This is a genomic window from Rhizobium sp. WYJ-E13 (assembly GCF_018987265.1).
GTDB lineage: Bacteria > Pseudomonadota > Alphaproteobacteria > Rhizobiales > Rhizobiaceae > Rhizobium.
Window position 1 is genome coordinate 2,239,729 of the sequence record NZ_CP076853.1, and the last position, 54,260, is coordinate 2,293,988.

The 54,260-nt window shown below is 61.6% G+C and carries 60 protein-coding genes, 3 pseudogenes and 1 riboswitch (2 of these 64 only partly in view); of the genes and pseudogenes, 38 read left to right on the forward strand and 25 right to left on the reverse strand.

The window, feature by feature from the left end; genetic code table 11:
* Positions 1 to 155: the 5' portion of a hypothetical protein gene (locus KQ933_RS11340; protein ID WP_216754978.1), read on the reverse strand. Its footprint begins 25 nt before the window's first position; only the first 155 of its 180 coding nucleotides appear in the window; the start codon lies at positions 153 to 155; the stop codon falls past the left edge of the window.
* Positions 156 to 339: 184 nt separating this feature from the next.
* Here KQ933_RS11340 and KQ933_RS11345 point away from each other — a divergent pair, with 184 nt between their 5' ends.
* From KQ933_RS11345 to KQ933_RS11375, 7 genes are all read left to right on the forward strand, one after another.
* Entirely contained in the window at positions 340 to 654 is a 315-nt protein-coding gene (locus KQ933_RS11345; RefSeq protein ID WP_216754979.1) for a helix-turn-helix transcriptional regulator, read from the forward strand.
* On the forward strand, positions 651 to 1,022 hold the full coding sequence (locus KQ933_RS11350) for an SRPBCC domain-containing protein (RefSeq protein ID WP_216754980.1): 372 nt from the start codon (positions 651 to 653) through the stop codon (positions 1,020 to 1,022). The genes KQ933_RS11345 and KQ933_RS11350 overlap by 4 nt, the downstream gene beginning before the upstream one ends.
* Before the next feature lie 47 nt (positions 1,023 to 1,069).
* Positions 1,070 to 1,690 (forward strand): ATP-dependent Clp protease proteolytic subunit, encoded by a 621-nt coding sequence (locus KQ933_RS11355; RefSeq protein ID WP_216754981.1) that lies wholly within the window; start codon positions 1,070 to 1,072, stop codon positions 1,688 to 1,690.
* Positions 1,691 to 2,035: 345 nt separating this feature from the next.
* Positions 2,036 to 2,286, forward strand: a riboswitch (cobalamin riboswitch).
* Positions 2,287 to 2,462: 176 nt separating this feature from the next.
* Positions 2,463 to 3,479, forward strand: coding sequence for an ABC transporter substrate-binding protein (locus tag KQ933_RS11360; protein ID WP_216754982.1), 1,017 nt, complete (start codon positions 2,463 to 2,465; stop codon positions 3,477 to 3,479).
* Positions 3,476 to 4,516 (forward strand): iron ABC transporter permease, encoded by a 1,041-nt coding sequence (locus KQ933_RS11365; protein WP_216754983.1) that lies wholly within the window; start codon positions 3,476 to 3,478, stop codon positions 4,514 to 4,516. The genes KQ933_RS11360 and KQ933_RS11365 overlap by 4 nt, the downstream gene beginning before the upstream one ends.
* Complete coding sequence (locus tag KQ933_RS11370; protein ID WP_216754984.1) at positions 4,513 to 5,277, forward strand: ABC transporter ATP-binding protein; 765 nt, start codon at positions 4,513 to 4,515, stop codon at positions 5,275 to 5,277. The genes KQ933_RS11365 and KQ933_RS11370 overlap by 4 nt, the downstream gene beginning before the upstream one ends.
* A 3-nt stretch (positions 5,278 to 5,280) precedes the next feature.
* Entirely contained in the window at positions 5,281 to 6,084 is an 804-nt protein-coding gene (locus KQ933_RS11375; protein ID WP_216754985.1) for a class I SAM-dependent methyltransferase, read from the forward strand.
* A 35-nt stretch (positions 6,085 to 6,119) separates the two neighbouring features.
* Here the strand turns inward: KQ933_RS11375 and KQ933_RS11380 are convergent, their stop codons facing one another.
* The gene (locus tag KQ933_RS11380; protein ID WP_216754986.1) at positions 6,120 to 6,335 is read right to left on the reverse strand and encodes a hypothetical protein; all 216 of its coding nucleotides are present in this window, start codon (positions 6,333 to 6,335) and stop codon (positions 6,120 to 6,122) included.
* A gap of 131 nt (positions 6,336 to 6,466) precedes the next feature.
* Positions 6,467 to 7,171 carry an SDR family oxidoreductase gene (locus KQ933_RS11385; protein WP_216754987.1) on the reverse strand — a complete coding sequence of 235 codons (705 nt, stop codon included), beginning with the start codon at positions 7,169 to 7,171 and terminating at the stop codon, positions 6,467 to 6,469.
* A gap of 135 nt (positions 7,172 to 7,306) precedes the next feature.
* Between KQ933_RS11385 and gcvA the strand changes: the two genes are divergently transcribed.
* Positions 7,307 to 8,227, forward strand: a complete 921-nt coding sequence (gene gcvA, locus KQ933_RS11390) for a transcriptional regulator GcvA (protein ID WP_216754988.1) — start codon at positions 7,307 to 7,309, stop codon at positions 8,225 to 8,227.
* 83 nt (positions 8,228 to 8,310) lie between these two features.
* The gene (locus tag KQ933_RS11395; protein WP_216754989.1) at positions 8,311 to 9,429 is read left to right on the forward strand and encodes a metallophosphoesterase; all 1,119 of its coding nucleotides are present in this window, start codon (positions 8,311 to 8,313) and stop codon (positions 9,427 to 9,429) included.
* A gap of 17 nt (positions 9,430 to 9,446) precedes the next feature.
* On the opposite strand, the gene KQ933_RS11400 is transcribed toward KQ933_RS11395, so the two are convergent.
* Positions 9,447 to 10,277: a helix-turn-helix transcriptional regulator gene (locus tag KQ933_RS11400; RefSeq protein WP_216754990.1), complete on the reverse strand. Its 831-nt coding sequence runs from the start codon at positions 10,275 to 10,277 to the stop codon at positions 9,447 to 9,449.
* 182 nt (positions 10,278 to 10,459) lie between these two features.
* On the opposite strand from KQ933_RS11400, the gene KQ933_RS11405 reads away from it, so the two are divergent.
* A complete protein-coding gene (locus KQ933_RS11405; RefSeq protein ID WP_216754991.1) occupies positions 10,460 to 11,359 on the forward strand; it encodes an SDR family oxidoreductase in 900 nt (299 codons plus the stop codon).
* 71 nt (positions 11,360 to 11,430) lie between these two features.
* Here the strand turns inward: KQ933_RS11405 and KQ933_RS11410 are convergent, their stop codons facing one another.
* Complete coding sequence (locus tag KQ933_RS11410; protein WP_216754992.1) at positions 11,431 to 12,186, reverse strand: SDR family NAD(P)-dependent oxidoreductase; 756 nt, start codon at positions 12,184 to 12,186, stop codon at positions 11,431 to 11,433.
* Positions 12,187 to 12,345: 159 nt separating this feature from the next.
* Between KQ933_RS11410 and KQ933_RS11415 the strand changes: the two genes are divergently transcribed.
* Entirely contained in the window at positions 12,346 to 12,936 is a 591-nt protein-coding gene (locus KQ933_RS11415) for a TetR/AcrR family transcriptional regulator (protein ID WP_216754993.1), read from the forward strand.
* A 13-nt stretch (positions 12,937 to 12,949) separates the two neighbouring features.
* Here the strand turns inward: KQ933_RS11415 and KQ933_RS11420 are convergent, their stop codons facing one another.
* Positions 12,950 to 13,471 (reverse strand): helix-turn-helix domain-containing protein, encoded by a 522-nt coding sequence (locus tag KQ933_RS11420; protein ID WP_216754994.1) that lies wholly within the window; start codon positions 13,469 to 13,471, stop codon positions 12,950 to 12,952.
* Positions 13,472 to 13,561: 90 nt separating this feature from the next.
* Here KQ933_RS11420 and KQ933_RS11425 point away from each other — a divergent pair, with 90 nt between their 5' ends.
* The 3 genes from KQ933_RS11425 to KQ933_RS11435 all read left to right on the forward strand — a co-directional run bounded on the left by KQ933_RS11425 (position 13,562) and on the right by KQ933_RS11435 (position 15,750).
* Complete coding sequence (locus KQ933_RS11425) at positions 13,562 to 14,203, forward strand: dihydrofolate reductase family protein (protein WP_216754995.1); 642 nt, start codon at positions 13,562 to 13,564, stop codon at positions 14,201 to 14,203.
* A 21-nt stretch (positions 14,204 to 14,224) separates the two neighbouring features.
* Positions 14,225 to 14,881, forward strand: a complete 657-nt coding sequence (locus KQ933_RS11430; protein ID WP_216758890.1) for a glutathione S-transferase family protein — start codon at positions 14,225 to 14,227, stop codon at positions 14,879 to 14,881.
* A 77-nt stretch (positions 14,882 to 14,958) separates the two neighbouring features.
* Positions 14,959 to 15,750, forward strand: coding sequence for a class I SAM-dependent methyltransferase (locus KQ933_RS11435; protein ID WP_216754996.1), 792 nt, complete (start codon positions 14,959 to 14,961; stop codon positions 15,748 to 15,750).
* A 20-nt stretch (positions 15,751 to 15,770) separates the two neighbouring features.
* Here KQ933_RS11435 and KQ933_RS11440 read toward each other — a convergent pair whose 3' ends face one another.
* Together KQ933_RS11440 and KQ933_RS11445 are read right to left on the reverse strand one after the other, a co-directional pair.
* Entirely contained in the window at positions 15,771 to 17,525 is a 1,755-nt protein-coding gene (locus KQ933_RS11440; protein ID WP_216758891.1) for an acetolactate synthase 3 large subunit, read from the reverse strand.
* Positions 17,526 to 17,794: 269 nt separating this feature from the next.
* Positions 17,795 to 18,526 carry an SDR family oxidoreductase gene (locus tag KQ933_RS11445; RefSeq protein ID WP_216754997.1) on the reverse strand — a complete coding sequence of 244 codons (732 nt, stop codon included), beginning with the start codon at positions 18,524 to 18,526 and terminating at the stop codon, positions 17,795 to 17,797.
* Positions 18,527 to 18,663: 137 nt separating this feature from the next.
* Between KQ933_RS11445 and KQ933_RS11450 the strand changes: the two genes are divergently transcribed.
* Positions 18,664 to 19,251 carry a TetR/AcrR family transcriptional regulator gene (locus KQ933_RS11450; protein ID WP_253958229.1) on the forward strand — a complete coding sequence of 196 codons (588 nt, stop codon included), beginning with the start codon at positions 18,664 to 18,666 and terminating at the stop codon, positions 19,249 to 19,251.
* A 30-nt stretch (positions 19,252 to 19,281) separates the two neighbouring features.
* On the opposite strand, the gene KQ933_RS11455 is transcribed toward KQ933_RS11450, so the two are convergent.
* Entirely contained in the window at positions 19,282 to 20,445 is a 1,164-nt protein-coding gene (locus tag KQ933_RS11455; protein WP_216754998.1) for a mandelate racemase/muconate lactonizing enzyme family protein, read from the reverse strand.
* Between the two features lie 220 nt (positions 20,446 to 20,665).
* Between KQ933_RS11455 and KQ933_RS11460 the strand changes: the two genes are divergently transcribed.
* Entirely contained in the window at positions 20,666 to 21,583 is a 918-nt protein-coding gene (locus KQ933_RS11460) for a LysR family transcriptional regulator (RefSeq protein ID WP_216754999.1), read from the forward strand.
* A 38-nt stretch (positions 21,584 to 21,621) separates the two neighbouring features.
* Here KQ933_RS11460 and KQ933_RS11465 read toward each other — a convergent pair whose 3' ends face one another.
* The 3 genes from KQ933_RS11465 to KQ933_RS11475 form a co-directional block, all read right to left on the reverse strand.
* On the reverse strand, positions 21,622 to 23,313 hold the full coding sequence (locus KQ933_RS11465; RefSeq protein WP_216755000.1) for an FAD-dependent oxidoreductase: 1,692 nt from the start codon (positions 23,311 to 23,313) through the stop codon (positions 21,622 to 21,624).
* Between the two features lie 9 nt (positions 23,314 to 23,322).
* Entirely contained in the window at positions 23,323 to 23,625 is a 303-nt protein-coding gene (locus KQ933_RS11470) for a UBP-type zinc finger domain-containing protein (protein ID WP_216755001.1), read from the reverse strand.
* A gap of 335 nt (positions 23,626 to 23,960) precedes the next feature.
* Positions 23,961 to 24,137 carry a hypothetical protein gene (locus KQ933_RS11475; RefSeq protein WP_216755002.1) on the reverse strand — a complete coding sequence of 59 codons (177 nt, stop codon included), beginning with the start codon at positions 24,135 to 24,137 and terminating at the stop codon, positions 23,961 to 23,963.
* Positions 24,138 to 24,901: 764 nt separating this feature from the next.
* Here KQ933_RS11475 and KQ933_RS11480 point away from each other — a divergent pair.
* Positions 24,902 to 25,156 (forward strand): hypothetical protein, encoded by a 255-nt coding sequence (locus KQ933_RS11480; protein ID WP_216755003.1) that lies wholly within the window; start codon positions 24,902 to 24,904, stop codon positions 25,154 to 25,156.
* Positions 25,153 to 25,419, forward strand: coding sequence for a hypothetical protein (locus KQ933_RS11485; RefSeq protein WP_216755004.1), 267 nt, complete (start codon positions 25,153 to 25,155; stop codon positions 25,417 to 25,419). Before KQ933_RS11480 ends, KQ933_RS11485 begins: the two co-directional genes overlap by 4 nt.
* 26 nt (positions 25,420 to 25,445) lie before the next feature.
* On the opposite strand, the gene KQ933_RS11490 is transcribed toward KQ933_RS11485, so the two are convergent.
* The 4 genes from KQ933_RS11490 to KQ933_RS11505 form a co-directional block, all read right to left on the reverse strand.
* On the reverse strand, positions 25,446 to 26,210 hold the full coding sequence (locus KQ933_RS11490; protein WP_216755005.1) for a sugar phosphate isomerase/epimerase: 765 nt from the start codon (positions 26,208 to 26,210) through the stop codon (positions 25,446 to 25,448).
* 119 nt (positions 26,211 to 26,329) lie between these two features.
* Positions 26,330 to 27,259, reverse strand: a complete 930-nt coding sequence (locus KQ933_RS11495) for a glycosyl hydrolase family 43 (RefSeq protein WP_216755006.1) — start codon at positions 27,257 to 27,259, stop codon at positions 26,330 to 26,332.
* A 3-nt stretch (positions 27,260 to 27,262) separates the two neighbouring features.
* A complete protein-coding gene (locus KQ933_RS11500) occupies positions 27,263 to 28,357 on the reverse strand; it encodes a glycosyltransferase (RefSeq protein WP_253958230.1) in 1,095 nt (364 codons plus the stop codon).
* Positions 28,358 to 28,692: 335 nt separating this feature from the next.
* Positions 28,693 to 29,427, reverse strand: a complete 735-nt coding sequence (locus tag KQ933_RS11505; RefSeq protein ID WP_216755007.1) for a glycosyltransferase family 25 protein — start codon at positions 29,425 to 29,427, stop codon at positions 28,693 to 28,695.
* 381 nt (positions 29,428 to 29,808) lie between these two features.
* On the opposite strand from KQ933_RS11505, the gene KQ933_RS11510 reads away from it, so the two are divergent.
* Both KQ933_RS11510 and KQ933_RS11515 read left to right on the forward strand, forming a co-directional pair.
* A complete protein-coding gene (locus KQ933_RS11510; RefSeq protein WP_216755008.1) occupies positions 29,809 to 31,152 on the forward strand; it encodes an FAD-binding oxidoreductase in 1,344 nt (447 codons plus the stop codon).
* 64 nt (positions 31,153 to 31,216) lie between these two features.
* The gene (locus KQ933_RS11515; RefSeq protein WP_216755009.1) at positions 31,217 to 32,404 is read left to right on the forward strand and encodes an IS701 family transposase; all 1,188 of its coding nucleotides are present in this window, start codon (positions 31,217 to 31,219) and stop codon (positions 32,402 to 32,404) included.
* 481 nt (positions 32,405 to 32,885) lie between these two features.
* Here the strand turns inward: KQ933_RS11515 and KQ933_RS11520 are convergent, their stop codons facing one another.
* Both KQ933_RS11520 and KQ933_RS11525 read right to left on the reverse strand, forming a co-directional pair.
* A complete protein-coding gene (locus tag KQ933_RS11520; RefSeq protein ID WP_216755010.1) occupies positions 32,886 to 33,695 on the reverse strand; it encodes a pirin family protein in 810 nt (269 codons plus the stop codon).
* Positions 33,696 to 33,894: 199 nt separating this feature from the next.
* Positions 33,895 to 34,461 (reverse strand): helix-turn-helix domain-containing protein, encoded by a 567-nt coding sequence (locus tag KQ933_RS11525; RefSeq protein ID WP_216755011.1) that lies wholly within the window; start codon positions 34,459 to 34,461, stop codon positions 33,895 to 33,897.
* 259 nt (positions 34,462 to 34,720) lie between these two features.
* Between KQ933_RS11525 and KQ933_RS11530 the strand changes: the two genes are divergently transcribed.
* Positions 34,721 to 35,557 carry a hypothetical protein gene (locus tag KQ933_RS11530; RefSeq protein WP_216755012.1) on the forward strand — a complete coding sequence of 279 codons (837 nt, stop codon included), beginning with the start codon at positions 34,721 to 34,723 and terminating at the stop codon, positions 35,555 to 35,557.
* A gap of 9 nt (positions 35,558 to 35,566) precedes the next feature.
* Here KQ933_RS11530 and KQ933_RS11535 read toward each other — a convergent pair whose 3' ends face one another.
* Entirely contained in the window at positions 35,567 to 36,091 is a 525-nt protein-coding gene (locus KQ933_RS11535) for an AAA family ATPase (protein ID WP_216755013.1), read from the reverse strand.
* A gap of 23 nt (positions 36,092 to 36,114) precedes the next feature.
* Positions 36,115 to 36,249: pseudogene (locus KQ933_RS11540) on the reverse strand (AsnC family transcriptional regulator); the annotation flags it as partial.
* Positions 36,250 to 36,675: 426 nt separating this feature from the next.
* Here KQ933_RS11540 and KQ933_RS11545 point away from each other — a divergent pair.
* The 3 genes and pseudogenes from KQ933_RS11545 to KQ933_RS11555 form a co-directional block, all read left to right on the forward strand.
* On the forward strand, positions 36,676 to 37,656 hold the full coding sequence (locus KQ933_RS11545; protein WP_216755014.1) for an SDR family oxidoreductase: 981 nt from the start codon (positions 36,676 to 36,678) through the stop codon (positions 37,654 to 37,656).
* Between the two features lie 163 nt (positions 37,657 to 37,819).
* Positions 37,820 to 38,293 carry a VOC family protein gene (locus KQ933_RS11550; RefSeq protein WP_216755015.1) on the forward strand — a complete coding sequence of 158 codons (474 nt, stop codon included), beginning with the start codon at positions 37,820 to 37,822 and terminating at the stop codon, positions 38,291 to 38,293.
* Positions 38,294 to 38,518: 225 nt separating this feature from the next.
* Positions 38,519 to 39,841 (forward strand): annotated as a pseudogene (locus KQ933_RS11555) (ABC transporter transmembrane domain-containing protein); the annotation flags it as partial.
* Between the two features lie 119 nt (positions 39,842 to 39,960).
* On the opposite strand, the gene KQ933_RS11560 reads toward KQ933_RS11555, so the two are convergent.
* Positions 39,961 to 40,842, reverse strand: coding sequence for a hypothetical protein (locus KQ933_RS11560; protein ID WP_253958231.1), 882 nt, complete (start codon positions 40,840 to 40,842; stop codon positions 39,961 to 39,963).
* Positions 40,843 to 41,115: 273 nt separating this feature from the next.
* The gene (locus tag KQ933_RS11565; protein ID WP_216758894.1) at positions 41,116 to 41,904 is read right to left on the reverse strand and encodes a class I SAM-dependent methyltransferase; all 789 of its coding nucleotides are present in this window, start codon (positions 41,902 to 41,904) and stop codon (positions 41,116 to 41,118) included.
* 114 nt (positions 41,905 to 42,018) lie between these two features.
* On the opposite strand from KQ933_RS11565, the gene KQ933_RS11570 reads away from it, so the two are divergent.
* From KQ933_RS11570 to KQ933_RS11580, 3 genes are read left to right on the forward strand one after another with little or no spacing between them, the layout of a single operon-like run.
* On the forward strand, positions 42,019 to 43,155 hold the full coding sequence (locus KQ933_RS11570) for an ABC transporter substrate-binding protein (protein ID WP_216755016.1): 1,137 nt from the start codon (positions 42,019 to 42,021) through the stop codon (positions 43,153 to 43,155).
* Between the two features lie 6 nt (positions 43,156 to 43,161).
* Positions 43,162 to 44,232 (forward strand): iron ABC transporter permease, encoded by a 1,071-nt coding sequence (locus tag KQ933_RS11575; protein WP_216755017.1) that lies wholly within the window; start codon positions 43,162 to 43,164, stop codon positions 44,230 to 44,232.
* A complete protein-coding gene (locus KQ933_RS11580; protein WP_216755018.1) occupies positions 44,226 to 44,978 on the forward strand; it encodes an ABC transporter ATP-binding protein in 753 nt (250 codons plus the stop codon). Before KQ933_RS11575 ends, KQ933_RS11580 begins: the two co-directional genes overlap by 7 nt.
* 112 nt (positions 44,979 to 45,090) lie before the next feature.
* Here the strand turns inward: KQ933_RS11580 and KQ933_RS11585 are convergent, their stop codons facing one another.
* Positions 45,091 to 45,705 (reverse strand): hypothetical protein, encoded by a 615-nt coding sequence (locus KQ933_RS11585; RefSeq protein ID WP_216755019.1) that lies wholly within the window; start codon positions 45,703 to 45,705, stop codon positions 45,091 to 45,093.
* Between the two features lie 256 nt (positions 45,706 to 45,961).
* Here KQ933_RS11585 and KQ933_RS11590 point away from each other — a divergent pair, with 256 nt between their 5' ends.
* The 7 genes and pseudogenes from KQ933_RS11590 to KQ933_RS11620 all read left to right on the forward strand — a co-directional run bounded on the left by KQ933_RS11590 (position 45,962) and on the right by KQ933_RS11620 (position 49,966).
* Entirely contained in the window at positions 45,962 to 46,702 is a 741-nt protein-coding gene (locus tag KQ933_RS11590) for a carbon-nitrogen hydrolase family protein (RefSeq protein WP_216758895.1), read from the forward strand.
* Positions 46,703 to 46,809: 107 nt separating this feature from the next.
* On the forward strand, positions 46,810 to 47,061 hold the full coding sequence (locus tag KQ933_RS11595; RefSeq protein WP_216755020.1) for a type II toxin-antitoxin system Phd/YefM family antitoxin: 252 nt from the start codon (positions 46,810 to 46,812) through the stop codon (positions 47,059 to 47,061).
* A complete protein-coding gene (locus tag KQ933_RS11600; RefSeq protein ID WP_216755021.1) occupies positions 47,058 to 47,507 on the forward strand; it encodes a type II toxin-antitoxin system VapC family toxin in 450 nt (149 codons plus the stop codon). The genes KQ933_RS11595 and KQ933_RS11600 overlap by 4 nt, the downstream gene beginning before the upstream one ends.
* A 75-nt stretch (positions 47,508 to 47,582) precedes the next feature.
* Entirely contained in the window at positions 47,583 to 48,041 is a 459-nt protein-coding gene (locus tag KQ933_RS11605) for a hypothetical protein (protein ID WP_253958232.1), read from the forward strand.
* A pseudogene (locus tag KQ933_RS11610) lies at positions 48,034 to 48,572 on the forward strand (DoxX family protein). The gene KQ933_RS11605 and the pseudogene KQ933_RS11610 overlap by 8 nt, the downstream one beginning before the upstream one ends.
* 205 nt (positions 48,573 to 48,777) lie before the next feature.
* Positions 48,778 to 49,344, forward strand: a complete 567-nt coding sequence (locus KQ933_RS11615) for a sigma-70 family RNA polymerase sigma factor (RefSeq protein ID WP_216755022.1) — start codon at positions 48,778 to 48,780, stop codon at positions 49,342 to 49,344.
* Positions 49,331 to 49,966, forward strand: coding sequence for an NrsF family protein (locus KQ933_RS11620; protein WP_216755023.1), 636 nt, complete (start codon positions 49,331 to 49,333; stop codon positions 49,964 to 49,966). Before KQ933_RS11615 ends, KQ933_RS11620 begins: the two co-directional genes overlap by 14 nt.
* A gap of 358 nt (positions 49,967 to 50,324) precedes the next feature.
* On the opposite strand, the gene KQ933_RS11625 is transcribed toward KQ933_RS11620, so the two are convergent.
* Together KQ933_RS11625 and KQ933_RS11630 are read right to left on the reverse strand one after the other, a co-directional pair.
* Positions 50,325 to 50,555 (reverse strand): hypothetical protein, encoded by a 231-nt coding sequence (locus tag KQ933_RS11625; protein WP_007817645.1) that lies wholly within the window; start codon positions 50,553 to 50,555, stop codon positions 50,325 to 50,327.
* A gap of 135 nt (positions 50,556 to 50,690) precedes the next feature.
* Positions 50,691 to 50,951 carry a hypothetical protein gene (locus KQ933_RS11630; RefSeq protein ID WP_253958233.1) on the reverse strand — a complete coding sequence of 87 codons (261 nt, stop codon included), beginning with the start codon at positions 50,949 to 50,951 and terminating at the stop codon, positions 50,691 to 50,693.
* A 189-nt stretch (positions 50,952 to 51,140) separates the two neighbouring features.
* On the opposite strand from KQ933_RS11630, the gene KQ933_RS11635 reads away from it, so the two are divergent.
* From KQ933_RS11635 to KQ933_RS11650, 4 genes are all read left to right on the forward strand, one after another.
* The gene (locus KQ933_RS11635; RefSeq protein WP_216755024.1) at positions 51,141 to 51,341 is read left to right on the forward strand and encodes a hypothetical protein; all 201 of its coding nucleotides are present in this window, start codon (positions 51,141 to 51,143) and stop codon (positions 51,339 to 51,341) included.
* A 626-nt stretch (positions 51,342 to 51,967) separates the two neighbouring features.
* Entirely contained in the window at positions 51,968 to 52,231 is a 264-nt protein-coding gene (locus KQ933_RS11640; RefSeq protein ID WP_216755025.1) for a DUF982 domain-containing protein, read from the forward strand.
* Positions 52,232 to 52,342: 111 nt separating this feature from the next.
* Positions 52,343 to 53,479, forward strand: coding sequence for a hypothetical protein (locus tag KQ933_RS11645; RefSeq protein ID WP_216755026.1), 1,137 nt, complete (start codon positions 52,343 to 52,345; stop codon positions 53,477 to 53,479).
* Between the two features lie 152 nt (positions 53,480 to 53,631).
* A protein-coding gene (locus KQ933_RS11650; protein WP_216755027.1) for a DHA2 family efflux MFS transporter permease subunit crosses the window boundary here: on the forward strand, positions 53,632 to 54,260 show its beginning. The gene runs 853 nt beyond the window's last position; 629 of the gene's 1,482 nt are visible here — the first part of the coding sequence; it begins with the start codon at positions 53,632 to 53,634; its stop codon lies beyond the right edge, outside the window.

A 54,260-nucleotide genomic window follows, 5' to 3' on the forward strand; every position in this document is an offset into this window, starting at 1 on the left:
TCATCCTCGCCGGGATCGGGCACCGGCTGATCATCGCCCTGCTTGTCGGGCATCGGCTCCTTAACGGGCGGAGCGGGTTTTCCGGGTGGCGGAACGGGGGCTGACGGATGAGGATCGGGTGCCAGAACCTTGATCGCTGTGGGAGGATTCGCCATGGCCTTATTCTCCGGCTTGCGTGAAGAGCTCGCATGCAAAAGCCCAACGAGGCCGGGCCTGCGATGTTCCAGAGGCGCGGCCTTTTTCCGCCCGACGGAGACCTCGGCGCTCGCATCGGGTTCGCAAGACGCGCAGATGACGCAAGCCCTTGCGAATCACATAAGTCTGTGCTTATGCGTCATCATGATGCAACACGACATTTTCCGCGCCCTCGCGGACCCGACACGCCGCACGATCTTCGAGAAACTGGCGACCGGCAGCATGAATGCCAGCGCGCTTCGCCAAGGCATGGATATCAGCCAGCCGGCGATGTCCCAGCATCTCGCCGTGCTGCGAGCGGCAAGGCTGGTGCGCGAACAGAAGGAGGGTCGTTTCGTGAATTACGAGGTCGACCCCGAGGGGCTCACCCTCATCGCCCAATGGCTGGCGAAATATCGCGCCTACTGGCCGGCCCGCATCGATGATCTCAAGCTCTTGCTGAAGGATATGGATCAATGAACGAGGTGAAAGCCAAGGTGAAAGCCAAGCAACAACAAAGCGGCTTCGAACAGACATATGAGTTGGATGCGCCACTGGAAAAGGTCTGGCGCGCGATCAGCATCGCGGAATTCCGGGAGAAATGGCTGCCGAAGGAGGCGCTTGCCGATCCGCAATCGCTCTCCGAGACACCGAGCAAGGAAATCCGCTACCGATTGCGCGACGATGCCCCGCCCTATCTCGAAAGCACCGTCACCTTCACGATCGCCGCGAACGCATCCGGCGGAACCAGTCTGCGCATCGTCCACGAGCTGACCGGAGCCACTTTCGAGCGGCTTTCGAGATCGGTCGCCAACAACAACGGGCAGACCATGATGCTCGCCGCCTGACGCGGCAGGCCTTTCCCCTCATAACTCTGGAAGATTGGAGTTCGCCGATGCGCGAAACGATGCAACTCGTCCCTATGGTCGTCGAACAATCCTCGAGAGGTGAGCGATCCTTCGACATCTATTCCCGGCTCCTGCGAGAGCGGATCATCTTTCTGAACGGCGAGATCAACGACACCGTTTCGGCCCTCGTCTGCGCCCAACTGCTGTTCCTCGAAGCCGAAAATCCAAAAAAGCCCATCAATCTCTATATCAATTCGCCTGGCGGCGTCGTGACCAGCGGCTTTGCCATGTACGACACGATGCGCTTCATCCGCGCGCCGGTGCACACGCTCTGCATGGGAACGGCCCGCTCCATGGGCTCCTTCCTGCTGATGGCCGGTCAGCCGGGAGAGCGGTATGCCCTTCCGAATGCCAGCATCCTCATCCACCAGCCCCTCGGCGGCTTCCAGGGCCAGGCCTCCGACATGCTCATCCATGCGGAGGAAATCAGGAAGACGAAGCAGCTCATGACGCGCCTCTACGCCGAACATTGCGGCCGATCCTATGAGGAGTTCGAGCAGGCAATGGATCGCGATCGCTTCATGACGGCGCAAGAGGCCGTGGAATGGGGCCTGATCGACCGCATCCTGCAGGATCGCGAAGAGATGACGGACGTCGCGCCACAATAGCCATCGGCTGCTTTGAAGGGGCTCGGCTCACCAATCGCTGTCGATGGCTTGCGTCATACGCCACCATCCTGTCACGATGAAGAGCCGGCCAGACATCAGACGAGGCCCGCGCCCAATTTCTCAAAAATCCGACAGCCGGGACTGGACAACGCAGGTGTAACCTTATAACAGTGGCTATGTAATGTTATTACATTTAGGGAGATTTCATGTACCGGCGCCCTTTCACTGTCTCCGCAGTCGCCACCGCGCTCACATCCGCCGCCGCGCGGCTCGGGCGTCAGCCACCAAGGCGGCGTCGGATCCGACACACTTCGCATTCCGGTGCTTGACGTCGCCCACGGCGGCGTCATAGATCGGGGCGACGGTTCCCCGAAGAGAACTCCGACGGGAATAATAGGGAACACGGTGAGGACGACCCAAGAGGGACCGAGACCGTGGCTGCCCCCGCAACTGTAAGCGGATTGTCGATCTCGGGGTTGATCGCTTTAGCGATCATGCCCTCGGCCTCAGGGCCGTGCCACTGCGATGTCGCGGGAAGGCAGATGACCGGCACATATTCGCGAGCCAGGAGACCTGCCGTCGATCACGATCCAATCAGCCGGGCGGGGATGCCCGACAAGGAGCAGACATGATTGACAAGACCCCTCTCCACCTGCCGCCATCCATCCGTCTCGATTGGACGATCCGCCGCTAGCTTGCCGCTCGCCGGCTTCGTTCGCGCTTTCGCGCACCGGCATCCGCCAGCCCTTTTCCTTCTGATCGAGAGTTTCCCATGCGACAGCGTCTGAAGAGCTTTTCCCTCGCGCTCGGGCTGGCCGGCTTTGCTGCGCCCGCCTTTGCCGCCACCCAATATCCCCTCACCCTCACCAATTGCGGCCAGCAGGTCACCTTCGAAAAAGCGCCGGCCAGGATCGTTTCGATCGGCCAGGGCATGACCGAAGTGCTGTTCTCGCTCGGCCTTGCCGACAAGATCGCCGGCACCGCCGTCTGGGTCGGCCCGGTCCTGCCGCAATATGCCGATGTCAACAGCAGGATCAAACGGCTGGCCGACAATGACCCGAGCTTCGAATCCGTCGTCGGCGCGGAGCCCGATCTTGTGACTGCCGAATTCGAATGGCATGTCGGCACGCAAGGCTCCGTCGGCAAGCGCGAGCAGTTCAAGGATCTCGGCATCAACACCTATGTCGCGCCGGCCGATTGCGTCGCCAAGATCAACACCGATGGCGGTGATGGCGTGCGCAAGGAACTGTTCACGATGGACCTGATCTATCAGGAAATCGCCGAACTCTCCGAGATCTTCGACGTGAAAGACCGCGGCGACGCACTGATTGCCGACCTGAAAAAGCGCGAGGCCGATGCCGCGGCCTCCGTCGCTGGTGCTGCCGCCAAGAACCTGCCTGTCGTATTCTGGTTCTCCAGCAAGGAGGTCGAGGGCGATGCCTTCATCGCCGGCAAGAACAGCGCGCCGGCCTATATCCTGAAAACGCTCGGCGCGAAGAACGTCGTGACGACTGAAGAGGAATGGCCCCTCGTCGGCTGGGAAACGATTACGCAGGCCAATCCTTCCGTCATCGTCATCGCCACCATGGACCGCCGCCGCTATGCCGCCGACGATCCCAGGGTGAAGGTGGATTTCCTGGAGAATGATCCGGTCACCAGGGAACTGGATGCGGTGAAAAACAAGCGCTTTATCATGATGGACGCGCAGTCGATGAACCCGACGATCCGCACGATCGACGGCATCGAAACGCTGGCAAAGGGCATCAAGTCCTTCGGTCTGACACAGTGAGCCAGGCGCTTTCGCCACAGAGGACATGGTGGGCGCTTGCCGCGCTCACCATCGCCGCCGTCATCCTGCTCGCACTGATGATCAGCCTTGCCGTGTCGATCGGCGAGATCGCCATCCCGCTCGCCACCACGGCAAAGGCGGTCTCCAACCGCCTGTTCGGCACGGCGTTCGAGCTCAGCCGCATCCATCAGGGCATCATCTGGGATTACCGCCTCAGCCGCGCGCTGGTGGCGGCAAGCGCCGGTGCGTCGCTGGCGCTTTGCGGCGCGATCCTGCAGGCGCTGCTGCGCAACCCGCTCGCCGAACCCTATGTGCTCGGCATCTCCGCCGGCGCATCGACGGGGGCCGTCTGCGTCATGATAGCAGGCCTCGGTTATGGCGTACTGGGCCTGTCGAGCGGGGCCTTCATCGGCGCGGTCGCCGCCTTCCTGCTGGTCGGCGTGCTGGCGGCCGGTGCCGGCGGCACCAGCGAGCGCATCATTCTCTGCGGCGTGGCGGGCTCGCAGCTTTTCAATGCGCTGACCTCCTATATCGTCACCACCTCGGCCAATGCCGAACAGGCCCGCGGCGTGCTCTTCTGGCTCTTGGGATCGCTGAGCGGCGTGCGCTGGCCGGATGTCTATCTTTCCGTGCCCATCGCCGTGATCGGCTTCATCCTCTGCCTCGCGCATGTGCGTGCGCTCGATGCCTTCGCCTTCGGCACGGATGCCGCAGCCGCGCTCGGCGTCCCGGTGCGCCGGGTGCAGTTCACCCTGCTCGCCGTCACGGCCGCGATGACGGCGAGCGTCGTCAGCATGGTCGGCTCCATCGGCTTCGTCGGCCTCGTCATTCCCCATGCCGCCCGCTTCCTCGTCGGGCCGGCGCATGGCCGCCTGCTGCCGGCGACCGCGCTTGGCGGCGCGCTCTTCATGGTCGGCGCCGATATCATCTCGCGCATCATCATTCCGCAACAGATCCTGCCGATCGGCGTCGTCACCGCGCTCTTCGGCGCCCCGGCCTTCGCCATCATCCTCTATCGCGTGCGGAGAAGCGCATGAGCATATCAGTCGACAAGGTCACTTATGCCGCCGGCAATACCGTCATCGTCAATGGCGTCAGCATATCGGTCCCAAAAGGCAAGGTGCTCGGCCTGCTCGGGCCGAACGGCTCCGGCAAATCCAGCCTGCTTCGCCTGATCTGCCGGCTGCGGCAGGTCAGATCCGGCATCATCCGCCTCGGCGACGATGATGTCTCCGGCCTGTCGCGCGCCGCCCTCGCCCGCCGCATCGCCTTCGTCGAGCAGCAGTCGACGACGGATACGCAGATCACCGTGCGCGATGTCGTGCGCCTCGGCCGCACGCCGCATCGCGGCCTCCTCTCTTCCTGGGGCTCCGATGACGATGCCGCCGTCGAGGAAGCGCTTGCCCGCGTCGACATGGCCGAACGCGCCGGCCAGCTCTGGCAGACGCTGTCGGGCGGCGAGCGCCAGCGCGTGCATATCGCCCGGGCGCTGGCCCAGAGCCCGAGCGAATTGCTGCTCGACGAGCCGACCAACCACCTCGATATCCAGCATCAGCTCGATATCCTGGCGCTGGTTTCCAAACTCGGCCTCACCTCGATCATCGCCCTGCACGATCTCAATCTGGCAGCGATGTTCTGCGATCACCTGGCTGTGCTGCAGAAGGGCGAGGTCGTGGCCGCAGGCACACCCGAGGAAGTGCTGACCGGAGAGCTGATCGCCAGCGTCTTCGGCGTGCGCGCCCATATCGAAAAATCACCCGTGCATGGCCGCACGCATATCCAGTATCTGATGGGTTGAGGGATGGACGGCTCCAATTTCGATCTCCCCAATTTCGATCTCCCCAATTTCGATCTCAAGGAAGAGATCCGCGACTACTGGTCGAAGCGCTCTGAGACCTTCGACCTCGCCTTCGGCCACAGGATCGCCCCCGGCCCGGAGGCAGACGCCTGGCAGAAGCCGATCCGCGATGCCCTCGGCCCGGAGCCGAAACGCGTGCTGGAGCTTGCCTGCGGCACCGGCGAAGTGACCCGCCTGATCCACGATCTCGGCCATGACGTCACCGCGCTCGATTTCTCCGAGGCGATGCTCGCTGTCGCCCGCGCCAAACATGCCGGCAAGGAGCGCCTGCGCTTTATCCTGGCGGATGCCGAAAACACCCTGGAGCCGGACGCGAGCTACGACGCCATCATCTGCCGCCACCTCGTCTGGACGCTGACCCGCCCGGAGGAAACCTTTCGCGAGTGGTTCCGCATCCTCAAACCAGGCGGCCTGCTGCTCTTCTTCGACGGCGACTGGGCGAGCCCGAAGCCAACCGGCCGCATCGCCAGCCGGCTGATCTCCTGGATCGACCGCATCATCGGCGCCGACAGCAATTATGACGGCGCACTCGGCAGCCGCCACGCGCGCATCATGACGGCCCTGCCCTTCGGCGCCGGCCTGCGCCCCGACATGCTGCTGCCGCTCCTGAAATTCGCAGGCTTTGCCGGGATCGAACTGCACTCCCACGCCCCGATCGCCCGCGCGCAGCGGAAGAACGCCAACCTCAGAAACAAGCTCAGAACCCTTGTCTATCGCCGCTTCATCCTGACCTGCAGGCGGCCTTGATCTGTTGCGGATGGGCCTGACGTGTCAGCCCCCGCCTACCAGTTGCCGGGATCGGCCGTATGATCGACAGCAGCGAATTCGTCCGCCTTGTCCCGATTCAGCGTCACAGTCCTCGTCCGCTTCGTCTCGTCCGCGACCAGGTAGCGAAGCGGCGCCGCGTCCTTGGCGAGCTCCTGATACATGAGAAGCGCGGCCTCCTCGGCGGTATCGGCCTCGATCTCGCGCGTGATGGACACAGTGAACTTCTGCATGGCTTCGGGCCTTCTCGATCGTCGCGGGCATGGCGAAATGTCCATCGCCTGACAATAGGCGCAGAGCCGAATAGTTCAAGCTTGTCGAAGAGCGGCGTACGCGGCCCGCCTCAGCAACCCATCTCTGCTGCTCAAACCGACCGCATCAACCCGCCATCGACCTTCAGGCTCTGGCCGGTAATATACCCCGCCCCGTCGGACGCCAGAAACGCGATGGTCGCAGCCACTTCCGCACTCGTGCCGTAGCGGCCCATCGGCACGCTTTCGCGCCGCGCGTCGGTTGCCGGCAGGCTGTCGATCCAGCCGGGCAGCACATTGTTCATGCGGATATTTTCGGCTGCATAGGTGTCGGCAAAGAGCTTCGTATAGGCGGCAAGGCCGGCGCGGAAGACCGCCGAGGTCGGGAACATCACCGACGGCTCGAACACCCAGGCCGTCGAGATATTGACGATCGCGCCCTTCTTCTGGCCCTGCATGATCGGCGTCACCAGCCGCACCGAACGGATGACGTTCATCAGGTAGACGTCCATGCCGGTATGCCACTGCTCGTCAGTGATCTCGTTGAGCGGCGCTCGCGGCCCGTGGCCTGCGCTGTTGACGAGAACGTCGATGCGTCCCCATTCCTTCATGGCGGAATCAACCAGCCGCTTCAGATCGTCATTCGACTGGTTGGAACCGGTCACGCCGACACCGCCGATCTCCTTGGCGAGCGCCTCGCCCTTTCCCGACGAGGACAGGATCGCGACCTTGTAGCCATCGGCCGCAAGACGCCTCGCGCTCTCGGCGCCCATGCCGCTGCCGCCCGCAGTGATAACTGCCACTTTTTCTACTGACATGCCGGTGTCCTCCAGGTTTCATCACATCGATTGATCGGTCTATGACAGCAATGTACCATGCCGTTCACGAGAGCACGAAACAGTTCTCCTTCTCTTTTCCAGCAGAAAAACTATCGTCCATGAAGAGAGTATAGAATGAGCGATGTCATCGGAAGGCTCCCCTCCCTCAACGGCCTGAAGGCCTTCGAGGTCGCCGCGCGCCATCTGAACTTCCGGCTCGCTGCGGAAGAACTCGGCGTTACCCAAGGGGCCGTCGCCCAGCAGGTGCGCGGGCTGGAGGCCGAACTCGGCATGAGCCTGTTCGAGCGCCTGCCGCGCACCCTGGCGCTGACGGCGGAGGGTCGCCGCTACATCGCCGATATCAGGCGCGCCTTCGAGATCATCGCAAGGGCAACCGGCGAATTGAAGCCGCAGGCGATCAAACTGACGATCAGCACGACACCGACCTTCGCTTCCAAATGGCTGATCCCCCGCCTGCCTGAATTCACTGCGCTCCATCCCGATCTCGACCTTCACATCCTGGCGACCGAGCGCATCTCCAATTTCGCCGTCGACGGCGTCGATCTCGCCGTCCGCTATGGCCGCCCGCCCTTCGGGCCGGGGCTGAATGCCGAACTCTTATTCGAGCAGGAGGTCATCGCCGTCTGCAGCCCGCTTTTGCTTGCCGGCCGCAATCCGCCGCGCACGGCCGAGGAGCTCGCTGCCTATCCGCTGCTGCACGACGCCCATAATCTCTGGCCGGAATTCGTCGAGCGCCATCTCGCCAGCAGCAGAAGCCCCTCCTTCAAGGGCATCAGCTTCTCGCAGACCTCGCATGCCATCGAGGCGGCGATTGCCGGACAGGGCATCGTGCTTGCGAATGGCGGCTTCGTCACCGACGATCTGGCCAAGGGCCGGCTGGTGCGGGTCTTCGAAGCCAGGCTGCGCGGCCCCTCGGATATCTACCTCGTCTGGCCCCGCTACCGGAAATCCTCGGCACTGGAAACCGTCATCGACTGGCTGCGGGCCGAGGCGCAAAAGGAGAGCTCGGCAGAGGGCGAGCCTATTGTCCCGTGAGGCACCCGACACCAGATAGCTGGAGTCATCGGAATCAGTTTCTTCACTCCCACCCGTAACATCAGACAATCACAGGCATATTGATGTTTCATGTCATCCTCGGGCTTCCCTGGCTGGTCGTTGTCGTCAGGTTCATCCTGCCCCTGCCGTGGATCTGGCCCGCCAAGGCCCTGCTTGCCGGCGTGCTCCTGGTCGCCTCTCAGCAGGTACTGCTGAACCGTATCTCGTCGGGGTCCATCTTCGCGCCCGAGTATCCGCGCCCGTTGATCATCGTGCTCAACTTCCTCTTCGGTGCAACGCTCCTGCTGGCCGTCTTCCAGATCGCACTGGATGCCGTCTCGCTTGTCCTCGCCCTCGTCGAGGGACAGTTTCCGGCCATTCCCCCTGAGATCCGCTATATCATCGGATTCGCGGCCTTCGGCCTGGCCGCTTTCGGCGTCGCCCAGGCCGTGCGTATTCCGCCGCTGAAGAGCGTCGAGATCGCAATCCAAGACCTCCCCGAAACCTTCGACGGCTACCGCCTTCTGCAATTGACCGACCTCCATCTCAGCCGCCTCTTCCCGGCGTCCTGGGCCGAAGCCGTGGTGCAGAAGGCCAATGACCTCCAGGCCGATCTGATCGTCGTAACAGGCGATTTCATCGATGGCCGCCTCGAAAAGCGCCGCACGGATGTCGCCCCGCTGGCAAAGCTGCAGGCGCCCGACGGCCTCTTCGCCATCCCCGGCAATCACGAATATTATTTCGGCTACGACGACTGGATAGAGCACCACGCCAGCCTTGGCATGCGCATGCTGACGAACGAGCATGCGGTCATCGAGCGCGGTGCTGATCGCATTGTCATTGCCGGCGTCACCGATCTCTCGGCTTTCGGCAGATCGATGCCCAATCCCGATCTTGCCGGAGCCTTGAACGGCGCTCCGGCCGAGGCCCCGATCATTCTTCTCGACCATCAGCCGCGAATGGCAGCCGAGACCGCCAAGGCGGGTATCGCGCTGCAACTGTCAGGGCATACCCATGGCGGCATGGTGCTCGGCCTCGATCGTCTGGTCGCCCGTGCCAACGGCGGTTTCGTCTCCGGCCTGTACGCGGTCGGCGGCATGCAGCTCTATGTCAACAACGGGACCGCGCTCTGGCCGGGCTTTGCGCTGCGGCTGGGCCGCCCCTCGGAACTGACGGTGTTTACGCTGCGCAAGCGTTCCTGACAGCATTGCGTCCTCGATTAGGGACGACCGTTCTTCTCCAGCACCAGCCCACGAATACGCTCGGCCACGTCAGGATCGACGGGGTTATAGACGACCATGTTGAGATCCGGCCTGCCGTCGATGGCAAAGCCCGAATACTCCAATGCGATATCGCCGAGCACAGGATGTCTCAGCCGCTTGGTGCCCTCGCCATGGGAGATCACCTCGTTCTCCTGCCAGATCCTCTTGAATTCCGGACTGGCGAGGCTGAGTTCCTCGACCAATTCGGCAACCTCCGAGATAACACCAGCACGCGCCGCATCCGCCCGGAAGGCGCCGACGACGAAGCGGGCCATGGTTTCCCAGTCATGCTGGACGTTCCGGACATTTGGGTTGCAGAAGAGCAGACGCAGGACGTTCCGGTCCTGAGGCGCAAGGCTGCCGTAATCGGTCATGACGACAGTCGCCGCGCGGTTCCAGGCAACGATGTCCCAGGCTGCCGTACGAACCAGCGCCGGGCTCACCTCGAGCGTGTCGATAAGCCGCTGCAGGCGCGGGCTGATGCCCTCGATGGCGCGATAGCGCACCTCGGGCGGCCGGCCGAGACCGAGAATGAACAGATGCTCGCGCTCCGGTTCGGTCAGCATCAGGCCGTTGGCAATCCGGTTCAGCACGTCGGCTGATGGTGCCCCGCCGCGCCCCTGCTCCAGCCATGTGTACCATGTCGGGCTGATATTGGCGCGCTGCGCCACCTCTTCCCGTCTCAGCCCCGGCGTGCGCCGGCGGCCCGAGAATCCGAACACCGCCGGATCGAGGCGTGAACGGCGGTCGCGAAGGAAGATGCCAAGTGCGTTGCTGTCGGTACTCATGCCGTTCCTGTTAGCCATTATAATAGGATAACGTCACTACTTTAACAGCATAAAACATAGCGCAATATTGGGGGCTGTAAAGCAAGTCGCGCAAAAGTGTGAAGCGGTTTTGCGACAACGACATGCGACAAAACAAAGACTTAAAGCGTGCAGGAGCACGCTTTAAAATAAGGAGATACCCCATGCGCATTTTTCTCACCGGCGCCACCGGCTTCATCGGATCGGCCATCGTGCCTGAACTTCAGAAGGCAGGCCATCATGTCATCGGCATGACCCGCTCCGACGCCGGCGCCAGGGCGCTCGAAGCAGCCGGCGTCGAAGTCCACCGGGGAGTGCTGGAAGCGCCCGAAAGCGTGCAAGCCGGCGTCGAGAAGGCCGAGGCCGTCATCCATACGGCTTTCGACCATGATTTCTCCCGCTTCGTCGAGAATTGCCAGAAGGACAGCCGCGTCATCGCCGCAATGGGCGAGGCTCTGAAAGGCTCGAACCGCCCCCTCCTCATCACATCGGGCACCGGCATCGGCAATGCCCATCTCGGTGAACCGGCGAGCGAGGATGTCTTCAACATCGAGCATCCCAACCCGCGCATCGCCTCCGAACTTGCCGGCAACGCCCTGCTCGATCAGGGCGTCAACGTCTCCGTCATGCGTCTTCCGCAGGTCCACAACACGTTCAAGCAGGGCCTCGTCTCGCCGCTGATCGAAATCGCCCGCGCAAAGGGCGCCGTCGGCTACGTCGGCGAAGGCCGCAACCGCTTCCCGGCCGGCCACCTGCTCGATGTCGCCCTGCTCTATCGCCTTGCGATCGAACGCGGCGAAGCCGGTGCCCGCTATAACGCTGTTGATGAGGAAGGTGTGACTATGCGCGAGATCGCCGAAGCCCTCGGCCGCGGCCTGAAACTGCCGGTCATCTCCATCGCACCGGAAAAGGCAGCCGAGCATTTCGGCTGGATGGCCATCTTCGCCGGCCTCGACTTCCCGGCGTCAAGCGAAAAGACCCGCCGTATCCTCGGCTGGAACCCAACCGGTCCAGGCCTGATCGCCGATCTCGACGCGATGGACTACGGCAGCCTCGCGGCCTGACCGATCGGCTCGTCGCCGAACTTGTCGCCTACTGAGTTTTTCAGCTCCGCAGGCGGCAAATCGTTTTGATCTCAGACTTGCAGCCCGCCGGAAATGTCGATCACGCCGCCGCTGATGTAGCCGCCATTCGGCCCCGCCAGGAAACTGATGGCCGCCGAGACTTCCTCCAGCGTCGCGATGCGCCGGATCGGATGCAGGTCCATCACTGCGTCGGGCAGGTTGTCTCGCACGTCAGCCGCCATGTCGGTCGGCATGATGCCGGGCTGGACGATGTTGACGGTGATATTGCGTCCGCCGAGATCGCGGGCGACGCCCTTCGCATATCCTGAAATCGCCGCCTTGGTCCCCGCATAATCGGCAACGCCGGAAAACGGCACGCGGCTGCCGAGCAGCGAGCCGATGAAGATGATCCGGCCGCCATCCGAAATCGCCTGCGCTGCCGCCCGTGTGGTCGCCACAGCACCCATCACGTTGACCTGCCACTGGCGATCGAGATTGACCGTGTCGAGATCGGGATCGTCGACCGTCCTGCCCTGCACGGCAATCGCCGCATTGTTGACGAGGATGTCGAGCTTGCCGAAATAGGCCACGACCTTCTCGACCAGCGGCTTGGCTGCCGCGGTGTCGGCCTGATCGCTCTGGATCGCCAGAGCCCGCACACCCTTCGCCCGCAGCGTCTCGACCACGGCTTCCGCCTTCTCGGCCGAATTGACATAGCTGATCGCCACATCCGCGCCTTGGTCCGCAAGCGCCTCCGCCGCAGCAGCACCCAGGCCGCGTGAACCACCGGTCACCAGAGCGACCTTTCCCTTCAAAATGTCAGACATATCAGTCCTTTCCATACCCCGTCGAAGCACCGCCCGCCCCATTGGCTGGCGGTTCAGTTTTTTCGTAACGATCGTTACCATAACGATTGGTATGAAATCTGGACAAACGCTGTCAAGTGGTTTAATAATGACCATTATGAAATTCATTGAGTCGGTCTGATGGGACGCCATCGCGAGTTTGATGTCGAAAAAGCGCTCGATGCCGCGCTTTGCGTCTTCTGGCGCAAGGGCTACGAAGGCGCGTCCTACGCCGACCTCACCGAGGCGACCGGCGTCGAACGGCCGGCGCTCTATTCCGCCTTTGGCAACAAGGAAGCGCTCTTCCGCCAGGTTCTGGATCGCTATTACGAGCGATACCTGGATTACATCCCGAAAGCATTGGAGCTGCCGACCTCACGGGAAGTCGCCGCCCATATCCTGTCCAACGCGATAGACCTCAACACGCGCTTCCCCACCCACAGGGGCTGCCTCGGTATCAATGGCGTGCTGGCGGGATCGGATGAAGCCGAACCGGTGCGGCAGGCTTTGATCGATGCCCGCGCGGTTGGCGAAGTCCAGCTTCGCGAACGCTTCGAGCGGGCAAAGGCCGAAGGCGACCTGCCGGAGACCGCCAAGCCCGCAGCACTTGCAGCCTTCCTGCTCGCCGTGCTTCACGGCATGGCGGTACAGGCCAAGGCCGGCTTCAGCCGCGAGGCGCTGGAGGCCGTTGCCGAGCAGGCGCTATCGACCTGGCCTTCAAAATCGTCCTGAACCCTGGCGGCAACTAACCCGCCGCCGCATCCATCTTCGCCCGTACCTCCAGAAACGCCGCCGTCAGCCGCGCTAGCACCGGCGATTTGACGGATCCGTTCGCCCCGCCGATCGGGTCCTCGATATGGATGCGCCTGAGATCATCCATGAACTCGTCCCAGAGCTTCTGCCCGCCCTCTTCCAGAAGTTCGGCGCGGATGCTCAGATCCTCGCTCACAGGCAGAAACCGCCGCCCCCAGGCGCCGATCATCGCAAACATGGGCACGAGCTGGATGGAGGCTTCCGTCAGGCTGTAGATCGCCTTCTGGCTATGGGAGGGATCGTCGAGCTTGGTGATCAGCCCGTAGGACAGCAGCCGCTTCAGCCGCGCCGCCAGAATATTGGAGGCGATGCCCTCTTCCGATTGCGTCAGCAGCTCGCGGAAATGACGGCGATTGCCGAACATGATATCCCTGATGATGACGAGGCTCCATCGGTCGCCCAGCACTTCCATCGTCAGGTTGATCGGGCAGCCCGACCGTATCTCGATATCCATATTCGACTCCGCGACAAAAACCAGTTGCATTATAGGATTGGTTATGCGACAAGACAACCGATTTCAAAATGCAATCAGATGGAGGCTGACATGACTCGTGTACGCGTCGCTGCATTTTCCCTTTCGGTCGATGGTTTCGGCGCCGGCCCGGACCAAAGCCTTGAAAATCCTCTCGGCAAGCGCGGCATGGAAGTACACCAGTGGTTCTTCCCCACCCGCACCTTCCGCACCATGATCGGCAAGGACGACGGCACCACCGGCGTCGATGACAGATACGGCGCCGCAGCCATGACCGGCTTCGGCGCCTTCATCCTCGGCCGCAACATGTTCGGTCCCATCAGGGGCGAATGGCCGGATGAGAACTGGAAAGGCTGGTGGGGTCCGAACCCGCCCTATCATGCGCCCACCTTCATCCTCACCCACTATGCCCGCGAGCCCATCGTCATGGAGGGCGGCACCACCTTCCATTTCATCACCGGCGGCATCGAGGAAGCACTGGAAAAGGCAAAGGCGGCCGCCGGCGACAAGGACGTCAAGATCGGCGGCGGCGTCAGCACCGTGCGCCAATATCTGAAAGCCGGCCTGATCGACGAGATCCATTTCGCCATCTCCCCCGTTGTCCTCGGCAAGGGCGAAGCCATGTTCGAAGGCATCGACCTGCCGGCGCTGGGCTTCTCCGTCAAATCCCACGAGATGACCGAGATGGCTGCGCATATCGTCCTTTCGAAGTAAGGCTTGCCCATGTCCGCCGCCATGCCGCTCGTGATCTACCTGCACCCGCTTTCCTCCTATTCCCAAAAGGCGAAAACGGCCTTCTACGAAAAGGACCTGGCCTTCGAGGTGAAGCTTCTCGACGGCTGCGAGCCGATCGCCTCGGAATTCCAGGCGAAGTGGCCGATCAAGCGCTTTCCAGTCCTTGAGCATGGCGGCGACTTCATCTTCGAGGCCACCAGCATCATCGAATATATCGACCTCCTGCACCCGACCGACCACCCCTTGCTTCCCGCCGACGCCATGGTGGCGAACAGGGTGCGCATGTGGGACCGTTTTTTCGATAACTACCTGCAATATCCGCAGCAGCGCATGGTCAATGCCTCGCTCGGTCGCGAGGTCGAGCCCGATGACAACTATATCCGCTGGCGCCAGGCACTCGAAACCGCCTATGGCATTCTCGACGAGCATATGAAGGGCCGCCAATGGGTGGCGAGCGAAGACTTCAGCCTCGCAGACTGCTCCGCCGCCCCCGCCATGCTCTATGCCGACTGGGCGCACCCAGTCCCCGGCCATTTCGAAAATGTCCGCGCCTACCGCACCCGCCTTCTCCAGCGCCCGAGCTATGCCCGCGCCCTCGACGAGGCCCGCCCCTACCGCCATCTCTATCCGCTGGGAGCGCCGGTCGGGCGGGATTGAGCGGGCAGTCATTGCCCCGATAACAAACCGTCCTATCCTTCCCCGGCGTGAATCAGGCAAGGACATGCGAGGGACCGATGAGTGACGATCTGTTACAGGGCGTGGCGGCGCGATGGGACGACAATGCCGATCAATGGACGCATGACGTCCGTAACGGCTACGACGTCTATCGCGAGCTTTTCACCTTCCCCGCCTTCCTGGATCTCCTGCCGCCGATCGCCGGCCTTGATGTCATCGATTTCGGCTGCGGCGAAGGCACGAATACCCGCCGCTTTGCCGAGCTCGGCGCACGCCTGACCGGCATCGATCTCTCCGCGCGCATGATCGGCCATGCGCAAAAGGCCGAGGATGAAAGCACTCTCGGCATCACCTACAAGATTTCTTCCTACAGCGCCGATACCGGCTTTCCGGATGCCTCCTTCGATGCCGTCGTCTCCACCATGGCGCTGATGGATGGCCCGGATTTCGAGGCTGCCATGCGCGAAGCCTACCGGCTGCTGCGCCCCGGCGGCTTTATCGCCTTCAGCGTGCTGCATCCCTGCTTCATCACGCCGGGCCTCGGCTGGCAGAAGAACGAGGACGGCTTTGCGACCGCCCTCTGCGTCTCGCGCTATTTCGATCGCAGCACCTTCACCGAGGAATGGCGCTTCGGCGCCCGGCCGGCCGGCGAGGAGGTCAGGCTCTTCGCCGTACCGCGCTTTCCGCGCACCATGGCCGATTACCTGAACGGCATCGCCGCCGCCGGCTTCCGCATCGGCAGGATCGGCGAACCGCAGCCGAGCCCCGAGGTCTGCGAAAACTCCCCGCGCTTTGCCCGCTGGCGCGACCTTGCCGCGTTCCTGCTGCTCGTCATGGCCGAGCGCCCCTAAACCGGGGCGCCCTGCTCTGATCAGACAAGCCCCTGGCTGAAGCCGAAGCGGGCATCGGCTTCAGCCGCGCGCACATCGTCTCCGAACAGCATGTCATTATGCGGCCGGCCGCTGCGCACCATCGGATAGACATTCTCGAGCGCCGCTACCCGGCAATCGAAAAGCACCGTCCGGTCGATAGCGATCATCTTGCGGATCTTGTCATCGAGTTCATCGGGCTTCTCGCATCGGATACCAACTGCGCCATAGGCTTCCGCCAGCTTGACGAAATCCGGCAGGGAGGCGGAATAGGATCGATCCCGGCGGTTGCCATGCAGGATCTGCTGCCATTGCCGGATCATGCCGAGCTGCGCATTGTTGAGGATAAAGATCTTCACCGGCGCCCGGTGCTGCATCGCCGCCGAAAGCTCCTTCAGCGTCATCTGTACCGAGCCATCGCCGACAATGCCGAGAACCAGCCGCCCGGGATAGGCGATCTGCGCCCCGATCGCCGCCGGTAACCCGTATCCCATCGTGCCGAGACCGCCCGACGTGATCCAGCGGTTCGGCTCCTCCATGCCGAAAAGCTGCGCCGCCCACATCTGATGCTGGCCGACATCTGTCGTGACGATGGGATCAAGGCCTGACGTCAGCGCATGCAGCCGCTCCAGCGCATATTGCGGCATGATCACGTCATCGCGCATCTCATAGGCGAAGGAGTTTCGCGCCCGCCATCGCTCGATCTTCGCCCACCAGCCGGCGAGCCGCCTTCGCTCCGGCACGGCAGGAAGCGCCCGCCAGGCTTCGATCATCGCCTTCAGCACATCAGCCGCATCGCCCGCGATGCCGATATCGACGGCGACATTCTTGTTGATCGAGGACGGATCGATGTCGATATGGATCTTCCTCGACCCCGGCGAAAACTTGTCGATGCGCGAAGTCACGCGGTCGTCGAAACGCGCGCCGACGGCGATCATCAGATCGCAATCATGCATCGCCATATTCGCCTCATAGGAGCCGTGCATGCCCGGCATCTTCAGCCAGTTAAGCCCAGATGCCGGATAGGCGCCAAGCCCCATCAGCGTCGAGGTGATGGGAAAACCCGTCAGCTCCACCAGTTCCCGAAGCAGGCGCGAAGCCTCCGGCCCGGAATTGATGATGCCGCCGCCGGTATAGAGGACCGGCCGCTCGGCCCGCGCCATCATCGCAACCGCCTCCGCAATCGCTTCGCGGTTATCGTCCGCCTGCGCCCGATAACGCACCGGCACTGAAATCTCATCCGGTCCGACATAGAGCCCGCTCGCAAAGAGCACGTCCTTCGGCATATCGACCAGAACCGGACCCGGCCGGCCTGACACCGCGATCCTGAAAGCGAGATGGATCGTCTTTGCGAGATCGTCGATATGGCTGACGAGGAAATTATGCTTGGTGCAGGGTCGCGTGATACCGACCGTATCGCATTCCTGAAAGGCATCCGTGCCGATCAGGTTCGTCGGCACCTGTCCCGTCAGGCAGACGAGCGGAATGGAATCCATCAGCGCATCGTGCAGCGCCGTGACAGCATTGGTGACACCTGGTCCAGAGGTCACCAGCATGACGCCGACCTTGCCGGTCGCGCGCGCATAGCCTTCGGCCGCATGGCCGGCCCCCTGCTCGTGCCGCACCAGCAGATGTTTGATGTCATCCTGCTGAAAAATCTCGTCATAGATCGGCAGCACGGCAGCGCCCGGATAGCCGAAAATATGCTCGACGCCATTGTCGCGCAGCGCCTGCAGAACGATTTCACCGCCGTTCATAAGGCGGTTGTAGGGGGAAATTCGGGTAGAGTTGGCCTTATCGCCGGTCATAGCAATTTCCGTCGTTGATAGGGTGATCGGGGTGCGACGGGGCACAAAAAAAGGCCCCGTCAGGGACCTTGTGTTCGGCGCATGGGTGGCTGATGCCGGACGGTTACACCGTCCTGCCCATGCGCGATATCACCACGACGAGAACCATTGCGATTTTCATGGGCGGTAGAGCTAGCCGCAAATCGCCACGCCGTCAATCGCTTCGCGGTGAAGGAAAATTACAAGGGCACCGCGCCGCCTTCGCTCTGAAACGCGCCTTCGGGACCATATTGCCCGACCAGGGCCATCCGAACCGGGAAAGCCGCCGCCTCGGCGGGCGAACGATCGCCCCTGTGGCCGCTGAGATCGGTATTGACGAGGCCGGGGCAAACCGAGACGGCGGTAATGCCGCTGTCGCCAAGCTCGGCATTGAGCTGGATCGTCAGCATGTTCAGCGCCGCTTTCGATGCGTTGTAGCCAATGAGCCGCACGCCGTAGAAGGGCCAGTCCGGGTCGCCATTCAGCGTGAGCGAGCCGAGGCTGCTCGTCATGTTGACGATACGGCCGGTCGCCGCCTTGCGCATAAGCGGCAGCATCGCCTGGGTGACCGCCAGCGCGCCGACGAAATTGGTCTCCAACTCGCGGCGCACCGCTTCCAGCGAGGCCTTGCCGGGCGCCCCATCGGTATAATCGGCAATGCCGGCATTGTTGACGAGAATGTCGAGGCGGCCGTGCCTGGTCTCGATCTCGCCGGCAGCCGCCGCGATGCTCTCTGCATCGCAGACATCGATCTGCACGAAAGACACATCGAGCCCCTGGGCGGCCAGTTCATCGGCAGCCATCCGCCCGCGCCCGGCATCACGCGCGCCGAGCAGTACAGTCACGCCTGCCACGGCGAGCTGTCTGGCGATTTCATATCCAATTCCCTTGTTTGCGCCTGTCACGAGCGCGATACGTCCAGTGTTGTTCATCCTGAAGTTCCTTGAAAATCTCGATCGGTGCGCGCAAATTGAAAATAAGAAGGATTCTTCAGGTTTTGAATTCGCATATGGTTTCCGCGCAGATATCAGCCGCAAGTGCCCGCAAATCACCGCGTCAGGCGCGGTCGGTGAGCACCGTCGAGGCGATTTTCGAAGCGACGATTCAGGTTTTGATATCAGACGGCCCAGGTGATCTGACGACGACGCGGGTCGCCGAAAGAGCCGGCGTATCCGTCGGTTCCCTCTACCAGTATTTTCCGAACAAGCAGGCGCTGTTCCACGCCGTCAACGAGCGCTACCTGACGATGCTGGCCGAACGCGTGGAAGCCGCCTGCCTCGCCCATCGCGGCGCGCGTTATTCCGAGATGGCCGATGCCCTCGTCAACACCTATATCGAGGTCAAGATCGAGCGCCGCGACGTGACGATCGCCCTCTACCGCGCCGCCGCCGAAGTGGATGTCGCTGAGATCGTCGAGGCCATGTCGCAGCGCATCGAAGCCGCCAGCCATGCGATGTTCGCCACCGCCTCGGACGCGGAGTTCGAGAAGCTCGCCGCCGTCAACGTCATGATGTTGAACGTCCTCTGCGGCACCGTCCGCAACGTCTTCGAGCGGGATATGTCCGAACTGCTCATCGACGGCGGATTGCGGACGCAACTGACGCTGATGTTCTGCACCTACCTGGACGCCGCGAAAACTCCGCCGTCGGAAGCTTAGGCCAATTAAGCGATAGCAAGCTCTTCGCCCTCACTCCGCCAATTCCCGCATGACCTTGATGAGGTCGGACTTGCCCTCGAAGCCGATGCCGGGCAGTTCCGGCATGGTGATATGCCCCTCGATCACCTTCGCCCCGTCCGGGAACCCGCCATAGGGCTGGAAGAGATCGGGATAGCTCTCGTTGCCGCCGAGACCGAGGCCGGCTGCAATGTTGAGCGACATCTGGTGGCCGCCGTGCGGAATGCAGCGCGACGGCGACCAGCCGAACTGGCGCAGCACATCGAGTATGCGCAGATACTCGACGAGGCCGTAGGACAGCGCGCAGTCGAACTGCAGATAATCGCGGTCGGCGCGCATGCCGCCGTAGCGAAGCAAGTTGCGGGCATCCTGATGCGAGAAAAGGTTCTCGCCGGTCGCCATCGGCGCATCGTAGAATTCGGAGATAGCAGCCTGCAGCGCATAATCGAGCGGATCGCCGATTTCCTCGTACCAGAAGAGCGGATAGTCGCGCAGCATCTTGGCGTAGGCAATGCCGGTCTCCAGATCGAAGCGGCCGTTCGCATCGACGGCAAGCCGCGCCTCAGAACCGATCTCTTCCAGCACGGATTCGATACGGCCGCGATCCTCATCGATCGAGGCGCCACCGATCTTCATCTTGACCACGGTGTAGCCGCGGTCCAGATAGCTGCGCATTTCCCTACGCAAAGCACTGTTGTCCTTGCCGGGATAATAATAGCCGCCGGCCGCATAGACGAAAACCCTGGGGTCGGCCTCCCTGCCCTTCATGTCCGCCAGCAGCCGGAAGAGCGGCTTGCCCTCGATCTTGGCAACGGCATCCCAGACGGCCATGTCGATCGTGCCGACCGCGACCGAGCGCTCGCCGTGGCCACCGGGTTTCTCGTTTTTCATCATCGTCGCCCAGATCCTGTGCGGATCGAGATTGGTGCCGGCATCGTTCACGAGGCTTTCCGCCGCGGCTTCGAGAATACGATCCTTGAAGCGTTCGCGGATAAGACCGCCCTGGCCGTAGCGGCCATTGGAATTGAAGCCGTAACCAACCACGCGGCGGCCGTCTCTCACGACATCGGTGACGACGGCCACCAGGCTCGCCGTCATCCTGCTGAAGTCGATATAGGCGTTGCGGATCGGCGAAGCGATCGGCTTCGTCACTTCGCAGACATCGATGATACGCATTGTTGCCTCCATTCCGAACTTGAAGGCCGTTGCCCTCGTATGGCGATAACTTAAGAGAAATCCGCCCTCCCAGTCCAATGCCGATCCGTGTCCCTTCAATGCCGGATCGGCACTGCCAATGTCCCGCTTCACCGAAAATCCCTATGAATTAACTTGAAATCCTGAGAGCGATGCCGTTTTGTCAATGCTTCAGAAGCAGCACGGAAACGGGTAAACCATCGTGGAAACCGCCTGGCTCGCCGACCTCCAGGCTCTCGCCGAAACGCTGAACTTTTCGAGAGCCGCAGAAAAGCGCCACATCACGCAGCCGGCTTTCGGACGCCGCATCAAGTCGCTCGAAGACTGGTGCGGCTCCGACCTCGTCGACCGTTCGACGCACAGGTTGAAGCTCACCCCGGCAGGCGAGGCCATGCTGGAGGCGGCAAACGATATTGCCGCACGGCTGGAGCGCGCCGGCCGGGATCTCGCGCAGATGCGCGCGGCGACCTCCACCGTGACCTTCGCCGCCACCCACGCCCTCTCCTTCATCTTCTTTCCCGGCTGGATCCAAGGATTGGGTCACGAGGCATCGACGATGCCGATCCGCCTGCTCTCCGACAATATGAATGAATGCGAGCGGATCATGACGGAAGGCCGCGCGCAATTCCTGCTCTGCCACGACCATCAGAACAGCAGGATCCGTCTCGACAGGAACGCCTACAGGCATGTGGAGCTTGCCAGCGACCGGCTGATTCCGGTGAGCGGCAGGGACAAGCATGGCCACCCGCTCCACAGCATTTCCGAGGCGTCGGATCGCGCAGTCCCACATCTTGCCTTCGAGGAGACATCAGGCATGGGCCGCATCCTGTCGTCGGCCCTCTCCTCCGGCACGCGCCCGCTGCCCCTCTCGACGGTCTTCACCTCCCATCTGGCGATGGCGCTGAAGGCGCTCGCCATGGAGGGAAAAGGGATTGCCTGGATACCGGAGAGCCTGGCCGCCGACGAAATGGGGCCAAGCGGAAGACTGACGTCATCGGGATCGGCGGATTGGGCCGTCGACGTCAAGATCGTCCTGATCAGACCACGAGCGCGCATGACGGATATCGCCGAAAACTTCTGGAGCCTGGTTCAAGGCAAGGATTGGCGTTCAGGCCGCTGACGCCGTCGACAGTGGTGGCGCCCGCGCACCGGATCACTTCATGATCGGAGCTGTCTCAGCGCCGCGTGAACATCGCTGACGACGGCAGCGCCTTCGCCGACGGCTGCGGCAACCCGCTTGGTCGAACCGGCCCGGACATCGCCGATCGCAAAGACGTACGGCAGACTGGTTTCCAGTTGCAGGGAGCGCCTTCCAAGCTCCTCTTCGACCTCGGGGCTGAAGGCTGTCCCTGTCCTGATGAAGCCCCTGTCATCCGTCTTGATGCGGCATTTGATCCAGTCGGTATTCGGGTCGGCGCCGATGAACATGAAGACGCGGCGAAGATTGTAGTTCTTCTCAGACTGCCCCTTGAGATCCCTAATGGTTGCCGCCAGGCGGCCATGCGGGTCTTCCGACAGCGCCGTCAGCTCGCATCCCAGATGCATCTCGACGTTTGGCAGCGCCGCTATGCGATCGATGAGATAAGTGGACATGGTTTCGGTCAGGCTTCGGCGGATCACCAGGTGGAGACGCCGGACCCGCGGTGCCAGGAACGCGATCGCCTGGCCGGCTGAATTGCCGCCGCCGACCAGGGCGATATCGTCGTTTTCGCATAGTTTCGCTTCGATTGCAGATGCCCAATAGGAAATACCGGCGCCCTCGAAGCGCGTAATGTCGGGAATATCAGGCCTGCGGTAACTGGCACCTGAGGCGATGACGACGGTTCGTGCCTTGACCGTCCTGTCGCCCTCAACCCTTAACACCATCGGATCGGTTCTGCGTCTGCCGGACGGGGCCGGAATCAGCTCATTGACCTCGAGCGGCAAGGCGATCTCCGCTCCGAATTTGAGCGCCTGATTGAAGGCGCGGCCCGCGAGCGCCTGGCCTGAAATTCCGGTCGGGAAACCGAGATAATTTTCGATACGCGAGGAACTGCCGGCCTGTCCGCCGATCGAACGTGCGTCGATGACGATGACACTAAGGCCCTCCGACGCCGCGTAGACCGCAGCAGCCAGGCCCGATGGACCTGCTCCGACGATCGCCACATCGTAGACGGCCGCCGGATCGAGCTCCGGCATGATGCCGAGGCAGCAGGCAGCTTCAGCGTCGGTCGGATGTTTGAGTACCGTGCCATTGGGGCAGACCATGAGCGGCAATTCACCCGCCAGAATTCCAAGCCTCTCCACCAAGGCCCGACCTTCGTGGTCCAGGGCCGCGTCGAGCACGACATGGGGATAGCCGCTTCGGGTCAGGAAGCCCTGCAGGCGAACCAGGTTGGGCTCTCCGGGATTGCCGATCAGAACCGAACCGGCGCCGCCGAAATTGATCAATTCCACGCGCCTCAGAATATAGGCACGCATGATGATCTCGCCGATATCAGCCGATCCTATGATGAGAGCCTTCAGATGCGCGGCATCGAATGCCAGCGCCACACATCCTTCCGGACCCGCACGTCCGCCTGCAAGCACGGGCCGTCCGGAGAGCTGACTGACCTCTCCCGAAAACTGCCCTTTTCCATGGCTCGTGATCAGGGCTTCCGGCATCGACAGCCCGTCATGCCGGAAGACATCGAGACGGCCGGAGAGGATCAGCCACGCGGGCGAATGCCTGTCACCGACCTCAGACACGACCTCGCCGGGGGCAAAAGAATGCGGGCCGCTGCTGGCAAAGCGTGTCGCCATTTGAACTTGTCCGGCACTCAGCACGGGAAACATCTGGTGGCGGCGGGTTTCGAGGCTGTCGGAGCTCATGACGGCAGCTCAATAATAGCTCGGGATCGGGCCGCGCTGCGGCGTCTGATCGGGCAGTTCCACCATAGTCTCGTCGAGATAGCACCAGCCCCAGCCCTCGGGCGGATCGTACCCTTCGATAATGGGATGTCCCGTGGCGTGGAAATGCGCCGTCGCATGCTTTCCGATGGATTGGTCGCAGCACCCGACATGGCCGCATTCCCGGCAAAGCCGAAGATGGACCCATTCCTGCCCGTCCTCCAGGCATTCCTCGCAGCCAAGCGTCCTGGGCTCCACGGATCGAACGGCTGCAACATGCTTACATCCCGACATCTGAATCTCCGGTGGTTAGTGAAGTACCCGCCTGCCGAAGGGAACATAGGTCAAGAGACGGTTTTCTGTATATATATACGCGAGTACAAAACCACCGACATCCGGGCAGAACGGCGCCGCCACGCAGTCGCGAAGCCGGTTCATTCAGCTTTTGCGAGAAAAAATTGTCGCAATGTGACCGCCGTCACTATCCAGAACATCCACTGCTTGTATTTTGCCTCCGCTGGATGCTGCACCTACCAGCAGGAGAAGGGTTGCTGGGCCCCACTTGGCGGCCCTTCTCAATTTCTCGCTGACGATGAGGGAGCGGCGGCAGCTCTATTTTGCGCCCCGGATTACCGAAACATCTCGCTCTGGCTGCCGATCCTGCCGCCTTTTTGTACGCTGACCGTTACATCCGTCCCCGGACCGGACTGCTCATCACCGAACCATGACACGATGACCAGAAGAGCCGCAACTGCAAACAGTGGCGGGCCAATATAGACGATCAGGAGGGAATGCAGCGATTTCATAGTGGTCTTGCTTTCCGATTTCTACGGTCGTCACGGGGTTGATTTCGGCGGTCACGCCTGGGCGGGAACTATCGTGATCGGGCGTCAGTGCGGGGAGCCACGAACCGCACTTGGAATGAAGGACATATCAAATGATCCGGAAGCATTCAGGGTATGATAGATTTCCCGGGCGCTATAGTAGGCGCCACCCCACATCAGCAGGCTGAGTTGAAACGCAATGACAAAGGAGCAGATCCTCATAGCTTCCCTTCCGGGCTTGTGTTTTAATGCGTCAAATATTCAAATATAAGACACACAACATCTGGAATTTTACCTCTGTATTTCACCTTTATCGTAAAATTGTCTGCTTTACTATTGCGGAAGCCGCAATATAAAGGATGATAAAATAATCACAACGGGTGAAATTCTGAGGCACGAAAGAATTATACTTCCAAAGCCCGACGACAACATCACTTTTCATTGCTGACATACCGGTCGATGTCTGAAGGGTCTGCTTGCCACATCAGCGCGCCGTTCTTCTGTGCTTGTTCAGATGAGCCTATCGCCTTAATCGCGGAATGTCCGCAAACGGCGGCCGATCCAGGGCAAGCTCTTCCCACCCCTCCCCACAAGGCAGAGCTTGGGAAAGGTTTTGACGCTCCCGCAGTGAACCAGCACTCGCCCTTGACTCTCACAAAAATGAGAACATAATAAGAACATCCGTGGCGCTGCGGCCGCCATCCCGACAATCTGGAACTGAAATGCTCTGCAAGGAGAATGAGAACATGCGCCCGCAACTGGCCCCTAAAATCCCGAATGAAGAGACGACAAACGATGACCTGAGCTGGGAGGTCGAGGCCGTGCTTTCCTGGCATGACGAGGACGCCAAGGCCGCCATCGCAACGCTTCTGCAGGACTGCCGCCACCTGCGTCAACAGCTTGCCCTTGCCGAAGGCGCGATGAGTCGCGGCATCACGCGCGGCTGGCGGCCCTCCTTCGACCGGCTCCTCTCGGACAGGCCCCCTCTCGACAAAAAATGAAACACCGCCGCAGCATCGATCTCGTCGCCAGCCATGAGGCTGTCGCAACCGAGAGGGAAACGCTCGCCACCCTGCCGCAATGGTATGTCCTTCACGCACGGTGCGACGCCTGCCATCATGAGACGAGGATCGACCGGCGCGCGCTCGCCTACCGCTGCGGCAAGGACCTGTCGCTGGCGATGATCGGCCTTCGCCTGACATGCAGGAGCTGCGGCAACCGCAGGGGAAACCACCTGCTGCTCGGCAAGCTGCCGCGGGATTGATGATCTCGCCACCCGAGGCCTGGTTCCTACGTCAGGAACCGGCTGAGATAGGCATAGCTGCGGGCTGCAAATTCAAAGGGCAGCCGCGGATTGTCATGCTCGACCACGAAGAGCCGCGCCCCGCTTACAACCGCCGCCCGCCAGAGCGAGGGCCAGAGAAGCACGCCGGAGCCGACATTCGCCCAGCCATCCTCGTCGGGGTCCATGTCGTCGGGCGCCTGATCCTTCACATGAACCGAGGTGAGCACAGCGGCATAGCGCCTTATCCATTCGATGGCGTTGGGCTGGGCGCGCGCCAGCCAGGCGATATCCGCCTGCCAGACGAGCGGACTGCCCCTGGCCGCCTCGAACATCAGCTCGAAACCGTAGCGCCCGCCGATGGTGCGGTCGAAGCCCGCGGTCTTGTTGTGATAACCGAGCATGATGCCATCGGCTCTCATCTGCTCCGAGAGCACGCCGAGTTCATGGCCGATCCGCTGCCATGCCGCCTTCGTTTCCTTCATCGCAGACGGCGCCGGATGGGGAACGAAGAGCTGCCCGATGCCGCATTGCCGGCAGGCATCGACAAAGCGCTGCCGCTCGCTGCGCAGCGCCTCCAGCCCGACATGCGCCGACGGCGCCAACAGCCCGTTCCTGACAAGCCCGGCCTGAAGGATATTCGCGTCACGCAAATGCCCTTCGAGCGGCTCGACGGCGCCAAAGCCGGCGCCTGCGGCCTTGTCGAGTTGCGTGCCGAGATCTCCGAGACCTCGCATCGAATAGAGCTGCAATGACAGCATCGGCTTTGTCATCGCTCATCTCCACACCATTGTCGTCCTCGCCGGCAAGGCATCCCGACCAATCCTCCGCATCGAATCCGAGGACAGTTTCGCCCGTGTCGGCGCAGATTGCGAGGGCCGAACGGCCGATATCACCCCAATCCCGGCAATGCACCCTTCGGCAGCAGCTTCCGTTTCAGGTTGACGATATGACGGCCGAAAGACCTGTCGATGCGCTTCACATCGATGAGCGTCAGGTCCCCGCAGGCGGAAAACGTGTGCAGCCCGTCAGGGTAATCGGCAGCGGCCAGATCGCCGGTCAGCCGCACCGGCAGGTGCTCCGAGGTCACATGCGTTTCCGTAAGCAGGCTGAAACGCAGAAAGCGCAGGCCGCCGCCATAGCTGACGCTGCAATCCTGAACCGGCAGGATGATTTGGCCGTCGGCGCCGACAAAGGGCGTGCCGCCCGGCCGCGCGCCGGAGCGGTCGACCAGGACCGGATTCTGCGGATGGGTCTTCCATGGTCCGGTCAGCCGGTCGGCAAAGGCGACATGCAGCTCGCGCTGGTCGCGCGCGCCGGACCCGACGACGGTGTAGAACATCCACCAGATGTCCTGATGCTGGATCAGACAGGCCTCGGCAGCCGGAATATCGGCCAGAAGCACCGTTTCGCGCACCCAGCCGTCCGGGAAAGCACGGGCGCGATAAAGGGCGACTTCACCGGCCTTATGGCTTTCCGGCACCATCAGCACCTCGCCATCCTGCTCGATCAGGAAGGGATAGGAGAGATGGAAAGGCCGCACGAGCGTCGCCGCCTTGCCGCGCCATTCGAGGGCCGGCCCGAATTCATGGCGCTCGATGAAGCCATGCTTGGTGTGGTAGTCATAGGCCTCGACGAAGACGTGCAGGGCATCGCCCCGCCTCACGGCGAAGGGATCGGCGAGAAAGCGCCAGGGGCCGGGATCGGGCAGCCACGTGATGCGGCTGGAACGATCCGCCAAAGTCTCGGCATCGAGCAACTCCTGGGCCGGCGCCGGCACGATGCCGACCTGCCAGAAATCACTCTTGGGCTTCAGACGCATGGATCAACCGCGGATGATCGGTGTCCGGGCCAGCTGCGCAGCGGCTCCGCCGGCAACCCGGGAATAGAAATCGAGAACATTCACAATGCCTGCCGAACGAGAGAAAGGACGCAAGTCGTAGCTTACGCGCGACAGGCGGACAACAGGCTGTTCTCGCATCGCATCGGCAAGCGCCGCAGAAAGCTGCTCGACGGAGCCCGGCGTGACCAGCGTCACCGGATGCTCGCGCAGATATTCCGACGGCCCTTCGGCGGCCGTGGCGATGATCGGCAGCCCTTCCTGCATGGCCTCGAGAATGGCGAGCCCCGCCGATTCCTCGCGCGACGGCGACACGAAGAGATCCAGATTGCGCAGGAACCCCGGCACATTGTTGCAATGGCCGAGCAGATGGATGCGGCTGTCGCCCCTGGCAAGCTTTTCCAGCGCGGCGCGATGCGGCCCCTCGCCGACGATGACGAGAGCGGCATCCTTGGGGGCCGACTGCCGGAAGGCCGACACCAGCACATCATATCCCTTGCTGAGATGCAGACGCCCGACGCCGCCGACGAGCCGTGTTTCGCGCGGCAGATTCAGCTGCGCACGCAGGTCGAAGCTCTCGGCGGATTTGACATCCGGCAGCCAGTTGGAAATCAGCGTCGACTGGCCGTCATATTTGCCGAGCCGTGTCGCCTGGGCCGCGTTGACACAGATGACGCCATCGAGATGCGCATGTTGCCTGGCCTTGTACCCGACATGCAGGGTTGCGATTCTGGCGACACTGTCGGGCGCTGCGGCAAGCGCTTTGCAGCCATGGCTGAGATGCCCGTGCGCAATTTCGATCCCTGCCCGCGCGGCCAGCCACCGCAGCCTGCGACCGCGCAGAAACGGTGTCGCAAAGCCATGGAAAATGACTTGCTTGGAAAGCAGTTTCGCCATCGGCGAGCCGTATCGTCCGGCAACATGCACCTCGTGCCCAAGAGCAGCCTGCCCGTTGGCGAGATCAATGCAGTATCGTTCCGATCCGGCAATTCTGGAGGAGAACAAGATATGCAGAATTTTCAACTTATGAGACGCTACCGGATCGGCAGCCGCATAGGTACGCGGGTGCAGATCACCCACGAAATTATTTCGAGCGCTCAAGATACACCTCAGACCGATAGCCGACCGAGTTGAGATGTTGGCGCAACACTGCTCGATAGGTTTCGGCGATGGTCTACATTGCCGAACTGTCACGAACAAGACTGGGTAAGCATACGGAATCGTAAGCTTTTACGTCACAGAATAACCATTTTTGGGGTAATTTCTTGAATTGGCTCTTGAAAAATTGCGGCCGCATTATGCCGCGACTGCAACACCACTGAGACGGCCTTCTAAAGTACCAAAAAAGTCTTGAGCCGGATCTTGCCGGCGACAGCAAAGCCGCCCCTTACATCTGAGCCTTCCAGCCCGTTGCCTTACTTTTTCAATGCGTAGTTGATTCTGCGGACCGTCTCGGCGATGCGGATCGCATAGGTCGGCAACCGCCTCCACCAGGGAAATTTGGTGGCCCTGTAGACGGATCGCGTCCCGATATTCGAGCCGCCCTCTTCCACGACAGTCACATTCCGCCGGGTCGTGTAGATCCGCGCTCGCGATGCCCAGCCCCGTTCCAGTTCGATATCCCACGGAAACCGCATGACGGCGATCTGCTCGAGGAGCTTCAGGGCACCCTTCCGCGTCACCGCATAGCAGGCGGCCGACCCCTGCGGACCATGCGTCGCCCGGCCGATCTCATCGCCGGCAGCCGAGGTGGCGACAGGCCTGAAGCCGACAATGCGGTGATTGACGAGCTTGATCACATCGGCGCCGGGCACGGCCGCGAGCGCCGCCTCGGCGCGGGCAACGAGATCGGCAGACAAAATGATATCATCCTCGGCGATGATGCAGGCGGCCTCGCCCGTTTCCAGAAAGGCCGCGAGCACCTTCAGATGGCTCCGGTAGCAGCCATATTCGCCCGGCAGCATGGTTCGGCCGTTGTTGCGCCGAAAGGCGCGGTCATCGCATGCCGTGCGCTGATCTGCGGGAACCTCCCGCCCATCGACACCGGCAATGCGAACGAGGTCGAACTGCAGGGCCTTCACCTGCTCGGAGAGCGCATTCCACCGATCCGTGGACCGGTCGAGATTGATCACATAAATGCTGATGCTCATCGTCCAACCATGGTTTCCGCTGCTCGAGGCCGCGATGGGCGACGCCTTTGCATCGGAGCTGCGTTTCCGTTAAAAAATGCTCGCCTAGCACTTCCCCCGCCGGCTGTGCAACCTGTCCCGGTATTGCAGCATCGCTGGCCGCGAATTTCTCTTTATTCGGCTGCAGCATCGGCCCGAAAATCGGAATCGATTTTCGGAAAGCCTGATGCGTAGATTCAAAGAGTTAGAGTGTCCTTAGTACGTCCGAATGGACGCACGGCGCTCTAGGGGGGGGCAAACAGCATCATGGCTTCGGTGGCCACTTGCTCACATCGCCTTGAATTGCTGGCCTGGAGCCTCTAGCAATCGTTAGCCCACCGGTCAGCCTTCAGGATTCACAGCTTGCCCACCTTCCCCTTCTCCGTCGCCGACCCCATCCGGCATCATGGCCCGCTTCCGAAAACCTCCGATGTCGTGATCATCGGCGGCGGCGTGATCGGTGTGACGACGGCGCTGTTTCTGGCCAAGCGCAGGATCTCCGTGACGCTCATCGAGAAGGGACGCATCGCCGCCGAACAGTCCTCGCGCAACTGGGGCTGGATCCGCAAGCAGGGCCGCGATGGCGACGAACTGCCCATCGTCATCGAGGCCTGCCGCCTTTGGAAAGAGCTGGCGGAAGAATGCGGCGAGGATATCGGCCTTATCAGGACCGGCGTCACCTATCTTGCGAACTCGGACAAGCAGATGGCCGGCTTCGAAACCTTCATGAAGCTCGCGAGTGCCTATGATCTCGACACCCGCCTGCTCGACAGCGGGCAAACGGCAGCCCTCTTCGAAGGCATATCCCGCAAATTTGCCGGCGCGATGACGACACCGTCGGATATGCGCGCCGAGCCCTGGCTCGCAGTCCCCGCCCTTGCCCGACTCGCCGCCCGGCTCGGCGTGACGATCATCGAGAACTGCGCCGCACGTACCCTCGATATATCCGCCGGCAAGGTGAGCGGTGTGCGAACCGAGGCCGGCCGCATCGAGACTTCGACAGTGCTGGTCGCAGGCGGCGCCTGGTCGTCTCTCTTCCTGAAGCGGCACGGTATCTCCATCCCGCAGCTTGCCGTGCGCGCCACCGTCGCCGCGACCGACCCCATGCCCGAAATTCACGCAGGCGCCGCCGCCGGAGCCGAAGTCGCCTTCCGCCGCAGGCAGGATGGCGGCTACACGCTGGCGCCCGGAAGCCATCGCCTCTATCTCGGGCCGGACGTATTCCGCCACGCGACGAAATACCTGCCCGCCCTGATGGCCCACCCCTTCGGCACGCGCTATTCGCCCGCGGCCCCCGAAGGCTACCCGGACAGCTGGTCGACCCCGCGCAACTGGACGGCGGATGCCGAGAGCCCCTTCGAACGGATGCGGGTCCTCAACCCCGCCCCGGAAAAGTCCGACCTCGATGCCATCAGCCGCAATTTCCAGCGCCTTTTCCCGCAATTCAAAACGGTTCGCCTGAAGACGACCTGGGCCGGCATGATCGACGCCATGCCCGACATCGTACCGATCGTCGATCGCGTGGAAACAATTCCCGGTCTCTTCGTCGCGACCGGCATGAGCGGCCACGGCTTCGGCATCGGCCCAGGCATCGGCCGCGTGGTGTCGGACCTGATCCAGGGAAATGCCACCGGCCACAATCTCAACCGCTTCCGGCTGTCGCGCTTCACCGATGGAAGCCGCATCCAGCCAGGTCCGGCGATCTAGTACTACAGTTGCGGTTTACCGGAAGTCATGATTCACTTCCCGCATTTGGCGGGAGGGAAGTTCAATGTCGGTTGCGGGTTGGTCCGGGTCGGTTCTGGCGTGGCATCGTGAGCTCGATGCCTTGAAGGTGCGGTTGGGCTCGGTCTTTGGTCGCCGAGAATTGCGCGCATCGTGCGGTGCCTTTCTGGATGGGTTGTTGTCGGGAGTAGAGCGCAAGACTGGCTGGCTGATGGCGGAACAGGCAGGACTGGAGCGCCCTTATCGGATGCAATCGCTGCTGGGGCGCAGCCATTGGGATGCTGACGCATTGCGCGATACGGTTCGCGCTTATGCAATAGAGTCTCTCGGTGACGCGGACGGCGTTCTTGTGGTCGATGAGACCGGCTTCCTGAAGAAAGGCGCCCATTCAGTCGGTGTCGCACGACAATATTCCGGCACGGCCGGCCGGATCGAGAACTGTCAGATCGGTGTTTTCCTTGCCTATGCAAGCCGCTACGGTCAGACCCTGATCGATCGGCAACTTTATCTACCGAAGGAGTGGGCCGAGGATGAAGCCCGCCGTGCTTCGGCTCACGTCCCCCAGTCCCAAGCCTTCGCGACCAAACCGGCCATTGCAGCCAAGCTCATTGCCGATGCGCTGGATGCCGGCGTGCCTTGTGCCTGGGTATTGGCGGATGCGCTTTATGGTTCGGATTCCAAGCTGCGCCGGATGCTGGAAAGCCGTGGCCAGCCTTATGTTCTGGCAGTGCGCTCCAATCAATGCCTGCGCTTTGTGCGTGAGCAAGGGATCGAGCAGACCGATCCCGAAACGATGGCTGATGAGTTGAAACCGGAGGTTTGGCAGAGCCATGCAGCAGGCGAAGGTGCCAAGGGTCTTCGGCTTTATGATTGGGCCCGTATTCCTCTCAGCTCTCGCCCGGATCCACAATGGGAGCGCTGGCTTCTGATCCGGCGCAGCCGACGCGAACCCGATGCGCGCGCCTATTACTTTGTCTTTGCGCCCGCCGGTACCGAATTGAGCGAATTGGCGGGCGCTGCCGGGCTGCGTTGGACCGTGGAAGAATGCTTCCAGCGTGCGAAGGACGATCTCGGCCTGGATCATTGCGAAGCGCGATCCTGGCATGCTTGGAAGCGGCACATGACGCTCGTCATGGCAGCCGCTGCATTCCTCGCCAAACTCGGCGCCGATCTACGCCGCACCGCTGCTGGCAAACCGAACGAAACGAGTCCAAACCCGCCAATCGCCGCCTGACCAACACCATGGCCTTCGTGCCCAGCGTCGCAGAGATCCGCTATCTGATCAAACGCCTCCTGCTACAGCCCCCGATTAGAGTTCGCCTCATCTTGGCATGGTCACTCTGGCGACGCAGGCATCAAGCATCCGCAATGCTTTCTCACTACAAAGCAAGGCATCAAACGCAACTGTAGTACTAGGGTGGCGCGTCCGGCATGGCGCCGGCGGCGTGGTAAATGCCAGCCCGGCCAGATCGGCAGGCCTGGCACCGGTGGCAGGCGTCCGCCTGCCGTCCTCCCTCTCCTCCCCCACCCAACGACGCTCCAATCTTACTCCCGCCTGCCGATGAAAACCGATGTCGTCATATATTCCTGGTACCGACACCGCCAAAATCGGCCGTTGCCAGATCTTCCAGCGCGTGCTGCCGGCCGCTATCGTCTGCTGATTCGCCATCCTCACCGGCGCCGTCAAACATTGGAATTGAGGCCTACCCCTATCATCAGTTCCGCAGCCACAGCCGCTTCAGCCCTTGCCACCGTTTCACGAGACGGATCACGACAGGCGGCGGAATTTTCCTGTTGTCGGCCACCGTTCCCTTCCTCGTCACAGGCGACCGGGGATCGAGCAAAAAAGCCACCATCAGGCAGGCGCTCGTCGCCTCTGCGGTCAATGTTTCGTCCGACAGCAGCAGCCCCTGCTCGCCTTCACCAAACGCCTGCCCGCCGGCCCGAACCGTGCCGCTGAACACATAGAAATAAAGGTCGCGGCCAGGTTTATGCGGGAAGTCCACCCACACGCCGGGCTCCACCCGGATATCGAAGACGTCGATCTGGTTGCGAACGAAGAAGGGCGCATCGCTTGCCTCCGGCCCGACGAGATACCGCCATCGATTGGGCGCGCTCTCAGGCATCGCCCCATGCTGGATGCCGGGTTCGAGATCGATCGCATCGGGCCGCACGAGGATCTGCAGCATGCGCAGCGGCGGATCGGAGGCCAGCGTCTCCTCGGAGTGCCAGAAGCCACGCCCGGCATTCATCACCATCAGATGCCCGCTGTCGCAAACCAACCGGCCGCGGGCTCTGTCTTCGTGGCGCATCACACCGTCAGGCACCCAGGAGATGATCTCGTCATTGCGGTGCTCATGCATGGCAATCAGCCGGCCCGGATGCAGGATGGATTCGACCACCATCGCCAGCGGCCCATGCCCATGATCGGTTGGCATCGGCTTTACCCATCCCGGCATATTGATATGCGCGATGAACCCTCCCATGTCGCGCACAACGAAGGTTCGTTCTCCCTTGAGCAGCATCCCGTCCTCCTTGCCTGCAAGAGTGACGATACCGACCCATTTGCGCCCTGATACGGTTTGAGGTCAATAAAGCGTAGCCGCGCCCGAGACCGACAGCCAGGTGTTGTCACTTCCAAGGGATTGACGAAGTCCGCAACAACGATGTTGCCAGGGTGAGATTGTCTTCCGTGACTCGGAGAGCGAGGCCGCAGGGCCACCCTCACCTCGCAGGTTTTGCCGGCTGCGCATCCGGTGCCTCACCCGAGGCGGCAATGATATCGTCGAGCGCCCGACGACGGGCCTCGGCATGGGACAATCGCCAGCGAACCGTGTCATCCGCGCCATCCCCTTCCCTGATGTCGAGATCCACCGGGTTCACCGGTTCACCTGTCTTCTGATCGATGAAGCCCCAGCGTATCTCCGCACCTGTCCTGCGATTGACGAAACTCATGGGCGGTCCCGCAGCGCCTGACAGGCCCAGGCTGTCGCCGATCTGGGCGAGCACCGGCATGATAGGAGCGATCTGCCAGCCTTTCCGGGTCAGGAGATATTCGAACCTCTCCGGGTTCACCTGATAGCGGCGCCGCTCGATAAGGCCATTGGCCTCCAGATGCTTCAGCCGGTCGCTGAGCGTCGCATTGGTCACGCCGGACGACTGGCGAAAATCCTCATAGCGGCTAAGCCCGCACACGAGATCGCGCAGAATGAGCAAGCCCCACCGATCCCCGATTGCCGCCATGACGCCGGCAATCGAGCACACCATTCCATCGAAACCCTTCGAACGCATCGCACCTTTCCCGGCACCTGCAGATGACTGGGCGCCTCTCATCATGAGAGCCACATTAGTTTGCCGGATTGACCGTTTCAAGAAAGCCCTGAAGACACCCGCCTGCGACAAACCGCACCGCCAAATCGCTTGCCGCACAATCACTCTTATTATAAGAGTTAATATGTCATTGGAGGGTGACAACGCTCCATTTGACGGCAGCCAAGCCGATGCTTGCTGCAACACATGGCCGGTTTCGCCAAAACGGGAGGATCTCACCTTGGCGTCGAACACCACCCTTAATTTCACCAGCCCGACATTTGCATTCGCCGCCAGCGCGGCCGTAACGGGCCTCTGGTTCGCTGCTCTTATCACGATACCAGAGCTTCAGCGCTCGGACCTATCCGTCATCGGCATCCGTATCGCCGTGCATCTCATCGTGCTCGCCGGAACCTGGGCAGGATTGTCGCGAACCTCGCTCACCGCTTCGCAGCGGATGGCAACCTGGCTGGCGATCGCCATTCCCCTCACCGTCTGGCATGGGGCGGCCTGGGTGATCGTGGCAGAAGGCCTTCTCCTGCCGGGGGCAGTCTCGATCCCGTTGCTGCCGCTGATGATCGTCGTGCCGACCGCCATCGTCATCACGCTCATGTTGCGTTCGGACCGGATCGGCATGCTGCTCGACGCCATGCCCGCCAACTGGCTGATCGGCCTTCAGGCCTACAGGGTGATCGGCAGCGTCTTTTTCGTCAACTGGCTGGCCGGGACCACGCCCGGCATCTTCGCCCTGCCTGCCGGCACGGGTGACGTCATCACCGGGCTGATGGCGCTTCCGACAGCAGTAGCACTTGCAGGCGGCCGGCCGGGCGGCACCAAAGCAGCGCTATTCTGGAACCTCTTCGGCATCGCCGATCTGGTCGTGGCAGTCACGCTCGGCGCCCTCACCACTCCCGGCCCCTTGCAGCAGCTCGCTCTCGATCATCCCAATCTGACGACCGGCACCTACCCGACCGCCATCATTCCGGCCTTCACCGTGCCCACCTCGCTCGTCCTGCACGCCCTGTCGCTGCGTCAGTTGTTGAGGCGAACGCGTCCCGTGGCGAGAGTTGCCGTCTAAAGCCTCGGATCAAAAATCCTGTCGCCGATTTGAGCTGGCCTCCAGTTTCAACATCAATTCGGTGATGGCTTGATCCACACTCAGCACCGCACTGTCGATCACGATGGGTCTCCGCCCCCAATCGTCATAATCGCGCGTGATCACCTTCTCCCAACTCGGTTTTATCAACCCCGGAATATCGCTTGCCCGCGTCTCGACCCGCCGGCGATGCTCGACCTTGTCCGAGCAGACGATTTCGATCTCGGCGGCCCGCACGCCCGCCCGCGTTGCGACCGAGAGCCAGGCATCACGCGTTATCGTCAGGCTGTTCACCGAGTCCGCGACGACTGTATTGCCGAGCGTCAGATTATCTTCGGCAAGGGCGTATCCAACCATATATCCTGCCGGTCCGACCTCCGATCTCAACATGCCGGAATCCCGTACCATCTGTTCGATCGTATCAATACGCAGATGGACGGCCCCGAGCCGCTTCGCCAAGGCCCGCGCAATCGTCGTCTTCCCACTGCCCGGCAAACCGCCGAAAATGATCAGCATGAAATAGCCCCTTGAAACCACGCTCAAATCGCAACGTTGAGCCCCACCTTGATCCGGTCCATGGCAACGAATGTCCGAAACCGTTTCACGTTGTTGTTGCCGAAGAACAACCGCCGCGTCAGCGCTTCGTAATCGGCCATCGAAGACACGATGATGACGGGCTGATCTATGGAGCGAGGTCAGATTCTGGAAGGCTCTAAAAGGGTCAAATACAAATACACCGCCTATCGCCTCGTGCTCGGGGTGATTTCGGCGTTGCGCAAAACCAGTCTAACAAAAGCCAATAAAACAAAGATAGCCTCGATACTTGCGGCCATCGAAGACAACGCGAATTCCAGCCAGGACAGTTCTCTGCAAAATCTTATAAACAAAACACGCAGAGATTTGCTCAACTAGATACACCCTCACGCGCGCGAACCATTGAGGCCGCTCCTCAGTGCCCGTCAGAGACGGGAGCGAGAAGCGGATCAGGCCATCCCTGCTGCGTCATCATGCCTGCCGGCCATTTTGCACGCGACGCCCCATCTCTTTCGCGCTATGAAGATTATCGATAATCCTGCCCCATCCGACACGGAGATCCCCTTATGGCTCTGAACATCCTTTTCATCGGCGGCACCGGCCAGATTTCCTATCCCTGCGTCGAGCGCGCCGTCGCTCAAGGCCATCATGTCAGCGTCTTTAACCGAGGCTTGCGAGGCGATCCTCTGCCCGCCGGTGTGACCTCCATCGTCGGCGAACTCGGATCGTCTGCCCATGCCGATCTCGCCAAGGCCAATTACGACGTCGTCGCCCAGTTCATCGCCTTCACGCCCGATCAGATCGCCCGTGACATCGAGATCTTCTCGGGCCATTGCGGCCAGTACGTCTTCATCTCGTCGGCCTCGGTCTATGAAAAGCCGGCGCGCCATTACGTGATCACCGAGCAGACGCCGGCAATCAATCCTTACTGGCCCTACAGCCAGGCCAAGATCGCCTGCGAAGAGCTGCTGAAGAAGGCCAACAATCTCGCCTGGACGATCGTTCGCCCCAGCCACACCGTCCGCACCGGCCTGCCGATCATGATGGGCGACAGCGATATCATGGCGCGGCGCATGCTGGATGGCGAGCCGACCATCGTCGCCGGCGACGGCCACACGCCCTGGACGCTGACCCGCTCGGTGGATTTCGCCGTGCCCTTCGTCGGCCTGTTCGGCAAGCAGGCGGCACTCGGTGACATCTTCCACATCACCAATGACCACGCCTATATCTGGGACCATATCCAACAGGCGATCGCCCGCCTGCTGGGCGTCGAAGCCAGGATCGTCCATGTGCCGACGGATACGCTCGTCAAGTATAATCCGGAATGGATCGGGCCGCTGACCGGCGACAAGGCCTGGACGGCGATTTTCGATAATTCCAAGGTCAAGCGTGTGGCCGGCGACTTCACCTGCGCCACGAGCCTGGATGAGATCCTCGAAGAGCCGATCATGCACCTGAAGCAGCGTTTCGCGAAGGGCCGTCCGCCGAAGGGCGATTTCGACGCCCTGATCGACCGCATCTGCGCCGAACAGAGCGCTCTCGGCTAACCGCCCTCCTTCAAGCCCGGCGCCCGAGGCGAGGACCGAGGTCAATAAGTCCTGGTTCTCGGGATAGCGGCTGCTGGGTTTCAAATGACGCAGCAGGGCTGGAGAAAAGCGGTTTGCCCCTTATGTCTCTGCCATCAGGGAGAAAACAGCAGAGGACCACGCGATGCACAAGAACACGATCTGCGTCTGGTATGACAAGCACGCCGAAGAGGCCGCCCGCTTTTACGCCGGGATCTTTCCGGACAGCAAAGTCGGCGCCGTCCACCGTGCCCCCGGCGATTATCCCGCTGGCCAGCAGGGCGACGTGCTGGTCGTGGAATTCACGGTTGCCGGCATCCCCTGTATCGGGCTGAACGGCGGTCCCTCGATCAAGCACAGCGAAGCCTTCTCCTTTCAGATCTCGACGGAGAACCAGGAAGAGACCGACCGCTACTGGAACGCAATCGTCGGCAATGGCGGCCAGGAAAGCGAATGCGGCTGGTGCAAGGATAAGTGGGGCGTCTCCTGGCAGATCACCCCGCGCGTCCTGATGGAAGCGATGCAGGCTGGCGGAGCCGAGGCCAAGCGTGCTTTCGACGCGATGATGACCATGCGCAAGATCGATGTCGCAGCCATCGAGGCGGCCCGCCGCGGTTGAGGCGACAGGTCCTGCAAATAGCAAGATCACGATGTCAGGGCCACCGACTGGTGTGATCCCTCAAACAACAGCCGCGGCGGTCGAGCTGATGCTTTGCCCTGTGATCACAGAGATTTCCAAAATTTCTAATTGAGATTGCAGCCGGAAGATGATTCCATGCGGTGCGCGTTGCCTGATTACGCCCGCCCTCTTCCCGATGCTGCACCCGAGAGGCTCAAGTCGATCATGTCGATTTCAGATGCGATCTACCGTCCCTTCGAAACGCTGATCCGGCCGCTCGATATCCCCTACCGTCCGCTGCCGTCGAAAGGACCGGTGACGGTGCTCCTGCACTTCATCTCGATGTTTCGCGGGATCCTGATCGCGCTCGTCCTTTGCACCATGGCGATCGAGGCCATGAACCTGACGATCGTCTGGAGCCTGTCGGTCATCGTCGATGGCGTCACGCAGCAGGGTGCCTCCGCTTTCCTGCACAATGACCGGCCGCTGCTGATCTTGCTCGGCCTGATGCTCTTCCCCTGCATCCCTATTGCCTCCTTCCTCGTCAATACGCTGAATTCGCACACGCTCGGCATCGGCATGCCGGCGGCCATTCAGTGGCAGGGCCACAGGGCGGTGGAGCGGCAGGATCTCGCCTTCTTCCACGATCTCTATGCCGGCCAGGTCGCCTCGCGCCTGCAGCAGGTGGCCTCCGCCGTCCAGCAGCAGGTTATATCGGCCTTCCAGTCCATCCCGCGCTTCATCATGCAGATGGTCGGCTCGGTCATCCTTCTGAGCGCACTTTCCTGGCAGCTTGCGCTGCCGACCATCGTATGGATCACGCTCAACGTACTGCTCGCTGTCAGGCTGGCGCCTGTCTTCACCGAACGAGCACGCCGCTCCGCCAAGCGCCGCAGCCTGATTTCCGGCGCCATTACCGATCTCTACGCCAATATGCAGATGGTGAAACAATTCGCCGCCGAAGACAGCGAGGCGGGCACTATCCGAGGCATCATCGGCAAGGCGATCAAGGCCCAGCAAAGCGAACAGCGCATCTATCGGACCGCAGAGGTCATCGTCGTCGTCCTCAACGTCACGCACTGGCTGGCCATCCTGTCGATCGGCTTTACCGGGCTCGTCGATGGCTTCGTCACGATCGGCGAATTCACTGCCGCTGTTTATGTTCTCAACCGGCTATCCGGTCACACATTTACATTCCTGCAGATGGGCCAGCAGATTTTCCAGGCGATCGGCACGATCAAGGACGCCATGCCCGTCATGACGACACCGCCCACCATCACCGACCGGCCGGATGCGCAGGACCTTGTCGTCCCGAACGGCGAGATCCGTTTCGACAATGTCCATTTCGCCTACAAATCCGGCAAGCCCGTCATCGACAAGCTGTCGCTGACCGTCCGCCCCGGCGAAAAGGTCGGCCTCGTCGGCCTCTCCGGTGCCGGCAAGACGACGCTCGCCAACCTGTTGCTGCGTTTCTACGACATCAAGGACGGCGCGATCCTCATAGACAACCAGGACATCCGCGCTGTGACCCAATCCAGCGGCCGGAGGAATTGATTGAAGGCGATGGGCTCTTCGCGCGCCTGTGGAGGCGACAGACGGGTGGGTTTATTCCGGAGGAGATTGAAGAGGATTCGCCGGGTTAGCGCGTGGCAGCGGACGCCAGGAACTCAACCCTCTCGTTGATCACCAGTCGGCTCGGGCACATGACGACAGGCCCATTCGAACGCTTCCTCGATGGCCGCAAACTTGACCGCCTGCCAATGTCGATAGTCGCGGATCAGCCCTGCCCCAAGCCAGAAATCACCGCTGTCGCGGGAGAGGTCCCATCCACAAGCCTCAAGCAACTGAGCGCGATCGAAAAGGCGCCGCGCATGGGTGCGGGAGATGGCGTAGCGCTTGAAGAACTCTCCGATGCGCAAGGGACCAATAGATATCCGCGGCTCCAACTCCTTTTCCGGGGGTAAGCGAGACATCAGGTCGTGCAGGATGTTGCTGCCGGAAGCAGTTCGGACGAAAGCGTCCACCGTCTGCGGAGGGCTGGTCCAGCCTGGATCGTGAAAGAGGCTCCGGGACATCATCGGCTGCGCATACCAGAGCAGGCGCCGATCGGCAGATGATCGGCAGAATCGTGTCCCCTGATCGAGCATGTCGAGTGATTTCAAATGTTCGTCGAACCATTCGCGAATCAAGGCTTCGGCAGTTTCGGAAATTCTGAGCTGGCGAACGCGCTTGTCCCCGTTGTCATGGGTATCAACCAGGAGACCGTAGTTGCGCATCTCTGCGAGATGCGCAAACGCCGTGTTCTTGGAGGCAACGTCACTCTCGGCAATGAGGGCGTTCAGTTTGGCGGCCGTAAGGCCCGGATGAGACGGCGACGTGACACGCTGAAAATGAAAAGCCACAATTGACTGCGTCAGCAACCATCGTTTCATATCTGCGGTGTAGCGGACGATACGAGGCGCGGCATCGTGCATGGCAATGAGTTTCAGCGCAGCATCCCTTAAGGCGAACGCATAAAGGCGATTTTCAACAATGGCTTCGACGGTCAAGACGTCAGCCGCGTCAGTGGCGGAGCGCATTGCGGTTGATACGGAAGTCAACGGATCTCTCCAGGCAAGGTTGAATTGGGCAAGCGACCGACGGCTTGCCCTCGCGGCGTTGGTTACGCCCTTGCGCGCTCGCAGGCTTGCGTGTTCACGCACACTTACCTTGCACGCAGGGCATATCGACATCGCCAGCGTCTTCCGCCAGCAGTCGGCCATCTCCTGCTGCACTATGTCCCTTAAGATAAAATTGCAACGGGCCGAAAGCCCCGCAAAAACCTAAGCCAGCGGCTTCGTCGCACAGATCGCAAAGCGGTCCTGCACCATGCGCTCCAATCCGCGCAGGAAGGGCATCTTGCGCGCCTGCGCCCAGTGGATATCGGAGAGCTTGCGGTCAACGACGATATTGTCGAAGCCTGCCTGGCGCAGCAATTCGACGATCGCCTCGGCCGGCATCTCATTGGAGAAATAGACGCGTGAGCGGATGGCCTGGTGGCGGGCCATCATCTCGGGCTTCATGTGGCTCGCCGGCGCTTTGCCGGTCAGCTTCGTCCAGAGCTTCTGCAGCCCCTTCACCCAGGTCTCCTTACCCATGTTGCCGTCGACGATCAGCACCTTGCCACCCGGCTTCAGCACGGAAAACCACTCGCGGAAGGCCGAGGGCGGATCGACCAGCGTCCAGACGAGGTGCCGGTTGGTGATCACGTCGTAGCTGCCCTTCGCCTCCATGGTGTTTTCCGCATCTCCCGAGACGAAGCGGATATCGGTGCCGCGCTTCTTCGCCTTGGCGCGCGCCTGCGCCAGCATCGCATCCGACCAGTCGAGCCCGGTCACCTTGAAACCTGCCCCATGCATGAGATGAGAAATGACCGCCGTGCCGCAGGCAAGGTCGAGTGCTGCCCGCCCCTGCCCCTCGCCGAGATGCTTGCGGATCAGCCGCTGCCAGCCTTTTCGCTCGGCTTCGGAAAAGATTTCGTGGCCGACACTCTCGTCGAACGTCGCTGCGCGTTCCGACCAGAAGTCCCGGATTTCATCGCGAATGGAGTAATTCGTGTTCATCGTATTCATCATCTTCACTCAGCGCCGGACTTACTTTGGAAAAGCTCTAAAACATAAAACTTGATTCCAAAAGTCAATTTTTCTATGCCTCGGGAAATAGCCGAGTACGGGGAGAGTTTCCAGATGAATTTTATCAAATCGCTTTCACTATCAGTAGTTGCAGTTGCGGCGCTGTTGCCGTTCTCGGTCCTTGCCGAGCCTTTCACCATCAAGGATGTCGCCGGCCGCGAGGTCACTTTCGACAAGCCGGTCGAACGCGTGATCCTCGGCGAAGGCCGCATGCTCTATGCTGTCGCCCCGATCGAAAAGGAGGATCCCTTCGCCAAGATCGTCGGCTGGCGCAACGATCTCTGGACGACCGACAAGGATGGCTTCAACGCCTATGTCGAGAAATTCCCCAAAGGCAAGGACCTGCCCTTCCTCGGCAACCTGACGGATGGCACGCTGCAGACCGAGACGGTCGTGGCGCTTCACCCCGACCTCATGCTGCTGCCGATCGGCAACAAGAAGGCCGCCGACGAGGTGAAGCTCGAGGATATGCTCAGCAAGATCGGCGTGAAGATCGTCTACATCGATTTCCGCGAACACATCCTCGCCAATACCGAGCCGAGCCTGAAAATCCTTGGCAAGCTTTTCGGCCATGAAGACCGCGCCGAAGCCGTCGCCGCCTATTGGAAAGAGCAGATGGCGCGCGTCACCGACAAGCTGAAGGAAGCCAATCCCAAGAAGCCCAACGTCTTCATGTATCGCGCCGCCGGCCTCGTCGAGTGCTGCGGCACCTTTGGCCCCGACAATTTCGGCCTGATGGTGGATTGGGCCGGCGGCCACAATCTCGGCTCCGATTTCCTGCCCGGCTATACCGGTTCGATCAATGCCGAACAGGTCGTCGCCTCCAATCCTGACGTCGTCGTCGTAACAGGCTCGAACTGGAGCCAGACAAAGGACGCCAAGGATTACGTCAATGTCGGCCCGGCCGCTGCCGCCACCATCGACGACAGCCGCAAGGCACTGGATGCACTGATGCAGAACCCGGCCTTCACCGGCTCCAAGGCCGTTGCTGACGGCAATATTCATGCGATCTGGCATCAGTTCTATACGAGCCCTTACCAGTTCGTCGCCGTGCAGCAGATGGCCAAGTGGTTCCATCCGGATCTCTTTGCCGATCTCGACCCGGATGCGACCTTCAAGGAATTCCACGAGAAATTCCTGCCGGTCGCGTATCAGCCGGGTTACTGGGTCGACGCCAAGGCCGGAAAGTAAGCGCCAATGGCAGAGATCGCCGCCATGCCGATCGAAGCCGAAGCAGGCAGGGCGCGTTATCGCGCCCTCGCCCGCCGCAAGCTGATGATCCTCTTTGCCATGACGGCAGCGCTCTGCCTGTCCTTCGCCATCGATCTCGCCTGGGGGCCGGCCCGTTATGGCCTCGATGAGGTCGTGGCCGCCCTCCTCGATCCCGACTCCGTCTCGGCGCAGATCCGCGCCGTCGTCTGGGATATCCGCATGCCGGTCGCCCTCATGGCGATCGTCGTCGGCGCCTCGCTCTCGGTTGCAGGTGCCCAGATGCAGACGATCCTTGCCAATCCGCTGGCAAGCCCCTTCACCTTAGGCATTTCGGCCGCAGCAAGCTTCGGCGCAGCTCTCGCCATCGTTACCAGTGTACCGATCCTGCCGGTTGCAGCAGGCCTCTTGGTGCCGGTCAATGCCTTCGTCATGGCGCTGGTCGCCACCCTCTTCATCCACTTCATCTCGCAGGCACGCGGCGTGTCGGTGCAGACAGTCGTGCTGCTCGGCATCGCTCTCGTCTTCACCTTCAATGCGGCCCTCGCCTTCCTGCAATATCTCGCCTCCGAACAGGCGCTCTCCGCCGTCGTCTTCTGGACCATGGGCAGCCTCACCAAGGCCACCTGGCCGAAGATCTGGATCACGCTTGCCGTGCTGCTCCTTGCGCTGCCGCTCTTTGCCCGCCACGCCTGGGCGCTGACGGCGATCCGCCTTGGCGAGGACAAGGCGGCAAGCTTCGGCGTCAATGTGCGCCGCATCCGTCTGGAGACGATGCTGGTGATCTCGCTGCTGGCAGCCGTTCCCGTCAGCTTCGTCGGCACGATCGGCTTCGTCGGCCTCGTCGGCCCGCATATCGCCCGCATGATCCTCGGCGAAGACCAGCGCTTCTTCCTGCCCGGTTCGGTCCTCTCGGGCGCGCTGCTGCTGTCGGTCACGTCGATCGTCTCCAAGTCGATCATTCCGGGCGTCGTCTTCCCGATCGGCATCATCACGGCGCTGGTCGGCGTACCTTTCTTCTTCTCGCTCATCCTCTCGAACAGGAGCCGCTCATGGTAGCGCTTCAGCTGCAGTCGGTCGGCGCCTTTCACGGCCGCAAGCTCTTCGTCGAAGACGTGACGACGCCGAAACTGAAATCAGGCGAACTCGTCGCCGTCATCGGCCCTAATGCCGCCGGCAAGTCGACGCTCTTCAAGCGCATCACCGGCCTCTTGAAAGGCCCGGGAAACGTGCTGGTCGAGGGTGCAAAGAATAAGAACGCCATCAGCTACATGCCGCAGGATACCTCGGCCAACGCGGTGCTGACGGTCTATGAATCGATCCTGCTCGCCCGCAAGCAGGGCCAGTCCTGGGGTGTCAGCGATCAGGATCTCAGGCTGATCGACGACATCATGAAGGCGCTGAACATCGAGGCGATCGCCTTCCGCGATCTCGGCGCTCTCTCCGGCGGCCAGCGCCAGCTCGTTTCCATCGCCCAGGCACTGGTGCGCGAGCCGGAAATCATGCTGATGGACGAGCCGACCAGCGCCCTCGATCTCCACCGCCAGGTGGAAGTGCTCGATTTCATGCAGCGTCAGGCCCGCAAGCGCGGCATGATCGTGCTGATCGCTATCCACGATCTGAACCAGGCGCTGCGCTTCGCAGACAAGGTGCTGATCATCCAGAACGGCCGCATGCGCGCCTGCGGCGAACCGCGCGATGTGGTCACGGTCGACATGCTGCGCGAGGTCTACAAGATCCACGCCCGAATCGAGAAATGCTCCAGGGATCATGACCACGTCATCGTCGATGGTACTGCGCATTAAAGTATGTCGCGCAAGAGTGTCCCGCAGTTTTCGGATAATCCGATGATCGACAAAAACCTGGAGCGCCGGAGAGCCGACGCTCCTGTTTCGGACCGTTGCTGACGTCAGAGCATTACCGACCACGCGGGAATGTCTGGTCCTGCTTCATCGCATCAATATCCTGAGCCTGACGAAGCTGGCGCTCGGCGTCTTCGTTGGATTCGTCCACCGTGCGGTGGTGCCCGGTCGGCAGGATATCGTCACGCAGTTCCGGATCGAGCAGCGGCTCCTCGTGAGCACGAGCCTTGTATCGCGATGCTGCCAAAGCTTCGTTCGACTTGCTGATATCCCAGCCCTCCGCCCGCCAGAGATCGGCACGCTCGTCCATGTCGATGGAGCCTTCATCGTCGAGAATATCATGCGCGATACCGTAGGTCGCATCATCAACCTCGACGGAGATCAAAAAGCCGCCCCGCCGCAGGCCTTCGGCATAAACCGAACGGTCCTCATCCGGAAACAGCCAATCCTCCAGCTTCGACCAGAAACCGCCACGGTCGTCGCCGGCAACGCCGGCCTTGTCGCTATCCGCTTCATATCCCGGCATCATTCTGACGGTGGTGATGCCCAAATTCTTCAGCCGGTCGACCGCGCTGTCGGCGTCATGACGGCTGTCGAAGAAAGCCGTCAGCGTGCTGCGGCCCTTCCCGCCTGAGAATTCGGGGGCGCCGTCATTATGGAGATTGCTCATTGGGATTCCTCCTCGGTGTCTTTCCTCTCCGCAAACGGGCGAAGAAGCTTGAGGTTCCCGATGATACCAGAAGCCGCCAAAATGCTGCTCAGACGAGTAATTCCAGCCGATCTCCCGTAAGGTGGATGACAAGAAACTGGATCGACCTACCCTCCGCGTCGATATCGAGCCCTCGGCGCGCAAGAGCACCGCGGTTGACAACGGTCGTAGCTGGACGATGTCTTCGTCTCCACGCCGAGAGCAACCGGAGCCCCGAATGAAGACCGTCCGCATCGCCGCCGCCCAGACCCTTGAATACCGGGAAAATATCGAGGCCGCCCTGACATGCGCGCTCGATATGATCCGTCAGGCCGAAGCCGAGGGCGCGCGGCTCCTCTGCTTTCCCGAAGGATTTCTGCAGGGCTACCTGACGGAGCCGGAGGCGGCACGGCGCGCCGCGATGGGTCTCGCATCGCCGACGTTCAAAGCCGTGACGAACCGTCTTGCCACTGCCGGCCTCATGATCGTGATGGGCATGATCGAGTCCGAAGGTGACGACCTGTTCAACACTGCCGTCGTCATTCAGAAGGGCGAAGTGATCGGCCGATATCGCAAGGCGCATCTGCTCAAGGGAGAAAGGTTTTTCCGGCCCGGCACCGAGACGCCCATCTTCACGGTCGATGGCCTGCGCTTCGGCATCAACATCTGCTACGACACCGGTTTCCCCGAGGCCGCTCACAAGGTCGCGCTCGCAGGCGCATCTCTTCTCGTCTGCTGCGCCAACAACATGATGCCGCGCGCCAATGCCGAAAAATTCCGGCACGTGCACAACGCCGCCAGAGGCGAGCGCTGCCGGGAAACCGGTCTGTGGCTCATCTCCGCTGACGTAACGGGAGAACGCAACGGGCGCATTTCGTGGGGTCCGACGGCGGTGTTGAACCCGGCGGGGAACGTTGTGGCAGAGCTTCCTCTTGAAGCCCCGGGTCTGCTGGTGTTCGATATCGCCGGCGATCAGTAGGACTTGGTCGCACTGCTGGATGTCCAACCGAATCAGTTGGATCTCTTGATCTCTTTCGCGGCAACTTCTATTTTGACCACATATGGTCATATGAACAGGAGGCCGCGATGTCGACAATAAGTGTGGCTGATGCCAAGGCCGGGTTTGCCGGTCTGGTCGATAAAGCAGCAAATGGCGCATTCGTGACGATCACGCGCCACGGAAAACCCGCTGCAGTGCTCGTTTCGGTCGAAGCCGCTGAGGCCGCAAAGAGAGCTTTGAATAGACCTCGGCCAAATTTCGGAGATTTCCTGCTCACCTTTCCCGGTGGCGTCGAGCTGGAGCGGAATCCCTCGAAAATGCGAGATGCTGATCTGTGACCGCTTATCTGCTCGATACTGATATCATTAGCAGGTTCGCGCCGGACAAGACCCCGCCTTCCGATCCGGTGCGGGCATGGTTCCATGAGCAAGGCGAGGCTGACGCGCTCTTTTTGTCCGCCATGTCGGTCTCGGAGATCGAAAAGGGAATGCGAAGCCTTCACCGTCGCGGCGGCATCGAGCGGGGAAAGCGCCTCGCCTCATGGCTCGACTTCATCACTGAGAGTTTCGGTGATCGTATTCTGCCAATGGATACCGTGGTCGCGCGGATCGCCGGGGCACTGGAAGATGAGGCCGCGAGTAAAGGTCACAATCCCGGCCTTGGCGATATCATTATGGCGGCCACCGCACGCGCCTACGACCTCACCGTGATCACCGAAAACGCCAGGCATTTTCGGCCGCTCAATGTTGCCGTCGATCTTCCGGCCGCGTTCCGGCCGGAATGATTCACCAAGCCCCATCACGCCTTCTTTACCACCCGCCTGTAACAACCCGTCCTCTCCTACGAATATGCCCAGGATATGCCCTGGCTCTCGGATGTGGCGCGTATCGAGCGCGCATGGCTGGACGCCTATCACGCCGCCGATGCGCCGGCGCTCAGGGCCGAAGCGCTCGCCGCCATACCGCCGGAAAAACTTGATGGCGTGACCTTCCAGCCGCATCCGGCAACGCGGCTGATCTCATCGGCCCACCCTGCCGTCACCATCTTCGCCATGAACCGCGGCTCAGGCCCGGTCAACCGCGTCGACGATCACCCCGAAGACGGACTGATCACCCGCATCGACGACGAGGTCACCGTGCGCCTGCTATCGTCAGGCGCAGCCGCGTTCTTCAACGCCCTTCTATCGGGCGAATGCCTCGCCGCCGCGGTCGCAGCCGGCCTCAACGCCCATCCCGCCTTCGATCTCTCCGCCGCCATCGGCGAGACGATTGTATCAGGCGCCTTTTCCGCTATCGAACTGGAGATTTCCAATGTCTGATATGCTTCACTCCCGCCCTCATAATGGGCCTCATAACGAGCCTCGCAACGGCTCTCTCTCCCCGCTGGCGAGGCTGGTGGCGACGGCTGACGGACTTGTCCGCACCGTCGCCCAACCCGATCTCGTCCAGGCTGTCCTGCGTGTGGCGCTCGCCGTACCCTCTGGCGCTCCGGCATCCTGAAATGGGATGGCTTCCTGCATCTCAACGATACGGCGATCGATCTCTTCACGCAGGAATTCATGCTGCATCTGCCGGGTGGCCCCTATCCCTTCCCCGCGCCTGCGGTCATGGCCTTCCTCTCCGGCTGTGGCGAGATCATCTTCCCGACGCTTCTGGTGTTCGGCCTCGCCACCCGCTTTGCCGGCCTCGGCCTGCTCTTCATGACGCTTGTCGTGGAACTCACCGTTCCCGATGGCTGGCCGATCCACATCACCTGGGCGGCCATGGCGCTCGCCATCATGCGCTACGGGCCGGGCCGCCTGTCGCTCGACCATCTGATTGCGCGGATCTCAGGCGCTGCCAAGAACTAGACCGACCGACGACGATACCAGCGCAAGCTCACCGCCCGGCTCTTCATCGCGCCGGGCGGCTTTTACGCTTTGTTGCCGCACTCCTCTTGCCGTTTGCCCGCCGATGCGCTCAATAGGCGCCGGCCTTGCCTCACGTGCCGCGTCATCAAAATTCTCAGGATGACGGTAACAAACACGTGGACCCGTGCGTAGAGGATAGTGGCGGATGAAACATTCGGCCCGTGAAGAGGAATGGGCGGCCTGGATGCGCGCGGCAATCGCCGGCGATATCAAGGCCTATGACCGTTTCCTGAAGGCCGTGACACCCTATCTCCGGTCGATTGCGCGCAGGCGCTGCGACCAGTTCGGTGCCCCGCCGAGCGAGGTCGAGGACGTGGTGCAGGAAGTGTTGCTGGCGGTTCATCTGAAGCGTGGGACCTGGGATATCTCCCGGCCGATCGGCCCGTGGCTGTCGACCATCGTGCGCAACAAGCTGATCGACAGCCTGCGCCGCCGCGGCCGCCATGTCAGCGTGCCGATCGAGGATGTGATGGAGACGCTGGAAGCCGATCACCACGAGGATGGCGCCGATCGCATCGATGTCGACCGCATGCTGGAAGGCCTGCGCGACCCACAGCGGGAAATCGTCCGGTCCATCTCGCTCGGCGGCGCCGGCATCCGCGAAACGGCCGAGAGACTACAGATGACGGAAGGCGCCGTGCGGGTGGCGCTGCACAGGGCGCTCAAGGGATTGGCGGCCCTCTATCGGAGCAATACGCGTGAAAACGGATGACCTGATCAATATGCTGGCAAAGGATGCGCGCGTTCGCATCCGCTTCGGCCGTGTCTTCATGATCGCGCTTGGTATCGGCGTAGTGATTTCAGCCATGCTGCTGCTCTCGACCCTCGGTATCCGCAGGAACATGGCCGACATGATCGAGACGCCGCGCGTCCTCTTCAAGCTCGGCTTCACTATGCTGCTCGCCGTCACCGCCACCCGCCTCGCCTTCCGCATCGGCAAGCCGGGCGTCTCGCTGCAATCTGCCGCCCTGATGCTCGTCCTGCCGTTGGCCGTTCTTATCATCGGCATCGCGACCGAGCTCTTCGTCGTGCCGCAGGCGGCCTGGGCAAGCAGCATGGAGGGCCGGTTCTCCGCCTTCTGCCTGTTCTACGTCCCGACCCTGTCGATCGCCCCGCTTGCCGCCATCCTCTACTCGGTCCGGCAGGGCGCTCCGGAAAATCCGGGCACGGCCGGCGCCGTGGCAGGCCTTGCCGCCGGCGGCATCGCAGCCGCCATTTACGCCTGGCATTGCCCCGACGACAGCCCGCTGTTTCTGGCGACATGGTATTCGATCGGCATATTGGCCGCGACCGCGGCCGGTTTCCTCCTGGGCCGAAAAATCCTCCGCTGGTGATGGCGGCGGCTTCCTTCAGGACGCCCCAGCCGTCGACATCGACATCGACATCGGCCAATCAGGCGGGAGAGCGGCGGAAATATGCATCAACCGCCGGGAACTTTCGGCCCCGATCTCAGTCTGACATGCGGAGCGTACGGCGCGCCTCCCTCGACAGAATCATGCACTACACGGCGCGTCGTGCGATCCAGCCTGTTATTTCCCAATAATTCGGCCCGCTTCGGCGGGCCTCTTTGTGCCCTACAGCATCGGCCCGAAAATCGGAATCGATTTTCGGAAAACACGGTGCAGAGATTCAAAGACTTAGCGTCCTTTGTGCGTCCGAATGGGCGCACGGCGCTCTAGTAACGGTCAGCGACTATCGCGTCCGCTTTCCCGTCAGCGCCTGCCAGGCGAGCCGCAGCGTATCGAGGCGGGAGCGAATGCGTTCCTGTTGCGGGATGGCCAGACGGTTGCGAAAATCGGCAAGCGCCTGGGCTTCGAGCCTGCTTCCGAGTTTTTCCGGCAGATGCGGGACGGGTGCGCCGGTCAGCCGGTCGATGACAGTCCAGTCGTCGTCGTTGCGGCGCTCGATATCGTAGCGGTTCATGATGGTCTGGATATCTCTGGAACGAGGAATGCGATGACAAGAAAAGCGGCTTTCCGATCCACATGCAATCGACAAAATGTGAGCGGGCGTCAGAAAAATACGCACATGGTCAAAATTGCGTTGCCAAGCCTGATCTCAGGCACTCAGTTTCGTCGCTCTCACCCTGTCGAACCGCTTGCGGACCTTTGCCGGCATGGCCTTCAGTTCGGCCTCGGCATAGTCCAGATCCAGGAGAGGCATCGGCCGGGCATTGATCTCACCGATCTTGGCCCCGAGCGCGGCAAGACCCATCACGATCTCGTCGAACATCCTTGCGTCGTCATGCCTGGCTCCCCCTTGCCTGGCTTCCACATGCATGGTTTCCCAATGCGTGGCTTCCCCATGCGTGGCTTCCATTGGTCCTCCTCCACTGCGGTTACCTCGGCCGCCACGGTAGCATTCGATAAAATGGCAGACCAATCCCACATTGGAGCTAGCCCGAATGAACCTCATTTACCGTCTTTTCGCCATCGCCGCGACATGCATTGATAGCAATACGGATCCAGGATGCCGCAAGCGTCGGAAACCAGTCACGGGAGAATAACCATGCACGAGATGACACCATCGGAAATGCTGAGAGACCCGATGATCCGCCAGCTGCTTCGCGCCGACAGGATCAGCCTGGCGTCTTTTGAGGCGCTTCTCGACGCTGCCGCCCGTCGGCACGCCCGTTGCGCAGGCGACGGCACTTTTGCGGCACCGAAGACGCCGGACAGCTGGAGTGTTTATGCTGCGGCTCATATCTGATCGAACGCTTTTTCCAGATGCCCGTCCGACTCCGGGCACCCCTGAGGCCCGCTCCCAAGTGAGCGGGTCCTTTTTGTTTGCGAAGGCGCAGCATTGTGGCGATGAAGGCGGCAGGCCCTCATGGACGCCTGCCGCCTCCCACCTCCGAGCGTCCGCCGCCCAGCGCTCAAGGAGGGAGGGCCACGATAGCTCGGTATTGTGGCCTTTAGGGCAGCTGGTCTGGAAGATATTCCCGGTGTCATCGGCCGGTCACATCACCCATCTGGAGGAGCCCGATCGCTTTCAGGCGCATGTCGTTGAAAGCGTTGGAGGAGATAGAACCGCGCCTGTGGATAAGCTGTGGAAACATTGTGGATCGAAGGTCGCGTTGAGGCGCAGTTTGGCGTCGGCCGTTGCCATTTCGTTCCAAATGCAGTCTTCTGATCGCACCTGCCGTCGGCCTCCGCCGCAACTGACGCCGACGCAGCCACAGGGCGCTCCGACATGAGGTCGTAGAGCGCCCTTTCTTTGTCCGCGGTAAATAAGTCACGCGCTCAATATTCACGCATTCCGCAATTCCGAATTTCATAATTCGCGCGTATAGTGTGTTTGAGGGTCAATCTGTGTGCCTTGAGGGGTCGAGGACAATGAGTTGGAACACGTCATCGGCATTTGCGCCGGTCGGGCTGGTTTTGCGCGGTCGGGAGACGCGCACCGTCGTGCGTACGCTCGGCGATGCCGCATACCTGTTGATCCGGGACTGGCCTTTCGATGATGGCGAGGAATATATGATCGCCGTCAAAGCCTGCATCGACGCCATCTGTGGAGATGTTGCCCCGGAACAATTCCGGGAAGCGTTTCTGCGTGCCGCCGACGAGGCCGGCATTGCCGCGCTGACCATCGTTCATTGATGGGGGCGTCCATTGAGGCCAAAGGCATAGACTGCATTGATTTTCTCGGCAAAACCGTCATCTGCTGGCGGCGGCGCGATGACGCGCGCCGGCACTGACATCCGAGAGGCAATGAAGACGGCAGCAATAACAGGCGCAATCGCCTTCATCGCCTTCACCGCGGCCGCAGTCGCGCAGTCCAATCTCGATGCCTTCCCGGTCCAGCCGGACTACGTGGCCGTCATGCAGGCGCTCGACAAGAACGGCAAGCCGGTCGATCCGACCGTCACCACGACCCATCACGATGGCATGTTTCTGAGCGAGACCCTGCGCGACGGCACGAAAAGCATCGGCTTCGGACCGGACAGCAACGATCCCGTTCTGCGCTGGAGCAGGCAGGCGGATGGTCAGATCACGTTCCTGGAACTTCTCCTTCGCGATCGCAAACCGGACACCGCGACACCGGAAGCGCCCCAGCCGCTCGCAAAGGTTTCTACCATTGCCGGGGAACGCTGCACATGGCGCGAAACGGCGAGCAAATCGCCCTCGCCTGGGATATTCATCGCGCGGGAGCAGACCTGCGTCACCGACGACGGCATCGTCATCGAAACAAGGCTGCTCGCTCCCAATGACGTGCCGATCTATCACACCCGCCTCACCAGCCTCGACCGCCGCGCCATCGCCCCCGCGGAGATTGACCCGCCGTCGGAAATCCTGACAGCGGAATTCTGGCTCAGACCGATCCGCAGCCATAATGCCGATCCTTCCAAACCGGATTTCGACATTACGCTGGAGACCGTCAGCGGCTCGACGATCCGCTTGTTGCGGCATTATCCCTGGTACTATCGGGAACAGCGTGACCGTGGCGGCTCCCTTCGGGTCAAGATCTGGAACGAGCTCGAAGCTCAGGGCATCTCCTACCGGCGGGCAGGCGGCTATCGCAGGCTCACGGCCGCGCGTCCGGCAGACGATGGATCTGCCTCTTTCAAATTCGATGAGACAACTGGAAAGATCTCGCTTGGCAAGGTCGAAGCCGTCCTCGGCGAGAGCTGCGAATGGTTTGATCTGATGCCGGGAGTTCAGAACGCCGGAAACAGGCAGTGCCTCACACGCGACGGGCTGCCGCTCAAGCTGAATATCAGCGGAATGAATTTGGCCTTCCCCTACTCCGCCACATCATTGCGCCGTCGCGCTGTCGCTCTCTCGGAAATGCGCTTGCCAGCCGAAGCCTTTTCGCTGGACGAATGGGGATTGCCCGCGGTGCGGTGATGGAACCCGAATCAGCACGCCCGCAAAATTTCGCCTTGCATCCGACCGACTGCATAAAGACATAGGAAATAAGCATACCCCGTGTCGCAATCAGCCCGGCACGTTCGTCTTAAGGCAGCACCCCTTCTTTCAGATATGGATACAGGAACACAATGACCAGCGAACCCCTGCTTTCAGAGATCGAAGAACAGGCCGAACTGCCGGTCGAAGACCATAGCGCCCGCAACAGGCTGGTGATCGGCCTGCTGCTCGTCTCCGCCTTCGTGGTCATTCTCAACGAAACCATCATGGGCGTGGCGATTCCGCATCTGATGGCCGACCTGAAGATCCCCGCAAGCTCCGCCCAATGGCTGACTTCGGCCTTCATGCTGACCATGGCCGTCGTCATTCCCGTGACAGGCTTTCTCCTGCAGCGTCTGAACACGCGGCCGGTCTTCATCCTCGCCATGTCGCTCTTTTCCGCCGGCACGCTGGTCTGCGCCCTCGCGCCAGGCTTTCCGATGCTGGTCGTCGGCCGCATCGTCCAGGCCTCCGGCACGGCGATCATGATGCCGCTCCTGATGACGACGATCATGAACCTCGTACCGCCGCATTCGCGCGGCAGGACGATGGGCAATATCTCCATCGTCATCTCGGTGGCACCCGCCATCGGCCCGACGATCTCCGGCCTTATCCTCTCCTCGCTCGACTGGCGCTGGCTCTTCCTGCTGGTGCTGCCGATCGCGCTCGCAGCCCTTGCGCTGGGCGCCTCGAAAATCGAGAACGTCACCGTGCCGTCAAA

Excerpts from the sequence above, each read along its gene's own strand:
- KQ933_RS11345 (WP_216754979.1), top strand. The coding sequence starts at position 340 with ATGATGCAACACGACATTTTCCGCGCCCTCGCGGACCCGACACGCCGC.
- KQ933_RS11350 (WP_216754980.1), top strand. The coding sequence starts at position 651 with ATGAACGAGGTGAAAGCCAAGGTGAAAGCCAAGCAACAACAAAGCGGC.
- KQ933_RS11355 (WP_216754981.1), top strand. The coding sequence starts at position 1,070 with ATGCGCGAAACGATGCAACTCGTCCCTATGGTCGTCGAACAATCCTCG.
- KQ933_RS11360 (WP_216754982.1), top strand. The coding sequence starts at position 2,463 with ATGCGACAGCGTCTGAAGAGCTTTTCCCTCGCGCTCGGGCTGGCCGGC.
- KQ933_RS11370 (WP_216754984.1), top strand. The coding sequence starts at position 4,513 with ATGAGCATATCAGTCGACAAGGTCACTTATGCCGCCGGCAATACCGTC.
- KQ933_RS11375 (WP_216754985.1), top strand. The coding sequence starts at position 5,281 with ATGGACGGCTCCAATTTCGATCTCCCCAATTTCGATCTCCCCAATTTC.
- KQ933_RS11380 (WP_216754986.1), bottom strand. The coding sequence starts at position 6,335 with ATGCAGAAGTTCACTGTGTCCATCACGCGCGAGATCGAGGCCGATACC.
- KQ933_RS11385 (WP_216754987.1), bottom strand. The coding sequence starts at position 7,171 with ATGTCAGTAGAAAAAGTGGCAGTTATCACTGCGGGCGGCAGCGGCATG.
- gcvA (WP_216754988.1), top strand. The coding sequence starts at position 7,307 with ATGAGCGATGTCATCGGAAGGCTCCCCTCCCTCAACGGCCTGAAGGCC.
- KQ933_RS11395 (WP_216754989.1), top strand. The coding sequence starts at position 8,311 with ATGTTTCATGTCATCCTCGGGCTTCCCTGGCTGGTCGTTGTCGTCAGG.
- KQ933_RS11400 (WP_216754990.1), bottom strand. The coding sequence starts at position 10,277 with ATGAGTACCGACAGCAACGCACTTGGCATCTTCCTTCGCGACCGCCGT.
- KQ933_RS11405 (WP_216754991.1), top strand. The coding sequence starts at position 10,460 with ATGCGCATTTTTCTCACCGGCGCCACCGGCTTCATCGGATCGGCCATC.
- KQ933_RS11410 (WP_216754992.1), bottom strand. The coding sequence starts at position 12,186 with ATGTCTGACATTTTGAAGGGAAAGGTCGCTCTGGTGACCGGTGGTTCA.
- KQ933_RS11415 (WP_216754993.1), top strand. The coding sequence starts at position 12,346 with ATGGGACGCCATCGCGAGTTTGATGTCGAAAAAGCGCTCGATGCCGCG.
- KQ933_RS11420 (WP_216754994.1), bottom strand. The coding sequence starts at position 13,471 with ATGGATATCGAGATACGGTCGGGCTGCCCGATCAACCTGACGATGGAA.
- KQ933_RS11425 (WP_216754995.1), top strand. The coding sequence starts at position 13,562 with ATGACTCGTGTACGCGTCGCTGCATTTTCCCTTTCGGTCGATGGTTTC.
- KQ933_RS11430 (WP_216758890.1), top strand. The coding sequence starts at position 14,225 with ATGCCGCTCGTGATCTACCTGCACCCGCTTTCCTCCTATTCCCAAAAG.
- KQ933_RS11435 (WP_216754996.1), top strand. The coding sequence starts at position 14,959 with ATGAGTGACGATCTGTTACAGGGCGTGGCGGCGCGATGGGACGACAAT.
- KQ933_RS11440 (WP_216758891.1), bottom strand. The coding sequence starts at position 17,525 with ATGAACGGCGGTGAAATCGTTCTGCAGGCGCTGCGCGACAATGGCGTC.
- KQ933_RS11445 (WP_216754997.1), bottom strand. The coding sequence starts at position 18,526 with ATGAACAACACTGGACGTATCGCGCTCGTGACAGGCGCAAACAAGGGA.
- KQ933_RS11455 (WP_216754998.1), bottom strand. The coding sequence starts at position 20,445 with ATGCGTATCATCGATGTCTGCGAAGTGACGAAGCCGATCGCTTCGCCG.
- KQ933_RS11465 (WP_216755000.1), bottom strand. The coding sequence starts at position 23,313 with ATGAGCTCCGACAGCCTCGAAACCCGCCGCCACCAGATGTTTCCCGTG.
- KQ933_RS11470 (WP_216755001.1), bottom strand. The coding sequence starts at position 23,625 with ATGTCGGGATGTAAGCATGTTGCAGCCGTTCGATCCGTGGAGCCCAGG.
- KQ933_RS11475 (WP_216755002.1), bottom strand. The coding sequence starts at position 24,137 with ATGAAATCGCTGCATTCCCTCCTGATCGTCTATATTGGCCCGCCACTG.
- KQ933_RS11480 (WP_216755003.1), top strand. The coding sequence starts at position 24,902 with ATGCGCCCGCAACTGGCCCCTAAAATCCCGAATGAAGAGACGACAAAC.
- KQ933_RS11485 (WP_216755004.1), top strand. The coding sequence starts at position 25,153 with ATGAAACACCGCCGCAGCATCGATCTCGTCGCCAGCCATGAGGCTGTC.
- KQ933_RS11490 (WP_216755005.1), bottom strand. The coding sequence starts at position 26,210 with ATGACAAAGCCGATGCTGTCATTGCAGCTCTATTCGATGCGAGGTCTC.
- KQ933_RS11495 (WP_216755006.1), bottom strand. The coding sequence starts at position 27,259 with ATGCGTCTGAAGCCCAAGAGTGATTTCTGGCAGGTCGGCATCGTGCCG.
- KQ933_RS11505 (WP_216755007.1), bottom strand. The coding sequence starts at position 29,427 with ATGAGCATCAGCATTTATGTGATCAATCTCGACCGGTCCACGGATCGG.
- KQ933_RS11515 (WP_216755009.1), top strand. The coding sequence starts at position 31,217 with ATGTCGGTTGCGGGTTGGTCCGGGTCGGTTCTGGCGTGGCATCGTGAG.
- KQ933_RS11520 (WP_216755010.1), bottom strand. The coding sequence starts at position 33,695 with ATGCTGCTCAAGGGAGAACGAACCTTCGTTGTGCGCGACATGGGAGGG.
- KQ933_RS11525 (WP_216755011.1), bottom strand. The coding sequence starts at position 34,461 with ATGCGTTCGAAGGGTTTCGATGGAATGGTGTGCTCGATTGCCGGCGTC.
- KQ933_RS11535 (WP_216755013.1), bottom strand. The coding sequence starts at position 36,091 with ATGCTGATCATTTTCGGCGGTTTGCCGGGCAGTGGGAAGACGACGATT.
- KQ933_RS11545 (WP_216755014.1), top strand. The coding sequence starts at position 36,676 with ATGGCTCTGAACATCCTTTTCATCGGCGGCACCGGCCAGATTTCCTAT.
- KQ933_RS11550 (WP_216755015.1), top strand. The coding sequence starts at position 37,820 with ATGCACAAGAACACGATCTGCGTCTGGTATGACAAGCACGCCGAAGAG.
- KQ933_RS11565 (WP_216758894.1), bottom strand. The coding sequence starts at position 41,904 with ATGAATACGATGAACACGAATTACTCCATTCGCGATGAAATCCGGGAC.
- KQ933_RS11570 (WP_216755016.1), top strand. The coding sequence starts at position 42,019 with ATGAATTTTATCAAATCGCTTTCACTATCAGTAGTTGCAGTTGCGGCG.
- KQ933_RS11575 (WP_216755017.1), top strand. The coding sequence starts at position 43,162 with ATGGCAGAGATCGCCGCCATGCCGATCGAAGCCGAAGCAGGCAGGGCG.
- KQ933_RS11580 (WP_216755018.1), top strand. The coding sequence starts at position 44,226 with ATGGTAGCGCTTCAGCTGCAGTCGGTCGGCGCCTTTCACGGCCGCAAG.
- KQ933_RS11585 (WP_216755019.1), bottom strand. The coding sequence starts at position 45,705 with ATGAGCAATCTCCATAATGACGGCGCCCCCGAATTCTCAGGCGGGAAG.
- KQ933_RS11590 (WP_216758895.1), top strand. The coding sequence starts at position 45,962 with ATGAAGACCGTCCGCATCGCCGCCGCCCAGACCCTTGAATACCGGGAA.
- KQ933_RS11595 (WP_216755020.1), top strand. The coding sequence starts at position 46,810 with ATGTCGACAATAAGTGTGGCTGATGCCAAGGCCGGGTTTGCCGGTCTG.
- KQ933_RS11605 (WP_253958232.1), top strand. The coding sequence starts at position 47,583 with ATGCCCTGGCTCTCGGATGTGGCGCGTATCGAGCGCGCATGGCTGGAC.
- KQ933_RS11615 (WP_216755022.1), top strand. The coding sequence starts at position 48,778 with ATGAAACATTCGGCCCGTGAAGAGGAATGGGCGGCCTGGATGCGCGCG.
- KQ933_RS11625 (WP_007817645.1), bottom strand. The coding sequence starts at position 50,555 with ATGAACCGCTACGATATCGAGCGCCGCAACGACGACGACTGGACTGTC.
- KQ933_RS11630 (WP_253958233.1), bottom strand. The coding sequence starts at position 50,951 with ATGGAAGCCACGCATGGGGAAGCCACGCATTGGGAAACCATGCATGTG.
- KQ933_RS11635 (WP_216755024.1), top strand. The coding sequence starts at position 51,141 with ATGCACGAGATGACACCATCGGAAATGCTGAGAGACCCGATGATCCGC.
- KQ933_RS11640 (WP_216755025.1), top strand. The coding sequence starts at position 51,968 with ATGAGTTGGAACACGTCATCGGCATTTGCGCCGGTCGGGCTGGTTTTG.
- KQ933_RS11645 (WP_216755026.1), top strand. The coding sequence starts at position 52,343 with ATGAAGACGGCAGCAATAACAGGCGCAATCGCCTTCATCGCCTTCACC.